The 56,677-nt window shown below is 72.9% G+C and carries 51 protein-coding genes and 1 pseudogene (2 of these 52 only partly in view); 24 read left to right on the top strand and 28 right to left on the bottom strand.

The window, feature by feature from the left end:
- From ACIRD3_RS31940 to ACIRD3_RS31905, 8 genes are all read left to right on the top strand, one after another.
- Positions 1-125, top strand: the 3' end of a protein-coding gene (locus tag ACIRD3_RS31940; protein ID WP_402223558.1) for a DUF932 domain-containing protein. 1,024 nt of this gene lie to the left of the window's left edge; only the last 125 of its 1,149 coding nucleotides appear in the window; its start codon lies off the left edge, out of view; its stop codon occupies positions 123-125.
- Between the two features lie 80 nt (positions 126-205).
- Complete coding sequence (locus ACIRD3_RS31935; protein ID WP_123556266.1) at positions 206-478, top strand: hypothetical protein; 273 nt, start codon at positions 206-208, stop codon at positions 476-478.
- A gap of 273 nt (positions 479-751) precedes the next feature.
- Positions 752-1,267: a hypothetical protein gene (locus tag ACIRD3_RS31930; protein ID WP_402223556.1), complete on the top strand. Its 516-nt coding sequence runs from the start codon at positions 752-754 to the stop codon at positions 1,265-1,267.
- An 87-nt stretch (positions 1,268-1,354) separates the two neighbouring features.
- Positions 1,355-1,834, top strand: a complete 480-nt coding sequence (locus ACIRD3_RS31925) for a hypothetical protein (RefSeq protein ID WP_402223554.1) — start codon at positions 1,355-1,357, stop codon at positions 1,832-1,834.
- 87 nt (positions 1,835-1,921) lie between these two features.
- Positions 1,922-2,839: a DUF2637 domain-containing protein gene (locus ACIRD3_RS31920; protein WP_402223552.1), complete on the top strand. Its 918-nt coding sequence runs from the start codon at positions 1,922-1,924 to the stop codon at positions 2,837-2,839.
- The gene (locus tag ACIRD3_RS31915; protein WP_123556273.1) at positions 2,802-3,650 is read left to right on the top strand and encodes a phosphoadenosine phosphosulfate reductase family protein; all 849 of its coding nucleotides are present in this window, start codon (positions 2,802-2,804) and stop codon (positions 3,648-3,650) included. Before ACIRD3_RS31920 ends, ACIRD3_RS31915 begins: the two co-directional genes overlap by 38 nt.
- A complete protein-coding gene (locus ACIRD3_RS31910) occupies positions 3,647-4,834 on the top strand; it encodes a hypothetical protein (protein ID WP_402223549.1) in 1,188 nt (395 codons plus the stop codon). The genes ACIRD3_RS31915 and ACIRD3_RS31910 overlap by 4 nt, the downstream gene beginning before the upstream one ends.
- Before the next feature lie 184 nt (positions 4,835-5,018).
- The gene (locus ACIRD3_RS31905; RefSeq protein WP_402223547.1) at positions 5,019-6,017 is read left to right on the top strand and encodes a hypothetical protein; all 999 of its coding nucleotides are present in this window, start codon (positions 5,019-5,021) and stop codon (positions 6,015-6,017) included.
- A gap of 93 nt (positions 6,018-6,110) precedes the next feature.
- Here ACIRD3_RS31905 and ACIRD3_RS31900 read toward each other — a convergent pair whose 3' ends face one another.
- Together ACIRD3_RS31900 and ACIRD3_RS31895 are read right to left on the bottom strand one after the other, a co-directional pair.
- Positions 6,111-7,001 (bottom strand): hypothetical protein, encoded by an 891-nt coding sequence (locus ACIRD3_RS31900; protein ID WP_402223545.1) that lies wholly within the window; start codon positions 6,999-7,001, stop codon positions 6,111-6,113.
- An 84-nt stretch (positions 7,002-7,085) separates the two neighbouring features.
- Positions 7,086-7,550 (bottom strand): hypothetical protein, encoded by a 465-nt coding sequence (locus ACIRD3_RS31895; protein WP_402223543.1) that lies wholly within the window; start codon positions 7,548-7,550, stop codon positions 7,086-7,088.
- A gap of 315 nt (positions 7,551-7,865) precedes the next feature.
- On the opposite strand from ACIRD3_RS31895, the gene mobF reads away from it, so the two are divergent.
- The gene (gene mobF, locus ACIRD3_RS31890; protein WP_402223541.1) at positions 7,866-12,890 is read left to right on the top strand and encodes a MobF family relaxase; all 5,025 of its coding nucleotides are present in this window, start codon (positions 7,866-7,868) and stop codon (positions 12,888-12,890) included.
- A 353-nt stretch (positions 12,891-13,243) separates the two neighbouring features.
- Complete coding sequence (locus ACIRD3_RS31885; RefSeq protein ID WP_402223539.1) at positions 13,244-13,615, top strand: hypothetical protein; 372 nt, start codon at positions 13,244-13,246, stop codon at positions 13,613-13,615.
- Between the two features lie 15 nt (positions 13,616-13,630).
- On the opposite strand, the gene ACIRD3_RS31880 is transcribed toward ACIRD3_RS31885, so the two are convergent.
- The gene (locus ACIRD3_RS31880) at positions 13,631-13,801 is read right to left on the bottom strand and encodes a hypothetical protein (RefSeq protein ID WP_402223538.1); all 171 of its coding nucleotides are present in this window, start codon (positions 13,799-13,801) and stop codon (positions 13,631-13,633) included.
- Positions 13,802-14,036: 235 nt separating this feature from the next.
- On the opposite strand from ACIRD3_RS31880, the gene ACIRD3_RS31875 reads away from it, so the two are divergent.
- The gene (locus ACIRD3_RS31875; protein WP_402223536.1) at positions 14,037-15,530 is read left to right on the top strand and encodes a hypothetical protein; all 1,494 of its coding nucleotides are present in this window, start codon (positions 14,037-14,039) and stop codon (positions 15,528-15,530) included.
- A 259-nt stretch (positions 15,531-15,789) separates the two neighbouring features.
- Here the strand turns inward: ACIRD3_RS31875 and glnA are convergent, their stop codons facing one another.
- On the bottom strand, positions 15,790-17,202 hold the full coding sequence (gene glnA / locus ACIRD3_RS31870) for a type I glutamate--ammonia ligase (RefSeq protein WP_402223534.1): 1,413 nt from the start codon (positions 17,200-17,202) through the stop codon (positions 15,790-15,792).
- Positions 17,203-17,489: 287 nt separating this feature from the next.
- On the opposite strand from glnA, the gene ACIRD3_RS31865 reads away from it, so the two are divergent.
- Positions 17,490-17,957: an RDD family protein gene (locus ACIRD3_RS31865; RefSeq protein ID WP_402223532.1), complete on the top strand. Its 468-nt coding sequence runs from the start codon at positions 17,490-17,492 to the stop codon at positions 17,955-17,957.
- A gap of 81 nt (positions 17,958-18,038) precedes the next feature.
- Here the strand turns inward: ACIRD3_RS31865 and ACIRD3_RS31860 are convergent, their stop codons facing one another.
- The 7 genes from ACIRD3_RS31860 to ACIRD3_RS31830 all read right to left on the bottom strand — a co-directional run bounded on the left by ACIRD3_RS31860 (position 18,039) and on the right by ACIRD3_RS31830 (position 25,603).
- Complete coding sequence (locus ACIRD3_RS31860; protein ID WP_402223530.1) at positions 18,039-18,737, bottom strand: DUF4191 domain-containing protein; 699 nt, start codon at positions 18,735-18,737, stop codon at positions 18,039-18,041.
- Between the two features lie 124 nt (positions 18,738-18,861).
- Positions 18,862-19,062: a hypothetical protein gene (locus tag ACIRD3_RS31855; protein WP_402223528.1), complete on the bottom strand. Its 201-nt coding sequence runs from the start codon at positions 19,060-19,062 to the stop codon at positions 18,862-18,864.
- Positions 19,063-19,323: 261 nt separating this feature from the next.
- A complete protein-coding gene (lipA, locus tag ACIRD3_RS31850; RefSeq protein ID WP_402223526.1) occupies positions 19,324-20,277 on the bottom strand; it encodes a lipoyl synthase in 954 nt (317 codons plus the stop codon).
- 168 nt (positions 20,278-20,445) lie between these two features.
- The gene (lipB, locus tag ACIRD3_RS31845; protein WP_402223524.1) at positions 20,446-21,216 is read right to left on the bottom strand and encodes a lipoyl(octanoyl) transferase LipB; all 771 of its coding nucleotides are present in this window, start codon (positions 21,214-21,216) and stop codon (positions 20,446-20,448) included.
- 123 nt (positions 21,217-21,339) lie between these two features.
- A complete protein-coding gene (locus ACIRD3_RS31840) occupies positions 21,340-23,259 on the bottom strand; it encodes a helix-turn-helix domain-containing protein (RefSeq protein ID WP_402223522.1) in 1,920 nt (639 codons plus the stop codon).
- Between the two features lie 66 nt (positions 23,260-23,325).
- Complete coding sequence (locus tag ACIRD3_RS31835; protein ID WP_402223520.1) at positions 23,326-24,708, bottom strand: MFS transporter; 1,383 nt, start codon at positions 24,706-24,708, stop codon at positions 23,326-23,328.
- A gap of 133 nt (positions 24,709-24,841) precedes the next feature.
- Positions 24,842-25,603, bottom strand: a complete 762-nt coding sequence (locus tag ACIRD3_RS31830) for a 3-hydroxybutyrate dehydrogenase (RefSeq protein WP_402223518.1) — start codon at positions 25,601-25,603, stop codon at positions 24,842-24,844.
- 309 nt (positions 25,604-25,912) lie between these two features.
- Here ACIRD3_RS31830 and ACIRD3_RS31825 point away from each other — a divergent pair, with 309 nt between their 5' ends.
- Positions 25,913-27,835, top strand: a complete 1,923-nt coding sequence (locus ACIRD3_RS31825; RefSeq protein ID WP_402223517.1) for a regulator — start codon at positions 25,913-25,915, stop codon at positions 27,833-27,835.
- A 43-nt stretch (positions 27,836-27,878) separates the two neighbouring features.
- On the opposite strand, the gene ACIRD3_RS31820 is transcribed toward ACIRD3_RS31825, so the two are convergent.
- From ACIRD3_RS31820 to ACIRD3_RS31810, 3 genes are all read right to left on the bottom strand, one after another.
- Positions 27,879-29,108, bottom strand: a complete 1,230-nt coding sequence (locus ACIRD3_RS31820; protein ID WP_402223515.1) for a cation:proton antiporter — start codon at positions 29,106-29,108, stop codon at positions 27,879-27,881.
- Positions 29,109-29,388: 280 nt separating this feature from the next.
- A complete protein-coding gene (locus ACIRD3_RS31815; RefSeq protein ID WP_402223514.1) occupies positions 29,389-30,720 on the bottom strand; it encodes an FAD-dependent oxidoreductase in 1,332 nt (443 codons plus the stop codon).
- A 451-nt stretch (positions 30,721-31,171) separates the two neighbouring features.
- On the bottom strand, positions 31,172-32,077 hold the full coding sequence (locus ACIRD3_RS31810; RefSeq protein ID WP_402223512.1) for a TIGR01777 family oxidoreductase: 906 nt from the start codon (positions 32,075-32,077) through the stop codon (positions 31,172-31,174).
- A 55-nt stretch (positions 32,078-32,132) separates the two neighbouring features.
- Between ACIRD3_RS31810 and ACIRD3_RS31805 the strand changes: the two genes are divergently transcribed.
- A complete protein-coding gene (locus ACIRD3_RS31805) occupies positions 32,133-32,639 on the top strand; it encodes a GNAT family N-acetyltransferase (RefSeq protein ID WP_402223510.1) in 507 nt (168 codons plus the stop codon).
- A gap of 97 nt (positions 32,640-32,736) precedes the next feature.
- Entirely contained in the window at positions 32,737-33,831 is a 1,095-nt protein-coding gene (locus tag ACIRD3_RS31800) for a DUF2510 domain-containing protein (protein ID WP_402223508.1), read from the top strand.
- A 114-nt stretch (positions 33,832-33,945) separates the two neighbouring features.
- On the opposite strand, the gene ACIRD3_RS31795 is transcribed toward ACIRD3_RS31800, so the two are convergent.
- The 7 genes and pseudogenes from ACIRD3_RS31795 to cobU form a co-directional block, all read right to left on the bottom strand.
- Positions 33,946-34,461, bottom strand: a complete 516-nt coding sequence (locus ACIRD3_RS31795; protein ID WP_402223568.1) for a DUF4240 domain-containing protein — start codon at positions 34,459-34,461, stop codon at positions 33,946-33,948.
- A gap of 125 nt (positions 34,462-34,586) precedes the next feature.
- A complete protein-coding gene (gene sucB, locus ACIRD3_RS31790; protein WP_402223506.1) occupies positions 34,587-36,392 on the bottom strand; it encodes a 2-oxoglutarate dehydrogenase, E2 component, dihydrolipoamide succinyltransferase in 1,806 nt (601 codons plus the stop codon).
- Positions 36,393-36,472: 80 nt separating this feature from the next.
- The gene (gene lpdA / locus ACIRD3_RS31785; RefSeq protein WP_402223504.1) at positions 36,473-37,879 is read right to left on the bottom strand and encodes a dihydrolipoyl dehydrogenase; all 1,407 of its coding nucleotides are present in this window, start codon (positions 37,877-37,879) and stop codon (positions 36,473-36,475) included.
- Positions 37,880-38,260: 381 nt separating this feature from the next.
- On the bottom strand, positions 38,261-39,763 hold the full coding sequence (locus tag ACIRD3_RS31780) for a leucyl aminopeptidase (protein WP_402223502.1): 1,503 nt from the start codon (positions 39,761-39,763) through the stop codon (positions 38,261-38,263).
- 259 nt (positions 39,764-40,022) lie between these two features.
- On the bottom strand, positions 40,023-40,814 hold the full coding sequence (locus ACIRD3_RS31775; RefSeq protein ID WP_402223500.1) for an adenosylcobinamide-GDP ribazoletransferase: 792 nt from the start codon (positions 40,812-40,814) through the stop codon (positions 40,023-40,025).
- A 99-nt stretch (positions 40,815-40,913) separates the two neighbouring features.
- On the bottom strand, positions 40,914-42,038 hold the full coding sequence (locus ACIRD3_RS31770) for a nicotinate-nucleotide--dimethylbenzimidazole phosphoribosyltransferase (protein ID WP_402223498.1): 1,125 nt from the start codon (positions 42,036-42,038) through the stop codon (positions 40,914-40,916).
- 28 nt (positions 42,039-42,066) lie between these two features.
- Positions 42,067-42,630 (bottom strand): annotated as a pseudogene (gene cobU, locus ACIRD3_RS31765) (bifunctional adenosylcobinamide kinase/adenosylcobinamide-phosphate guanylyltransferase); the annotation flags it as partial.
- Positions 42,631-42,736: 106 nt separating this feature from the next.
- On the opposite strand from cobU, the gene ACIRD3_RS31760 reads away from it, so the two are divergent.
- On the top strand, positions 42,737-42,937 hold the full coding sequence (locus ACIRD3_RS31760) for a hypothetical protein (protein ID WP_402223496.1): 201 nt from the start codon (positions 42,737-42,739) through the stop codon (positions 42,935-42,937).
- A gap of 27 nt (positions 42,938-42,964) precedes the next feature.
- On the opposite strand, the gene ACIRD3_RS31755 is transcribed toward ACIRD3_RS31760, so the two are convergent.
- Both ACIRD3_RS31755 and ACIRD3_RS31750 read right to left on the bottom strand, forming a co-directional pair.
- A complete protein-coding gene (locus tag ACIRD3_RS31755) occupies positions 42,965-43,705 on the bottom strand; it encodes a class I SAM-dependent methyltransferase (RefSeq protein WP_402223566.1) in 741 nt (246 codons plus the stop codon).
- A gap of 158 nt (positions 43,706-43,863) precedes the next feature.
- On the bottom strand, positions 43,864-44,463 hold the full coding sequence (locus ACIRD3_RS31750) for a DUF3043 domain-containing protein (protein ID WP_402223495.1): 600 nt from the start codon (positions 44,461-44,463) through the stop codon (positions 43,864-43,866).
- Positions 44,464-44,779: 316 nt separating this feature from the next.
- On the opposite strand from ACIRD3_RS31750, the gene ACIRD3_RS31745 reads away from it, so the two are divergent.
- Together ACIRD3_RS31745 and ACIRD3_RS31740 are read left to right on the top strand one after the other, a co-directional pair.
- On the top strand, positions 44,780-45,571 hold the full coding sequence (locus tag ACIRD3_RS31745) for a PspA/IM30 family protein (RefSeq protein WP_402223493.1): 792 nt from the start codon (positions 44,780-44,782) through the stop codon (positions 45,569-45,571).
- 37 nt (positions 45,572-45,608) lie between these two features.
- Complete coding sequence (locus ACIRD3_RS31740) at positions 45,609-45,902, top strand: hypothetical protein (protein WP_402223491.1); 294 nt, start codon at positions 45,609-45,611, stop codon at positions 45,900-45,902.
- A 99-nt stretch (positions 45,903-46,001) separates the two neighbouring features.
- On the opposite strand, the gene nadA is transcribed toward ACIRD3_RS31740, so the two are convergent.
- Positions 46,002-47,186, bottom strand: coding sequence for a quinolinate synthase NadA (nadA, locus tag ACIRD3_RS31735; RefSeq protein ID WP_402223489.1), 1,185 nt, complete (start codon positions 47,184-47,186; stop codon positions 46,002-46,004).
- 219 nt (positions 47,187-47,405) lie between these two features.
- Between nadA and ACIRD3_RS31730 the strand changes: the two genes are divergently transcribed.
- The 3 genes from ACIRD3_RS31730 to ACIRD3_RS31720 all read left to right on the top strand — a co-directional run bounded on the left by ACIRD3_RS31730 (position 47,406) and on the right by ACIRD3_RS31720 (position 50,499).
- Positions 47,406-48,329 carry an NADP-dependent oxidoreductase gene (locus ACIRD3_RS31730; protein ID WP_402223487.1) on the top strand — a complete coding sequence of 308 codons (924 nt, stop codon included), beginning with the start codon at positions 47,406-47,408 and terminating at the stop codon, positions 48,327-48,329.
- Between the two features lie 145 nt (positions 48,330-48,474).
- Entirely contained in the window at positions 48,475-48,939 is a 465-nt protein-coding gene (locus ACIRD3_RS31725) for an Lrp/AsnC family transcriptional regulator (RefSeq protein ID WP_360353796.1), read from the top strand.
- A 192-nt stretch (positions 48,940-49,131) separates the two neighbouring features.
- On the top strand, positions 49,132-50,499 hold the full coding sequence (locus ACIRD3_RS31720; protein ID WP_402223485.1) for a pyridoxal phosphate-dependent decarboxylase family protein: 1,368 nt from the start codon (positions 49,132-49,134) through the stop codon (positions 50,497-50,499).
- Between the two features lie 126 nt (positions 50,500-50,625).
- Here the strand turns inward: ACIRD3_RS31720 and ACIRD3_RS31715 are convergent, their stop codons facing one another.
- Positions 50,626-51,486 carry a GNAT family N-acetyltransferase gene (locus tag ACIRD3_RS31715; protein ID WP_402223484.1) on the bottom strand — a complete coding sequence of 287 codons (861 nt, stop codon included), beginning with the start codon at positions 51,484-51,486 and terminating at the stop codon, positions 50,626-50,628.
- A gap of 246 nt (positions 51,487-51,732) precedes the next feature.
- Here ACIRD3_RS31715 and erpA point away from each other — a divergent pair, with 246 nt between their 5' ends.
- Positions 51,733-52,086, top strand: a complete 354-nt coding sequence (erpA, locus tag ACIRD3_RS31710) for an iron-sulfur cluster insertion protein ErpA (RefSeq protein ID WP_316520866.1) — start codon at positions 51,733-51,735, stop codon at positions 52,084-52,086.
- Between the two features lie 68 nt (positions 52,087-52,154).
- Here erpA and ACIRD3_RS31705 read toward each other — a convergent pair whose 3' ends face one another.
- Positions 52,155-52,844, bottom strand: coding sequence for a hypothetical protein (locus tag ACIRD3_RS31705; protein WP_402223482.1), 690 nt, complete (start codon positions 52,842-52,844; stop codon positions 52,155-52,157).
- Between the two features lie 117 nt (positions 52,845-52,961).
- Positions 52,962-53,168 (bottom strand): hypothetical protein, encoded by a 207-nt coding sequence (locus ACIRD3_RS31700; RefSeq protein WP_402223480.1) that lies wholly within the window; start codon positions 53,166-53,168, stop codon positions 52,962-52,964.
- A gap of 280 nt (positions 53,169-53,448) precedes the next feature.
- On the opposite strand from ACIRD3_RS31700, the gene ACIRD3_RS31695 reads away from it, so the two are divergent.
- A complete protein-coding gene (locus tag ACIRD3_RS31695; protein ID WP_402223478.1) occupies positions 53,449-54,426 on the top strand; it encodes a carbohydrate kinase family protein in 978 nt (325 codons plus the stop codon).
- On the opposite strand, the gene ACIRD3_RS31690 is transcribed toward ACIRD3_RS31695, so the two are convergent.
- Positions 54,419-55,927, bottom strand: a complete 1,509-nt coding sequence (locus tag ACIRD3_RS31690; RefSeq protein ID WP_402223476.1) for a cysteine desulfurase/sulfurtransferase TusA family protein — start codon at positions 55,925-55,927, stop codon at positions 54,419-54,421. The two genes, ACIRD3_RS31695 and ACIRD3_RS31690, sit on opposite strands and share 8 nt — an antisense overlap.
- A gap of 369 nt (positions 55,928-56,296) precedes the next feature.
- Between ACIRD3_RS31690 and coxB the strand changes: the two genes are divergently transcribed.
- On the top strand, positions 56,297-56,677 hold the beginning of the coding sequence (gene coxB, locus ACIRD3_RS31685) for a cytochrome c oxidase subunit II (RefSeq protein ID WP_402223474.1). Its footprint extends 474 nt past the window's final position; the window shows 381 of its 855 coding nt (coding positions 1-381); it begins with the start codon at positions 56,297-56,299; its stop codon lies off the right edge, out of view.

Below are 56,677 nucleotides of genomic sequence, written 5' to 3'. Positions count from 1 at the left end.
ACCTCTCCGCCGGTGGCGTGATGCACGCCGTCACCTCCGTTGCCCAGACCCTCCCCGACGCCGACGACGCCCACGAGTTCGAAGCCCACGGCATCCGCGCCATGGAGCTGGCCGCCTCCCTGTGACCGCCCCGCCGCCCGGCCCACCAGGGCCGGGCGGCCCGCCACAGAATGCCACCAGCGCACCACGAGAACCGGGACGCCCGTTGAACACCGCCGTTGAACGCCTTCGCAACCTCGTAGCCGACGTCACCACCTTCGAAGAGGAGTGGGAGGACAAGCTCCGTACGGCGCTGCCGTCCTACGACCCGAACCGCGCAGACTTCCCCGTCGACCCCGACGAGGAGGAGGACTACTACACGCTCTGCGCCGACCGCGCGGCCGAGGCCCGTGACCAGCTCCACCGGGTGACCATCGGCATCGAAGCCGTCGCCCGCGAGCTGACCGACACCGTCGCCGAGGCGGACCAGCCCGGCTGACCGGACCACCGGCCGCCCAGCGCGAAGCTGGGCGGCCCCCGGCCGGGAGCGCCGAGCTGCGGGGATCGACCCCGCACCACGGCCCAACCCCTCCCGCAGCCCACCCACCGAGCACCAGCCCGCCGCACCGCCCGCCGGCCCCTGCCGCCCGCACCCGGGCGGCCCCCGGCCGGGAGCGCCGAGCTGCGGGGATCGACCCCGCACCACGGCCCAACCCCGCGCGGCGCCGCCTGCTGCCCACGTTCACCGCTTCCCGCACACCAGGAGAACCACGTGCCGACCCTGCCCCACACCGGGCTCCAGACCCCAGAGCAGCCCCGCTACGAGGTCACCAGCTGCCAGGAACTGACGCTGCTCCGGGCAACTCCGTTCCTGGCCGTCCTCAGCCACGGCAGCCGCAAGATCGGCAGTGCTCAAAACTACGGCGACGGGGACGCCACGGAGTTCGTGCCCCACGGCGACTTCGACGTGACCGACTTCGCCCGCTTCGCCGACGCCTGCCGACTCGACGGCCAGCCCGTCAACCTCTCCCTGCTGCTCGATCTGCTGATCGAGGAGTTCAACGTCGGCCGCTCACTGCGCGCTCAGGCACTCCAGGGCCGCACCCTGCTCCGCGAGGTCGGCCCTGACGGCACCGTCACCATCAGCGGCACCATCCCGATGCCCGCCACCGCGGACGACCGCCGCCGCGCGCACTCTGCCCTCCGGCTGCCGCTCACCATCGGTGCCGTGACCCAGTTCTGGAACGGCACGTCCTGGGAGCACCTGGCCAGCACCCCCGCGACCTGACCCGCGCCGGTGCGCCCCGGACGCCCGAACCGCGCCGAGGCCCAGCCAGACCTCACCACCCTGATCACCCACAGAAGAGACGCCAGCATGCCCAAGTTCATCGTCCCCATCGACGTCATCACCGTCCACGTGGTGCCCGTCCTGGCCCCGACCGCCGACGCCGCCAAGGCAGAGGCGGAACGCATCGTCGCCAGCGACCGGAAGACCTGGTTCGACCACACCGAGCCGCTGTGCGTCGGCGACGCCCACACCGAGGCCGAGTGGGATGCCCAGCAGGAAGCCTCCAGCCGCGAAGACCTCGGACGGGTGACCATCCCGTTCCCCGCCAGGCCGGCGAAGAAGACCGCCGCCGCTCGGTTCCGCGCACCGCGCACCGACCACCACGCCGACGGCACCGCATGCTCGCCCGAGCACAGGCACACCACCTCCGGCAAGCCACTCACCTCGGGGTGTCCCGGGCGCGCCTACTCCAGGGCCGAATGCAGCTGCGGCGAATGGTCGATCAAGCACACCGGCAAGGGCTACGTGGACGACGCGCGTCGACAGCACATCAGCACCGCGCACTGACGACTCGCTCAACCCCAACCGATCAACGGGTGCAGTCCGGAGGGCAACCGGACCGCACCTGCCCACGAAACCCGAGAGAACAAGATCGTGACCCCGACCTCCACCGACAGGGACGCGCTCACCGCGGACCTCACCGTCGGCATACTCGGCGTCTGCGCGTTCGCCGTCTCCTTCACGCACGTCGTGCAGACCGCCACCGAGGCAGGCCAGAGCGGATGGGTGGCCTACGCCATCGCCGTCTCCGTCGAGCTGATGGCGCTCGGAGCCGTCTCCGAGATCCGCCGCCGCAAGCGCGCCCGAGAGCCAGCCCGCTGGCCGCGCGGAGTCCTCGTGCTCGGCGTGGCGATGAGCCTCGCCGCCAACCTCGCCGTCGCCCGGCCCACCCCGTGGGGATACGTGATGGCAGCCTGGCCCAGCCTGGCGTTCCTCGCCGCCGCCGGGATCGTAGAGTCCCGTCCCACCGGCCAGCGGACCGACCACGCGCCCCCACCGCTCACCACCGTGGTCACCAGCGAGCACCAGGACGTCGCCGCAGACCCACCGCCGCCGGCTCTGCCCTTGGCGGAGCCGGACGACCAGCCCCAGACCGAGGACCTTCCCGAAGAGGCCGGCGAAGCAGAAGCCGAGGACCCCGGCGAGCAGCTGGCCACCACCCGGCCGACGGAGCGGCCGAGCAAGCTGCGCGTCATCACCGACCTGCTCGCCGCGATGCGCGCTGACCCCGACTGGCGCCCCGACTACGACGAGTTGACCACCAGCACCGGCTACAGCCGGTCGTGGTGCGAGAAGCGGGTGGCCGACGCCCGCACGCTCAACGGCCGTACGGAGCCCGGCTCCGTGCAGGAGCCCCCCGTCCACACGGGAGACCCGCGGCCCCGCACCCCGCTCCGCACGGCTGAGGGGGCCGACGACCAGCCCCTCCCGCTCACCTCCCGACCCGCACCGAACCCGTACGAGGAACCCGCACATGAGCACCACCCTCCACATACCGCCGCAGCTGCGTAACGCCGACGCCTACGTTCTGAACAACAGCGCAGGCAAAGACAGCGCCGCGATGCTCCACCTCTGGGCCACCAACGCCACCGACGAGATGCTGGAACGCACCGTCGTCCTCCACCTCGACCTCGGTACGGCGGAGTGGCCCGGCGTCCCCGCACTCGCCGCCCAGCAGGCAGCCGCGTACGGACTGCCCTACGAGGTCCGCCGCCGCGAGCGGGGCCACCTGCTCGACCTGGTCCGCGAACGAGGCCGCTGGCCTGGGCCCAGTACCCCGTTCTGCCGCAGCTACCTCAAGCGCGACGTGGCCCGGAAGTTCTACACCGAGCTGACCGGTCGGCTTGGCGTCACCGGCCGGCCCGCCCACATCGTCACCGAACTCGGGCTCCGCGCTGCCGAGAGCTCCGTCCGCGCCCGCCGCCCCGCCGTCGCCCTGGACCGCGGAGCCAGCTCCGGCCGGCGCCAGGTCACCACCTGGCTGCCTATCCACCAGCTCGGCACCGACGCCGTGTGGAAGACCGTACGGGCCAGCGGCATCCCGCCCCACCCCGTCTACCAGCAGCTCGACCGCCTGTCCTGCAAGCTGTGTCCGTTCGCCGGCCGCCGCTCCCTCATCACCGCCGCACGGATGGCCCCGGACACCGCACTCGACTACGCCTTGGTCGAAGACGAGATCGGTGTGCCATTCCGCCGCGACCTGTCTATGGCCGAGATCATCACCGCCGCCGGGCGTGAGGAACCCGGCCCCGTACGGGCCGCCCGCCCGTACGGGGCTGCACTCCGTACGCCCCCGCACGGCACGGGGGCGTGCGCCGCATGACCCGTACCGCCTCCGAGGCCCTGCCGGTCGTGCTCAGTTTCGGCATGGGAGTCGACAGTGCCGCTGTCGCCGCCCGGTGGTTCACCGAGCCGGCCAGCCGGGACTTCCCGCTCGACCGGCTGACCGTGCTGACCGCGATGACGGGCGACGAGCCGGACATCACCCGGCAGCTGGTCGAGCAGCACCTTCTGCCGCTGATGCGCGACAACGGCGTGCGGTTCGTCCAGCTCAGCAGGACCAGCCAGCGCGGCGGCTACACCGTGCTGGACGACTCCCGCAGCCCGCGCCGGCTGATCACCCGCGGACCGTGGCGGCTGTCGGACGAACTTCGCGCCAGCGGCACCGTTCCCCAGATCGCCGCCAAGCGGCGCCTGTGCAGCTTGCACGCGAAGGGAGACGTGCTCGACGGCTGGCTGGGCGACGAGTTCCGCGGCGCCCCGTTCCGGCACGTGCTCGGCTTCGCCAGCGAAGAAATCCGTCGAGCAGAGAGAGACGAGGGCTTCACCGCCATCGGCCGCATCCCCGAGTACCCGCTGATCGACGGCTGGGGGTGGGACCGCCAACGGTGCGAGCAGTACCTGCTCGACCGCTTCGGAGAACCGTGGACGCGGTCCGCCTGCGGGTACTGCCCGTTCTCCGCCGGGCGGCGCGGGAGAGCCGAGCTGGTCGAGCGCTGGCGGGCGGAGCCGGCCATCGGCGCCCAGGCCCTTGCGCTGGAGTACACCGCGATGGCCCTCAACCCACGCTCGAAGCTCTACGGCACCGTGGCCGCCCAGGACCTCGCCCGCACTCACGGCCTGGCCGATGTCCTCGCCGCGTTCGAAGAGCACCTTCGGCGGCAGCGCTGGAGCGTCTACGAGGTCCGGCGGATCATCCACCCCCGACGGCAGGACCCCACCGCCAAGGGCGCCGCTTGGCGAAGTGTGCGCACGGTGTTCAGCGGCAGCCGGACCGATGCCACCGCCACGCTGGCGGCCATCGCCGCAGGCCGAGCCGCCACCGACCGCTACGGGATCAGCAGGGCCGAGATCATTCCCCGCACCCGCGGGTTCCCTGCGATCGAGATGGCCCTGGCCCTGGCACCGGCAGGTGTCGCCGACAAGGAGCGCCCCGCCTTCGCGGCGTGGTGGGACCGACTGCACCACCAGGCCGATCTCGTGCCCCCGGTCGCGCTCGCGGCGTGAACGGAAGACGGGGGCCAGCAGCACGGCCGAAGCCGTGCCGGACTCGATGATCCGGCTGGGCAAGCCGCTGGCCCCCTCCCACGAAGACCGATCCCGAAAGACCACGACTCCGCGCCGGTAGATTAGTCCATGTCGAGCCGGGGAGGGTTTCTCCCCCCAACAACCACCCCAAGGAGACCAGCCGATGGCCCCCGCCCCGACGCTCGCCGAACGCCTGGACGCGGCCCCCTCGGACAGCCTCAGCGTCGCCGACATCGCGACCACGACCGGCCTGTCCGAGTCCACCGTCCGCCGCCTGGCCAAGGAGCCCGGGTGGCCCACCGAGGAACCCGGCGACCACCGCGAGCAGCGGTACCCGCGCGAGGCCATCGCCGCCTGGATGCGCGACAACCAGGCCACCCGCATCAACCCCGATGAACTGCCCGGCGCCGACGACGACCGCGTCACCCTCACCGAGATCGCGAGCCGGACCGGCCGACTGCGCGCGACCGTCAGCCGCATGCCCTCCACCTACCGCAACAGCGCGGACCCGTTCCCCGCCGCCGACCCGCTCGGCACCTACAGCTGGGGGGAGGTCAAAGCCTGGCTCGGCCGGCGGTCCAGCCGCCCCGGCCCCCGCGGAACGGTCGAGCCCCCCGCGCCCGCCGCCGAGCCCACCACTCAGCCGGTGCTCGACAAGGTCACCACCGCGATGATCGAGCGCCTGACCGGCAAGGGGAAGGAGGCCGTGAAGACCCTGGTGCGCAAGCCCGAGATCGCCGCGCTCAGCACCAAGGTCGGCCGACTGCGGGTGTGGCCCGCTGACACCCTGCTGCCGCTGCTGTGGCAGCTCGGCTACCTGCCGGCCTCCGGTGCGCTCGGCAGCGAGCAGCGCGCCGTCTTGGTCGAGCTCGGCTACCTGCCCGCCTCGGGGAAGCCGACTGCTGAGCAGCGCGCCGTGCTCCGGGAGTTCGGCTATGACGAGCAGGGCAGCGTCGAACACCGTGCCTGGCTCCGAGGGCCCCACCGCACCGCGACCGAGCTGGCCACCTACTACGGCGTCAGCCTCAGCGCGATCAGCAAGCGCATCGCCCGCGCCCAGGAAGCCGGCCTGCCCGTGCCGCACCCGGTCGACACCGAGGACGGGAGGCGCTACGACCCGAAGGTCTTCGACGCCTTCTGGAACCCCCCGGTCGCCGATTAGCGACCGCAGAACAACAGGAAGGCGCTGCCGACCAGCTCGGTCGGCAGCGCCTTCGTCTCTCCCCAGCCCCGCCAGCACGCGGGATCGCCTCGGCTAGCGCCGCACGGCGTCTTTGCTGCCCGCACCGGCGGGCTCCGGGTAGGACTTGAGGAGCATGCGGTGCCGGGCCCCTCCCTCGATCGCCGAAGTGACCTCCCGAGGGATGACGACGATCCCCTCCAGAAGCTCCACCGCCCGTCGGTAGGCGGTCTGGCGCTCGGCGTCGGAGGCCCCCTCACCCAGCGCGGTGCGCAGCAGGCGCTGTGCCCGCGCGACCGCTGCGCGCTCCCGCTCCGGCAGCTGACCAGTACCGACCTTGCGAGCGTGGCGATCAGCGACCTGCCAGGCGATCTCAAGCGCCGTCACCGCTCGCCCGTACTCCGCAGGGCTCTCCGCCCCGGCGGCTCGGGCGTCGGCTGCCGCAGCGAGCGCGTGCACCAGCTCGGCGGTCTCCCGCACGGAGACGTCGGTCAGCAGCGGACGCTCCAGCACCGTGAGGATGTCGGAGCAGAACGCGCCGTACTGCTCCAACACGAGATCGTGTCGATCCTCGATCTGCTGACGCCGCAGTCGCGCGGCCCGGCCGACCGCCCGGCGCCTCCGCACCGCCACGGCAGCGAGGCCCACCCCGGCCACCGCCGCAGCGCCGACCGCCACCGAACTGAGGACGCCCCAGGGCACTTCGAAGCCGCTGTCTGTCTCCACCGGCTCGGCCGTCGGCGAGCCGGCCACCGAGCCCCAGATGGCCGGCGCCACCTTCAGCAACAGCGACGGAAATGCGGCGATACCCACCCCTGCGACGACACCGTGGACCGGGGATGGACCGTGCCGAGCCATCAAGTTGTTCAAGACGGACCGGACCATTGAGCCCAGTGCGATCAGAGTGCCCAGCAGCAGACCGCTCCACTGGACCCACTGATCAAGGTTCTGGATCATCAGTGGCACGCCCCAGGCAGTAGTTCGAATACCGTCGCATCTTCTCACGCCGGTGGCGGGCGAGGCGGTGCGAGCATCACCGGCACCGACCCATCAGCCCTGCGCAGGTTCGCCGCCCGCAGCGTCGCCGCAGCCGGTTGTCGCGCTTCCCGGATCTGGCCCCGCGGTCGCGATCGCATCGGTGTCCCGGCGGTCGCCGCTGCCCGGCCTCCCGGCCCCGGCAACCTCTGCCAGGACCGTCCGCACCTCCGGCAGCGACAGCCCCGTCAGCTCCGCGATCTGATCGCGCGGCTCACCCAGATCGGCGAGCTTCCCGACCGCCTCGCGCGCCAGCCGCTCCGGCTCCAACGCCGCCGTCTCCGCCTCCGCCAGGATCTTCTCCGCCCGAGCCCGTGCGGTCGCCCGCAGATGCTCCGCCCTGCCCGTCTGCTCGTAGAAGTCGGCCAGCGCCGACTCCACCTGCCGCTCGCGCTTGAGACGCGCCGCGTCCCGCGCTGCCTTCGCCTGCTGCGCCGCTCGGACCGCACTGGCCCGCGACGCCGAAATTCGTCCACTCATGCACCGAACATAACCGGAAAAGCCTAGTCCGCAAACCCCTTTGAATCCCTCTTGATAAACGTCAATAAACATCGAGAGAATCCGAGAAGGAAATCGAGGCGCACGTCACACATCCGCTCCCGTGAGCGCTCTGATCAGGCCATCTGTCAGCATCACGAAGCCATCCAGACACCTCTTGCAGATATTCTGAGCATGGTCCGCTGCGCGGGGCTAAAGTGCTCACATGGCATTTGGTGAGGCAGGTGAAACGGCGGCTCGAATAGCTGCCGCGCCTACCCTCGCCCGGGTATCGGAAAGCTGGGGGTGGTCGCGTTGATGACCATCCACAAGCTCACCGCCGGCAACGGCTACACCTACCTGACGCGCCAGGTCGCGGGCGGCGACGTACAGCGTCAGCGGGGTCAGTCCGCCGAGGAGTACTACACCCAGAAGGGCAACCCGGCCGGCGTCTGGCTCGGCCGCGGCGCGCCCCTGCTCGGACTCGACGGGACCACCGTCACCGAGCAGCAGATGAAGCACCTGTTCGGCCTCGGCCAGCACCCGGACGCCGAACGGATCATCGCCGAGCACCTGGCCGCCAACGTGCGTGCCGACATGGACGAGGACCAGCTGAAGGCCGTCCAGGCCGCCGCGATCAAGGCCGCGACCCTCGGCCGCAAGTACCCCGAGTACGAGCCCCTCGATCCGTTCGCCGAGCGCGTCGAGCGGCGCCTGGCCGTCATCGAGAAGGAGACCCGGCGCACCCCCACCAGCGCCGAGGTCAAGAAGGTCCAGCAGGAGGAGTCGCGCCGCCAGCGCGCCGCCGTCGCGGGCTTCGACTTGGTCTTCGCCCCGGTGAAGAGTGCGGCGGTGCTGTGGGCGCTGGACGAGCGCCCTGAGGTCCGCGCCGCCGTCCGCGAGGCCCACGAAGCCGCCCGCGATGCCGCGCTGGAGCTGCTGGAGGAGAACGCCGCGCACACCCGCACCGGCAGCACCGGCCAGGCCCAGATCGACACCAAGGGCCTGGTCGCCGTCGCGTTCGACCACTACGACAGCCGGGCCGGCGACCCCAACCTGCACACCCACGTCGTCGTCGCCAACAAGATCCAGGGCGCCGACGGGAAGTGGCGTTCGCTGGACGCCCGCGGCCTGCTGGCGATGACCGTCGCCACCTCCGAGTTCTACAACTCCCGCTTCGAGACCGAGCTGACCGCCCGGCTCGGCGTCACCTTCGAGGCCCGCGAGGACTCCGCCACCAAGCGCCAGCCGGTGCGCGAGATCGCCGGCGTCCCCACCGAGGCGCTCACCCACTTCTCCTCCCGCCGCACCGAGATCGAAGCCCGCTACGAGCAGCTCCTTCGGGAGTACCGGCGCGACCACAGGCACGACCCCTCCCGCGGGATGACCCACCAGCTCGCCCGCCAGGCCAACCTCGACACCCGCGAGGGCAAGAAGGCCGCCCGCTCGCTGGAGGAGATGCGCGCCGACTGGACCCACACCGTCACCACCGCCCACGGCCAGGACATCGTCCGGCGCGTGATGGCGGCCGTCCCCGCGCCCGAAAACACCCCGGCCACCGCCCGGCAGGAGGAGCCGAAGCCGGTCGAGATCCCCACCCTGGCCGCCGCCGTGATCACCGCCGTCGGCGAGGAGCGCGCGGTGTGGACGGTGTGGAACCTGCGCGCCCACGCCGAGCGCCTGGCCCGCTCCGAGCACCCCACCACCAGCACCACCGAGCACCGGCAGCTGGTCGAGGCGATCGTCACCGAGGCCGTCTCCCCGGCCCACAGCATCCGCGTCGACGCCCCCGCGCTGCTCGACGAGCCCGAGGAACTGCGCCGCGCCAACGGCGACTCCGTGTTCGTCCAGCACGCCTCCACCCGCTACACCAGCACCGCCATCCTGGACGCCGAGCGCCGCCTGGTGGACGCCGCCCTCACCCCCGTCAACGAGGGTCTGAACCCGGCCTTCGTCGGCGCCGCGATCGACGGCTTCGAGGCCCGCCACCGCGCCCTGGACGAGGGCCAGCGCGCCCTCGTCACCGCGTTCGCCACCGACACCCGGCTGGTCTCCCTGGGCCTGGGCCCGGCCGGCTCCGGCAAGACCACCGCGATGCAGGCGTACGTCCACGTCGCCAACCAGGCCGGCCAGCGCATCGTCCCGCTCGCCACCTCCGCGGCCTCCGCCGCCGTCCTCGCCCGCGACCTGGGCCAGCCCGCCGAGAACCTCCACAAGTTCCTCTGGGAGCACACCGGCGGCACCTACGCCGCCCAGCTCAGCACCGGCCAGAACGTGCCGTCGAACCGGGCCGGCTTCGTGCTGAACCCGGGCGACGTCGTCCTGGTGGACGAGGCCGGGATGGCAGGCACCCTCAACCTGGACCGCCTCACCCGCATCGCCGCCGAGCACGGCGCGAGCGTGCGCCTGCTCGGCGACTACCGCCAGCTCGGCAGCGTCGAGGCAGGCGGCGCGCTGCGGCTGATCGCCGCCGAAGCCGGCGCCGTCGAACTCACCACGCTCCACCGGTTCAGCAACAAGGACGAGGCCGCCGCCACCCTCAAGATCCGCACCGGCGACAGCTCCGGTCTGGACTTCTACTTCGCCAACCAGCGGGTGGTCAGCGGCTCGCGCACCGCCATGGTCGAAGCCGCCTACGAGGGCTGGAAGGCCGACATGCTCGCCGGCCGCACCACCCTGATCAGCGCCCGCACCGGCACCGACGTCACCGCCCTGTCCGCCCGCGCCCGCGAGGACCGCGTGGCCGCCGGCCAGGTCGAGACCGACGGCGTGCTGCTGCGCGACGGCAACCGCGCGGGCCGCGGCGACTGGATCGTCACCCGCGAGAACAACCGCAAGATCACCACCAACCGGGGCGCGGACTTCGTCAAGAACGGCGACGCCTGGCAGGTCCTCAAGCGCTACGAGGACGGCTCGCTCAAGGTCCGCCACCTGGAGCACCGCGGACGCCTCACCCTGCCCGCCGAGTACGTCGCAGCCAACGTCCAGCTGCTCTACGCCTCCACCATCACCCGCTCCCAGGGCGGCACCGTCGACACCGCCCACCCCCTGGTCACCGACGACACCACCCGCGAGGAGCTGTACGTCCAGCTCAGCCGCGCCCGCCACACCACCACCCTCTACACCGCCACCCACGACCTCCTCCCGTTCGACACCGACGAGCAGCTCGACCAGCCCAAGAACGACCCCAACTCCTTCGCCGCCCGCGAGGTGCTGGAGCGCGTCCTTGGCCGCGAAGGCGCCCAGCTCTCCGCCACCGAGACCATCCGCAACGCCCAGGAGGACGCCGTCTCCCTGGCCACCCTGGCGCCCCGCCACCAGCACGCCATCGAGACCCTCACCGCCCCCTACTACCACCAGCTGATCCACCGACTCCTCGGCCCCGCCCTCGCCGAGCAGATCACCACCGACGACGCGATGACCGCCGTCACCCGCGCACTGCGCACTGCCGAAGCCGCCGGCTGGCAGCCCGAGCGACTGCTCGCCGCAGCCACCTGGCGCGGCGACCTGACCACCGCCGACTCCCCGGCCCAGGCCCTCGCCTGGCGCCTGAACACCATCACCGAAGACCGCCCCGCCCCCGCCCACCTCAACGCACCCACCACCGCCGACACCATCCGCTACGCCGCCCTGGTCGCGCAGCTCACCGGCCTGCCTGCCCACCGCCTCGACCCCGAGACCGCCACCGACCAGCCGGCCGCCCTGCACATCGCGCCCGCCGCCGCCCAGGCCGCCGACGCGCACCCGCACGTCTCCCTCGACACCCTCAACCGCTACGCCACCACCGCCGCCACCACGCTCAACACCACCACCGACCGCGTCACCGCCCACCCGCAGTGGCCCCACCTCGCCGGCGCCCTGGCCGCCGCCGACCGCACCGGCCACGACACCACCACCCTGCTCACCGCCGCCGCCACCGAGACCACCAGCGGCAGCGACCCGGTCACCGCCCTGACCCGCGCCGCCCGCACCACCCTGGCCACCGACGGCATCCCCGAACACCACCATCAGGCCCCCGAAGCCCTCCGCCACCAGGCCCTCATCACCACCGTCCTCGGCAACGAGCACGCCACCCGCGCCCTGGGCGAGAACACCTGGCCCGCCCTCACCGCCGCCCTGCGCCGTGCCGAGACCGCCGGCCACGAACCCGCCGTACTGCTGCGCCAGGTCGCCGAACAGCGCCCGCTCACCGGCGCCGACAGCCTCAGCCAGGTCCTCGCCTGGCGCATCGGCCGCCACCTCGCCGCCAACACCCCGGCCACCGCCGCCCAGCAGAACGACCGCGCCGAAACGGAGCTGTGGCGCACCCTCGCCTGGACCCTCAAGGCGATCGAGAACACCGGCACCACCGCGGAGACCACCCTCTCCGAAGTGACCGGCCGCACCGTTCTGCCCGAACTTCTCCAGCACGCCCAGCAGCAGGCCCTCGCCCACACCCGCGCCGCCTCCGGCCGCGCCGACCTCCCGGCCTGGATCAGCCCGGTTCCGCGCTCCACCGCCGCCAACCCGCGCCACCACGAGTACTTGACCGAGAGCACCACGCTGATTGCCAATCGCGTCTCGGTGCTCGGCGACCGCACCGTGGAGAACCGGCCGGAGTGGAGCCGTACCCTCGGCGAAGCCCCGACCGACCCCACTTTGCGGGCCCAGTGGGAGAAGCAACTGGCTGTCGTCGCCGCCTACCGCGACCAGTACCGGGTCACCGACGACAACGCTGCCCAGCCCGCCGGCCCCTACATCGAGGAGGGCCGCACCGGCCACCACGCCTACTGGCAGGCAGCCGAAGCCGCCATCGCCGCCCGCCGCATCGCCACCGTCCCGAACACCGCGGCGGCGGCCACCGCGGACAGTGACCAGCAGGCCCTCCGCCGACTCGCCGCCGACGTCTACCGCACGCTGCCCGAGGCGGAGCAGGCCGAGGTCCTGCGTGCCGTCGCCGTCCGGACCGGCGCGTCCTGGCTCGCCGGCCGACCGCGCCTGGACGACGCCGCCCTGGCCCAGCAGCACGTCGCCGAGTCCGTCAGCACGGTGCTCGCCGAACGCCGCCAGCTCACCGCGGAGGCCACCCAGCCCGAGCAGCCGCAGGCGGAGGAGCGCCGCCAGCCGACCCTCGCCGAGCGCCGCCGAGCCGGCCGCCAGGCCGAGCGCCAAGCCCACCGCGACCAGCTCCAGCAGCGAGGAGGACAGCCCACCACCCGCACTGCCCGACCCGCGCCGAACCGCCGAGTCGAGCCTGTCGACCAGCGCCAGGCCCCGGCCCAGCGTCCGGTCGAGCAGCGGCAGCCGCTCCAGCCGCGCCCGCAGCAGGTTCAGCCGGACCAGCAGGGCCCGCGCCTCCGCTGATCAGCGGCTGGTGTAGTCAGATCAGGCAGTTTGCCCGACAACTGGTCCGCCGGACTGCTTTGATCGGCGCCATGCGCGTTAGCTCTGTGGTGATGCAGGTTGCGGCCTTAGCCATGCTCGGAGGGGGGATTGGTGCCCTCTACGGACTCAGCGACTATCTCGCAGCCCGGTGGGCCCTCAACAAACTGTCGAGTGGGCGTCCGACCTACTGGCTCGGCAGGGTCGGGGGGCGACGGTTTCTTCGATTCTGGCTGCGGAGACGACGTAGCCAAGTAGTTCGGCCCGACCGCGATGGTGACCGTCGGCGCTACGAGCGAGACCTTCGGCGTGGCCCGCGAGTCGCCCTGATCGGTTTGATCATCTTCCTGATGGGGTTCTCCACAGCCCTCGCCTGGTGCAGCATCGCGGTCCTGATCGAGCACTGGAACACCCACGGCCAGCTCGGCCCTGGCGACGCAGGGCCTGTCGTTACCGCCGTAATCGGCATCACCGGAATTGTCGGCTACGTGATCGCCAGCGTCGTCGGGGCCTTCGCCAAACTGGTCACAGCCAAGGGCAAGGCCGGCGCGGACGTCATGACCGCCCAGGCCGAAGTGATCCGCGCACAAGCGGAAGTGATCCGCGCACAGAACGGCTTGCCCCCGGGCGTCCCGACGGTCAGTGCAGGAAACGGCCGAGGTGAGGTTGAGCCTCCCGAGCCGGTGGAACCACCCCCCGCTGCCTAGACCGGCCCGTCCGCTTCACGTGGTGGTGTTGCCCTGGCCGACGTCGCTGGCCTGAGCAGTGTGTGCGGCCCTCCGATGCGGGCGCCGGAGGAGCGAACCGAGCGCCAGGACCAGTGCTGCTGCCTCGATGCCGACTTCGAGTGGGCCGCTGAGCTCGGGGTGGGAACGGGCGTAGAAGAAGGTCACCACCCCAACCACTGCTGTGGTGCAGCAGAGCGCGATCCGCCGCACCACGCTACTCGTGACCAGGAGTCGGAGCCTCTGGGATGTGATGAGCGAACGAGCACCCATTGTGCTGGCCCTCCAGGCAGATGAGTCCTTCACCGGCGGTTCCGGGATGCCCCCATGCTGGGGTTGAGCCAGACGTCTCCAGAAGAACGAAAAAGTTTCCGGCGCCGGAAACCGCTGCCACACTGCTCGGGTGGAAACTCCGATCGCAGACGTTGAAGAGGAATTGAAGGACCGCCTCCGTTGGCTCATCCGGCGCACCGGTCGTAGCGACGCCGAGTACGCCAAGCTGGTCCGCATCCCGCCGGCCCAGCTGTCCAAGATCCTGAACCTGCACTCGCCGCCGCCACTGGAGTTCGTCTACGGCCTCACCGAACACGCCAGCGGCGGACAAGGCGGCCCCGTCGGCGCTGACGTCCGGGAGCAGGTGGTAGAGCTGCTGCTCCAGTATCTGAAGTTCAAGCATCCCAAGCGACACGAGTTGGACGCGCTGATCGTTTCGAATGCGCGGCTCCATGCCGAACTGTCCGAGCACCGTGAGCGGATCGCTGCCCTTACGGAGTCACTGAGTGAGGCCGATGCTCGTGTAGCGGCCCAAGCGGGTCAGGTGACAGCGCTGACGGCGGCGGGTGATCAGCTTCGTCAGCTGGTGGCGGACCTGCGAAACCGTGTGCGCGAGCTCCAGCACTACCAGGCGGCGCGTGTTCAGGAGCTCTCTACGGTGACCGAGAGAAGCTCATTCGCGGTTCAGGAGGCAGTAGGTCTCCGATGGGCCGCAGGGCAGGAGTACGAGGCAGACCGGCTTCTGATGGACGCCGCTGCGACGATGGATACTCGCCAGCTCGTTGAGCTGCAAACCTGGCTGGACGGCCAAGGGCGGCACCGGGAAGCCGACATGCTGCTGGTCGACATTGCTCGGACACGATCCCCCCGCGATCTTGCGGAGCTTGCTGAATTCTGGTCCGACGCCGATCTGGACCATCCCACCGTGACCTTCCATGTCGCCTGTCAGCTGCTACGTGCTATCGGCGGTCAGCGCTCCCGGGAGGAGATCATGGAGCTTCATTCCCGTTGGCGAGACCGCCCCGGCCCTCTTGGTGTTCGAGGGTGGGACGACATGTTCGGCGCCTGGATCGGAGGATGGCGGACGGTCGGAGAGCTCGCGCACACTCTGGAAGTGCTTGCCCTGGACCTTGATGCCAATGCCGACCATTGGAAGAGTGCCCTCGACGCCTTGCGTTACCGCTACGGGGACCACGCGCCAGCTGCGGAAGTTCTACTGATTCTGGCTGGCCGCCGTGACACGCCTTGGGTCGTGACGATGCTCGGCTACTACTTCGAGAAGCACTCATTCGTCGTTCCGGAAGACTTCTGGAGGGCCGTTCGAGCTGGCACAGACCCCGCAAGCCAGGACATGATCTTGCGGTCCGCTGCCGAGCACCTCAGCGACGGACTGCTGGAGGAGGCGGCACGCTATCTCTGGGAAGCTGCGGACGGCACGGATACCGAGTTCTTGTCACGCTTTCTTACTGTGCTTGTCGCTGTCAACGAGCCCAAGGCCGTCCAGCTGCACGCAGCCCTGAAAACCAAACCCTTCCGCGACAGCTACCGCTTCACGAAGCGACGTGAAGAAGCAGTTCAGCTTCTGGGGGCATTGCTGTACAAGGCCCAGGCTCCTGCCGTCTAGCTGGGCCTGGAAGCGGCGAGGATGCCTGGGCCGGCGGCAGAGCCGGGGTGGAGGCAGGAACGGGGGGTCGTCACACTCCGTGAAGAGCGTGACGACCCCCGGCGCTACTGACTCTCCATCAGCTATCGGCGTCGCCATTTCACACTCATTTCACATGAGGGCGAGGACGGACGAGTAGCGACGAGAGTCCACGAGAGACGTTTTCGCAGGTCAGAACCCCTAAAACGGCCTCCTGGCCAGGTGGCCCATGGGGGTCGATTCAGAGGTCGTAGTAGAGCTCGAACTCGTGCGGGTGGGGCCGGAGGGCGATCGGGGCGATCTCGTTGGTGCGCTTGAAGTCGATCCAGGTCTCGATCAGGTCCGGCGTGAAGACGTTGCCGGCGAGCAGGTACTCGTGGTCGGCCTCCAACGCCTCCAGGACGGCCGGGAGCGAGGAGGGCACCTGCGGGACGTTGGCGTGCTCCTCGGGGGCCAGCTCGTAGAGGTCCTTGTCGACCGGCTCCAGCGGCTCGATCTTGTTGCGGATGCCGTCGAGGCCGGCCATCAGCATGGCGGAGAAGGCCAGGTAGGGGTTGGAGGACGGGTCCGGGGCGCGGAACTCGATGCGCTTGGCCTTGGCGTTGGAGCCGGTGATCGGGATGCGGATCGCGGCCGAGCGGTTGCGCTGCGAGTAGACCAGGTTGACCGGGGCCTCGAAGCCCGGCACCAGGCGGTGGTAGGAGTTCACCGACGGGTTGGTGAACGCGAGCAGCGAGGGGGCGTGCCGCAGCAGGCCGCCGATGTAGTAGCGGGCGGTGTCGGAGAGCCCGGCGTAGCCCTGCTCGTCGTAGAAGAGCGGCGAGCCGTCGGTCCACAGCGACTGGTGGACGTGCATGCCCGAGCCGTTGTCGCCGAAGATCGGCTTCGGCATGAAGGTGGCGGTCTTGCCGTTCCGCCAGGCGACGTTCTTGATGATGTACTTGAACAGCATCAGGTCGTCGGCGGCGTGCAGCAGGGTGTTGAAGCGGTAGTTGATCTCCGCCTGGCCGGCCGTGCCGACCTCGTGGTGCTGGCGCTCGACCTCCAGCCCGGCCTTGGCGAGCTCCAGCGACATCTCGGCCCGCAGGTCGGCGAAGTGGTCGACCGGCGGGACGGGGAAGTAGCCGCCCTTGTACTTGACCTTGTAGCCGCGCGCGTCGCCCTCGGCGGCGCCGCTGTTCCAGGCGCCGGCCTCCGAGTCGATGTGGTAGAACGACGCGTTGGCGCTGGTCTCGAAGCGGACCGAGTCGAAGACGTAGAACTCGGCCTCGGGCCCGAAGAACGCGGTGTCGGCGATGCCGGAGGAGGCGAGGTAGGCCTCCGCCTTCTTGGCGACGTTGCGCGGGTCACGGCTGTACGCCTCGCCGGTGACCGGGTCCTGGATGAAGAAGTTGATGTTGAGGTGCTTCTCGGCCCGGAAGGGGTCGAGGCGGGCGGTGGCGAGGTCCGGGACGAGGGCCATGTCGGACTCGTGGATGGCCTGGAAGCCGCGGATCGACGAGCCGTCGAACATCAGGATCTCGGACGGATCGAAGGTCGCCGCAGGTACGGAGAAGTGCTGCAAGACGCCCGGCAGGTCGCAGAATCGGACATCGACGAACTTCACGTCGTTGTCCTGGATGAACTGCTTCACTTCGGCGGCGTTGTTGAACATCCATCCTCCTCGGCGTGCGAATGGGGCTCACCCTAGGAATGGGTCGTTTCCGGCCGGTGACCCTCTCGTTTCCTCGATGTTAACCACGCCCCCCGGCCGGGCGGCAAAGACGTACGGGACGGGGCAAATCACCCCGCCCACCTGGGCCGCCTCCCGCAAGTGGTCTGGACCACTTGGAAACCCGCCGGGAACGCCCCGTGCAGGGGATTCACCCGGTCGTGGACGGGCGCCCCGCCCGGAGGGGTGCCGGTGACGGCGCGCGCCGTCAGCCCGGTTAGTGTGGATTCGTGGACACCAGAGAAGCGTTGGGATCGTGGATCGACGGCCCCAAGGCGGCCGCCGAGAAGATGGGCGCCGACTTCGGCTACCGCGGCGAGCGCCTCGGACTGCCCGAGGAGGGCCCCGGCTCGCTGGCCGGCCCCGGCCGCCGGATCGGCGCGCTGTTCGTGGACGGCTGGCTCGTCGCCCTGATCTCCTACGGCCTGATCGCCCGCGGCGACGCGGTCGAGGCCAACCTGTGGACCAGCCCGTTGTTCTTCCTCGTCGCGGCCCTGCTGCTGGCCACCACCGGCACGACGGTCGGCAAGCGGCTGTTCGGCCTCCGGGTGGTCCGCCTGGACGGCGGCCGCGCGACCATCCCGCAGGTCCTGCTGCGCACCCTGCTGCTCTGCCTGGTGGTGCCCCCGCTGGTCTGGGACCGCGACACCCGCGGTCTGCACGACAAGGCGGTCGGCACCGTCGAGGTCCGGATCTGACGGCCCGGCCCCGTCGGGACGACGAAACGGCCCCGCCGCGGAGCTTCCGCGGCGGGGCCGTTCTGGTGTGGTCGGGGGAGGTCAGCGGGCCTGGCCGCCCTTGGGCATCCGGGCGCCCTTCGGCATCGGGCCCTTGGGGATCGGCGCCTTGGAGAGCAGGTCGCCCAGCGCGCGCAGCCGGTCGTTGGTCTCGGTGACCTGGGCGGCGGTGATGGCGCGGGGCAGGCGCATGAGGTGGATCTGCAGCTTCTTCAGCGGGATCTCACCCTCGCCGTTGCCGACGACGATGTCGTGCACCGGCACGTCGCCGACCACGCGGGCCATCTTCTTCTTCTCGGACGCCAGCAGCTGGCGCACCCGGTTCGGGTTGCCCTCGCCGATCAGCGCGATGCCGGCCCGGCCCACCGCGCGGTAGACCGCGTCCTGGTTGCGGGTGACCGCGACCGGGGTGGTGTTGGCGCTCCAGCCGCGCCGGATGTTGTTCAGCACCGCCGCGACGGCGCCCGGCTGCCCCTCCATCTGTCCGAACGCGGCGCGCTCGGCCCGGCGCCCGAAGACGATCGCCATGGCCAGCACGGCCACGATGAAGCCCAGGATGCCCAGGTAGACGGGGTGGTCGATTGCGAAGCCGATGGCGAGGAACACGCCGAAGGTCAGCAGGCCGACGCCGGCGATGATCAGGCCGATCTTGGTGTCGACCTTCTTGGTCATGGTGTACGCCAGGCGGATCTGCTTCAGTCGCCCGGGGTTCTCGGATGTTTCCCTCGCCATAACGCTCATGGTACGTGGCACCGGTACGGGATATCCAAGCCCGGGTACCCGTTCGCCCGAACCGTGACCCGTGTGCCCGCACACCGTCGCGCACAGCGACGTCGCGGCTCCGGCGCCCGGGGGCGCCGAGGCCTCAGTGCCGTACGGACCGGGCCCCGGCCGGTTCCGTCGTCCCGGCCGCCGCCACCGCGTCGTGCCGGCGGTCCGCCGCGTACCGGCGGTTCTCGCACACGGCCGCCCAGGCGTTGCGCCGGGCGTGCCGCTGGCCGGGCGCCAGCAGGACGCTCTCGGCGAACCGCAGCGCCGCCCCCATCGACCGGATCCGCATCTCCATGCCGAACAGCTCCTCTCGTGGCCGAGCCCCGCCGAGCTCGGCTGAGCCCGGTCCAGCTCGGCCCGGACCGGCCGAGCTCGGTTGCGCTCGGTCGGGCGTGGCCGGGATGAATCGAACGCTCGCCGGGCGTCCATCGTCCCCACCTCGTGTTACCAGCCCGTGACCAGGCAGTCAAAGCGTGGTGAAACCCGGAAGGGCGGAGCCGCGGCTCCGCCCTTCCAATGGCTCAAACCCGACCGGGGACCCGTCGGCGCCCGACCGTCAGACCGCGGCCTGCTCGCGCCGCTCCAGCGCCTGCCGGTACAGCCGGCCGGCCCGGTACGAGGAACGCACCAGCGGGCCGGACATGACGCCCGCGAAGCCCAGCTCCTCGGCCTCCTGCTGGAGCTCGACGAACTCCTGCGGCTTGACCCAGCGCTCCACCGGGTGGTGGCGCAGCGAGGGGCGCAGGTACTGGGTGATGGTGATGAGCTCGCAGCCGGCGCCGACCAGGTCGGCGAGGGCCTGGCTGACCTCCTCGCGGGTCTCGCCCATGCCGAGGATCAGGTTGGACTTGGTGACCAGCCCGGCCGCGCGGGCCTGGGTGATGACGTCCAGCGAGCGCTCGTAGCGGAAGGCCGGGCGGATCCGCTTGAAGATCCGCGGCACCGTCTCGACGTTGTGCGCGAGCACCTCGGGACGGGAGGAGAAGACCTCGGCCAGCTGCTCGGGCACGGCGTTGAAGTCGGGGATCAGCAGCTCGACGCCGGTGCGGCCGCTCGCGCGGTCGGCGGTCATCGCGTGCACCTGGCGCACGGTCTCGGCGTACAGCCAGGCGCCGCCGTCCTCCAGGTCGTCGCGGGCGACGCCGGTGATGGTGGCGTAGTTGAGGTCCATGGTGACGATGGACTCGGCGACCCGGCGCGGCTCGTCGCGGTCGAACTCGGCGGGCTTGCCGGTGTCGATCTGGCAGAAGTCGCAGCGGCGGGTGCACTGGTCGCCGCCGATGAGGAAGGTCGCCTCGCGGTCCTCCCAGCACTCGAAGATGTTGGGGCAGCCGGCCTCCTGGCAGACCGTGTGCAGCCCCTCCTTCTTCACCAGCGACTGGAGGGCGTTGTACTCCGGGCCCATCTTCGCGCGGGTCTTGATCCACTCGGGCTTCCGCTCGATGGGGGTCTCGCTGTTGCGGACCTCCAGGCGGAGCAGCTTCCTGCCGTCGGGCGCGACAGCGGACACGTGCGACTCCTAGAACTAGACGGGGTACCCCCAGGGTACGCCTGTGGTTGTACGGCCTTCGCCGGGCCTGCCGCCCTGCAATCGCAGGGCAACGCGGCTACCGGTCGGTAGATTCCCAGTGCGCGGCCGGATTCCCGCCCCGTCGGGGCGCCGGCGGCACCGGAAGCGTCAGCGGCTGAGCGCCGGTTCGGGCAGTTCGGCGAAGAGCTCCGCGAGGTGCCGCTCGACCACCGGCGCCGCCTCGGCGGCGGGGAGCCCGCGGTTCAGCTCGCCGGAGAGCGAGGCCACGCCCGCGTCCCGGATGCCGCACGGCACGATCTTGTCGAACCAGGTCATGTCCGGGTCGCAGTTGAGCGCGAAGCCGTGCATCGTCACCCCGCGGGCGACCCGCACGCCGATCGCGGCGAGCTTGCGGTCGTCGCCGCGCTGCCCGGCGTTGGAGGGCGCGTACTCGGGGCCGGCCAGTCGCGGGTCGATGCCCAGCGGAAGGCCCATCCGCAGGGTCAGCTTGCCGATGTCCACCACCTGGGCCGGGTCGACCACGGCGTCCGGGATGGACCGGCCCAGCACCCACACCCCGCTGCGGCCCTCGACCCGGGTGGTCTCCACGCCGAACTCGGCGGCCGCGCGGATCAGGGCCTCCTCCAGTCGGCGGACGTAGGCGATCACGTCGATCGGGTCGGGCAGCTTGACGATCGGGTAGCCGACCAGCTGGCCGGGGCCGTGCCAGGTGATCTCGCCGCCCCGGTTGACCTCGACCACCGGGGTGCCGTCCAGCGGCAGGTCGGCGGGGTTGGTGCGCTTGCCCATGGTGTACACCGACTGGTGCTCCAGCAGCAGGACGGTGTCGGGGATCTCGTCCGCCACCCGCAGCGCGTGCAGCCGCTGCTGCTCCTCCCACGCCTCCTGGTAGGGGACGTGGCGCTCGCCTATGCCCATGCGAACAAAACGCACGTTCTCGCTCACCGTCTTTGCTCCTTGCCGGGCGTTCGAGACCAACCTCGCCACTGTACGCCCAGCCCGAGCGGTCCCCCTCAGCCGCCCGCGAGCGGCCGCCTCGCCTCAGCCACCCGCGAGGAGCCGCAGCCGCAGGGCGAGCTGGAGCTCCAGCGAGCGCTCCGGGTGGTTCCAGTCCCGCCCGAGCAGCGCCTCGACCCGGTCCAGCCGCTGGACCACCGTGTTCACGTGGACGTGCAGCTCGTCCTTGGCCCGGGTGAGGCTGCCGCCGCAGTCGAAGTAGGCGCGCAGGGTGCGGACCAGCTCGGTGCCGCGCCTGGCGTCGTAGGCGAGCAGCGGACCGAGCGCCGCCCCGACGAAGCCGTCCACGTCGTGGCCGTCGCCGAGCAGCACCCCCAGGAAGCCGAGCGCGCGGGCCGAGGCGCCCTCCCCGGCGCGGCCGAGCACCCGCAGCGCCCGGACGCAGCGCAGGCCCTCGGCGTAGGAGGCGGCCAGCGCGGTCGGTCCGGCGCAGGGGCGGCCGGCGCCGACGGTGACCGGGAACCCGGCCAGCCTGGCCAGCCGTTCGGCGGCCTGTCGGGCGGTCTCCTCGGGGTCGTCGGTGCTTCCGGTCTCGACCGGCACCAGCAGCACCACCGCCTCGGCGTGCTCGGCGCTGACGCCCCGGGAGCCGAACAGGTACCGCCGGGCCGCGCCCGCCAGCCGGCCCCGGTCGAGGCCGGCGGAGCCGGTCGGACCGGCGGGCTCCGCGACCAGCACCAGGTGCGGCCGGGCGAGGTCGACGCCGAGCCGGCGGCCGCGTGCGGTGAGCCCGGCCGGGTCGCGGTCGGGCGCGGTCAGCAGGTCGGTGAGCAGCTCGCCGCGGACCCGGTTCTCGGTCTCGGCCACCGAGCGGCGCAGCAGCAGGAGCAGCGCGGTCACCACGCTCGCCCGCTCGAACAGCCGCCGGTCGGCGTCGTCGAGGTCGGGCCGGCCGCGCAGCACCAGGGTGCCGAGGGTGTCGTGCCCGGCGAGCACCGCGCAGACCCACAGCTCGCCGTGCCGTACGGACCGTCCTTCGGTACGGGAGGCGGTGACGGCCGCGGCCAGCTCTGCCGCGGGCGCGGAGCGTCCGGCCAGTGGCTCGCCCTCGGCGTCGAGGACCGCTATCTCGCCGTCCAGCAGCGCCGCGACGGCGGCGGCGACGTCCGGGACCTCGGCGCCGCGCAGCACCAGGTCGGTGAGCCGGTCGTGCGCCTGCTCGGCGCGCTGGACGGCGGCGGAGTGGGCCCGGACCAGCTCGTTGGCGGCGTTCAGCTCGGCCAGCGCGGCCCGGGTGTCGGCCAGCGACTTGGCGGTGTCCAGCGCGATCGCGGCGTGCGCGGCCAGCGTGCAGAGCAGCGCGACCTCGTCGGGGGAGAAGGCGCGCGGCGAGCGGTCGGCGGCGAACAGCACCCCGATGACCTGACCGCCGAGCAGCAGCGGCACCCCGATGATCGCCACCAGGCCCTCGTCCAGCACGCCCGCGTCGATCGTGCCGGTGTGGTGGAAGCGGTCGTCGGTGCGGTAGTCGGGGGTCGCGTACGGCCGGGCGGTCTGCGCGACCAGACCGCCCAGGCCGTCGCCGAGGCTGAGCCGCAGGGTCTGGAACAGGACGGACACCGAGCCGTCGGTGACCCGCATGTAGGTGTCGCCGGCGGCTTCGTCCGGCAGGGTCAGGTACGCGGTGTCGGTGCCGAGCAGCATCCGGGCCCGGCGGACGATCGCCTGCAGCACGGTGTCCAGGTCCCGGGAGGCGGCGAGGTCCCCGGCGGTGTCGAACAGCGCGGTCAACTCGGCTTCGCGGCGCCGGTGTTGACGCAGGGTGCGGTGCACCCGCAGGGCCTGCCAGGTGGCGTCGTCGATCTCGGCGAGGACCGCGGCCGGCGCCCCGCGGCGGCGGGCGTCGGCCAGCACCTCGGCGAAGTCCTCGGTGGCGGCTCCCGAGGCGAGCAGGTCGAGCAGTCGCCGCAGCGCGGGCGCGGCGCCGTCGTGGGGGTGGTCCATGGTGCGTGCCGCCAATCGGCGTCGGTCCGTCGATTCCGGGGAATCGCGATGGTAGCGGCTCAACCCTCAGGCCACGGCGGGCTTTCCGAGTGCCGAGGCGTCCTCCGGCTGCTCCTGCCGACCCGTCCGCTCCCCGCTCCCGGCGAGGTCCTGCCCCCTGGTCTCCCGCCCGCACAGGACGGCCAGGACGGTGACGGCCGCCGCGACGGCCACGTACACCGAGATGGGCGTCGAGGTGCCGTAGTCCTTGAGCAGCGCGGTCGCGATCAGCGGCGCCGGAGCGCCGGCCGCCACCGAGGCGAACTGGGCGCCGATCGAGGCGCCCGAGTACCGCAGCCGGGTCGCGAACAGCTCGGAGAAGAAGGCCGCCTGGGGTGCGTACATGGCGCTGTGGAAGACCAGCCCGACGGTCACCGCGAGGACCAGCGAGCCGAAGGAGCGGGTGTCCACCATCCCGAAGAACACGAACGCCCAGACCCCGACCCCGATCGCGCCCACCAGGTACACCGGCTTGCGGCCGACCCGGTCCGACAGCGCCCCGAACAGCGGGATCAGCGCGAACTGGACGGCCGAGGCGATCAGGACGGCGTTCAGCGCGCTCTGCTTGCCGAAGTGCGCGTGGCCGACGGCGTAGGCCAGCACGAAGGTCGTCATCACGTAGTAGGAGATGTTCTCCGCCATCCGCGCCCCCATGGCCACCAGCACCTCCCGCCAGTGGTGCCTCAACACCCCGACCAGCGGCGCCTGTTCGGCCTCGGGACGATTCGCCACCGCCTGCCGGAACAGCGGGGACTCCTCCACCGCGAGCCGGATCCACATCCCGACCCCCACCAGCACCGCGGACAGCAGGAACGGCACCCGCCAGCCCCAGGACAGGAAGGCCGCGTCCGACTGCACCGAGGTCATCAGCGACAGCACCCCCGCCGCCAGCAGGTTCCCGGCCGGCGCCCCGCCCTGCGGCCAGGAGGCCCAGAAGCCGCGCCGCCGCCGGTCCCCGTGCTCCGACACCAGCAGGACGGCCCCGCCCCACTCACCGCCGAGCGCGAAGCCCTGCACCAGCCGCAGCGCCGTCAGCAGCACCGGCGCCGCGATCCCGGCCGTGTCGTAGGTGGGCAGCAGCCCGATCGCGGTGGTCGACCCGCCCATCAGCAGCAGGCTCACCACCAGCAGCTTCTTCCGCCCGACCCGGTCCCCGAAGTGCCCGAACACCAGCGCCCCGAGCGGCCGCGCGGCGAACCCGATCGCGTAGGTCAGGAAGGACAGCAGCGTCCCGGTCAGCGGATCGCTGTGCGGGAAGAACAGCTTCCCGAACACCAGCGCCGCCGCCGTTCCGTAGAGGAAGTAGTCGTACCACTCGATGGTCGTGCCGATCAGGCTGGCTGCCACCACTCTCGGGAGTGAGCTCGGGCGCGGGCCGCGCGCAGCCGTACCGCGTGCAGAGGCGTTCATGTGCCACCACTTCCAGGGCCGGGGGAGACGATGTCGCCACAAGGTAGGAATCCGCGGGGCGGAGGCCCATGTGGCCGGGCCATACAGCGGCGGGTCGTTGCATGGCGTCCGGAGCCATGACCCGTCACGTCGGTCAGTGCGCCGTCCAGCCGCCGTCGAGCGGGATGCTGGCGCCGGTGAGGTAGGAGGCGGCGGGGGAGCAGAGCCAGAGCGCGAGTCGGGCCACCTCGTCGGGCTCGATGAGGCGCTTCACGGCGGTGCGGTCGAGCATGATCCGCTCGACGACCTCGTCCTCGCGGATGCCGTGCACGAGGGCCTGGGCGGCGATCTGCTTCTCCACCAGGGGGGTCCGGACGTAACCGGGGTTGATGCAGTTGCTGGTGACGCCGTGCGGGGCGCCCTCCAGGGCGACGGTCTTGCTCAGGCCCTCCAGGGCGTGCTTCGCGGTGACGTAGGCGGACTTGAAGGCGCTGGCCCGCAGGCCGTGGACGGAGGAGACGTTGACGATCCGTCCCCACTCCCGCTCGTACATGTGCGGCAGGGTCCGGCGCAGGATCCGGAACGGCGCCTCGACCATGACGCGTTGGAGGAGCGTGAAGCGGTCGGGCGGGAACTCGTGCACCGGCGCGATGTGCTGGAGCCCGGCGTTGTTGACCACGATGTCGGCGTCGCCCGGCAGGGCGTCCACGGCCGCGGGGTCGGAGAGATCGGTGACGATGGCGCGTCCGCCGATGCGCCGGGCGAGCTCCTCGGCCGGACCGGCCGCGAGGTCGACGACGTAGACCCGGGCGCCGGCCCCGGCGAAGGCCTCGGCGCAGGCCCGGCCGATGCCCGAGGCGGCCCCGGTCACCAGGGCCGTGCGGCCGTCGAGCGGGCGGGCTGAAGTGGTGTCCATGGCCGAGAACGGTAGGAATCCGGCGGTCCGGCTCCCATGTGGCGGGGCACCACAGCATCCCGCCGGACTATGGCGCCAACCACTACGACCCTCGATCGACGGTTCGACCGCGGAAGGCCAAACCCATGGTGGCCGTGCTTCCCCACAATGGGCGCGGTTGCTTCACCCGTTCGGAGGATTGCTCGGTCAGATCCACCCATAGCGCCCGAATGCTCGCTACATTCACGCCGATTCCCGACAGGGGGCGCCGCCCCAGGCCGCCGAAGTGCTGGTAGAGCCCGGTGCGACGTCCGAGAGGTGTTGACAGACATGCCCCAACGGCCTGCAACCGACAGCCCGGCGTACGGACCGCTCGACCCGCTCGGCCAGCACCGAGGTCCGGTCGGCCGGACCCTTCCGGACGCCCCCGACGCCCTGGCTACCGACGCCCTGACCGGCGACACGCTGACCGCCGACGATCCGACCGCCGACGAACTGCGGCTGCCCGCGCAGGCCACACCCGACCGGCACGAGACCCCCGCCACCCCCGCGCCCGCGCGGAGCGCCGGCCACTCCGGCCCGGCGCCGCAGAACGGCCAGCTGGCCGCGCTGATCGAGGAGGCCGGCTTCTCGCACGCCGGCCTGGCCCGCCGGGTCGACCAGCTCGGCCTGGAGCACGGCCTGGACCTGCGCTACGACAAGACCTCGGTGACCCGCTGGCTGCGCGGCCAGCAGCCCCGCGGCGCCACCCCGGCCCTGATCGCGGAGGTCTTCACCCGCCGCCTCGGCCGCCGCCTCACCGCCCAGGACCTCGGCCTGGACGCCTGCGCCCCGGTCTACGCCGGCCTGGAGTTCGCCGAGACCCCGCAGGAAGCGGTGGACATCGTGGCGAGCATGTGGCGCAAGGACAACGGCCCGCAGTCCGAGCTGCGCCGGATCGCCTTCACCCCGGCCGGCCTGGTCGTCCCCAGCCGGGACTGGCTGATCGGCCGCACCGACGAGCGGGTCGCCCGGGACGGCTCCACCCTGGTCCGTCCGGACACCGCCACCGGCCCGCCGTCGGCCGGGGCCGGCTCCGGCCCCGGCGCCCCCGCACAGGGCGCGCCCGGCGCATCGCCCGCGAGCCCGGCGCGCGGCCCGGCCCCGGGCGCCCCCGGCCTGCACGGCACCCCCGGTGCCCACGGCGGCCCCGGCCCGCATGGCACCGGCGGACCGCCCACCGCGCGCACGGCCGGGACGACCGGGACCGCCCCCACCATCGGCCGGGTGCCCACCCAGAGCCGCCGCCCGCCGGTCGCCGTCGAGCCGCCGTACACCGACCCGGCCCGCGAGTCCCGCCCGGCCCTGCGGGTCGGCCGCGGCGACATCGCGGCGATCCGCGCCGTCGGCGACCTCTTCCGCGCGCTCGACCACGCCTACGGCGGCGGCCACGCCCGCCAGGCGCTGGTCCGCTACCTGGAGAGCGAGGCCGAGCCGATGCTGCGCGGCCGCTACGGCGAGCAGATCGGCCGGGCCCTGTTCGGGGCGGTCGCCGACCTGACCAGGCTGGCCGGCTGGACGTCCTTCGACATCGCCGCGCACGGCCTCGCCCAGCGCTACTTCGTCCAGGCTCTGCGACTGTCCCAGGCCGCCGGGGACCGCGCGCTCGGCGGCTACGTGCTGGTGACGATGAGCCAGCAGGCCGTCCACCTCGGCCACGGCCGGGAGGCGGTCCAGCTCGCCCGGGTCGCCCAGCAGGGCGTGGGCACCGCCGTCCCGCCGGTGGTCCAGTCGCTGATGCACGCCGCGGAGGCCCGCGGGCACGGCCTGCTGGGCGACGTCCGGTCCTGCACCACCGCGCTGGTGCGCGCCGAACGGGCGCTCGCGGCGTCCCGCACCGGCGACGAACTGCCCTCCTGGGCGCGCTACTTCGACGAGGCGCAGCTCTCCGACGAGTTCGCCCACTGCTACCGCGACCTGCAGCAGTGGCGCACCGCCGCGCAGCACGCCGAGAAGTCGCTGCGGCTGCGTTCGCCCGCCTACGCGCGCAGCCGGATCTTCTGCCGGCTGGTGCTGGCCACCGCCCGGCTCGGGATGGGGGACCTCGACGAGGCCTGCACCATGGCCACCGACGCGCTGCGGGCGGCCGGGGAGATGCGCTCGGCCCGTTCGCTGGAGTACGTCCGGGACTTCCACCGCCGCCTCACCCCCTACCGCGGCAGCCCGGTGGCCCGCGCCTTCGAGGAGACGGCCCGCCAGGCGGGGGTGATCTGACCAGGGACGGCGATCCGACCGGCCGGGCTCCGGGCCGGGCCCCTCACCAGCTCTCGGCCCGGACCCTCGGCTTCCCCGCTCCGTCCGCCACCGGCGGCCGGACGTCGGCGCGCACCCGCTGCGCCGCCAGCGGGAACAGCAGCACCGACAGCATCCCGGCGCCGACCAGCGCCGCCGCCGTCGAGGACGCCAGGTGCCCGGCGTCCACCTCGATGGTGGTGATCACCACGACCAGCGGCAACGCCGTCGCCCCGTACAGGGTGAGCGCCGCGCGGTCGCGCCGGCCGAGCCCGGCCGGGGCGAGCAGCCCGGCCGGCAGCCCGCGCACGAGCAGGAAGAGCAGCAGGAACAGCGGGACGAGCAGCAGGGTGCCCGGGTCGTCCAGCAGGGCGTCCAGGTCGAATTTCATCCCGCTGACCACGAAGAAGACCGGCACCAGGAAGCCGAAGCCGATGCTCTCCAGCTTGGCCTCGATCACCTCCTCCTCGGCCCGCCGGACGTCGGAGAGCAGCAGCCGGGAGACGATCCCGGCGGTGAAGGCGCCGAGCAGCATGTCGAGGTCGAGCCAGAGCGCCGCGGCGACCATGGCGGCCAGCACCAGGATCACCGCGCGGATCGCGAACTGCCCGGAGGTGCGCAGGGTCCGTTCGATGAGCCGGGTGGTCCAGGCCGGCCGGGGCCGGCGCGCGCCGAACACGGCGACCGCGGTGATCACCGCGAAGGCGCCGAGGATGACCGCCGTCCGGGCGGGCGAGTTCCCGCTGAGCAGCACGGCGATGGCGATGATCGGCGCGAACTCACCGACCGCGCCGGTGGCCATCACCAAGGAGCCGAAGGGCGTGGGAAGTTCACCGGAGTCGCGGAGGATCGGCAGGATCGTGCCGAGCGCCGTGGTGGTGAGCACCAGCCCGGCGAAGGCGCCGTCCAGCGCGCTGCGGTTGACCAGCGCGCCCACCCCGAGGCCCGCGACCAGCGAGACCAGCCACGCGGCGCCCGCCCGTTTCAGCGGGCCGCCGCGCAGCTTGCCGAAGTCGATCTCGTACCCGGCGAGGAACATCAGCATGGCCAGGCCGAACTGGGAGAGCGCGTCGACCAGGGGGTCGACGTGCGCCCAGTCCAGGACGTCCGGGCCGATCAGCACTCCGAGCACGATCTCGACCACGACGGTCGGTACGGCGATCCACCGCAGCAGCCGGTCGGCGAGCAGTGGCGCGGCCGCGGCCGCGGCGGGGATCAGGACCAGCGTCAGCGGATCGGGGGCCCCGGTGCTCACCGGACGACCGGCCGCGCGGTCGGCACCACCCGGGCGGTCGGAACCGGCCGGGAGACCGGCACCACCCGGGCGGTCGGGGTCACCCGGGGGTCCGGGGCCCTCCGAGGGGTCGGAATCATCCGATGAGCGGTCAGATCGGTCACATCGGGCATCCTGGCACGCCGTCGGTCTGTCACCCCGGCAGACCGCTGGCGTGTCCGGACACCGCCGGACGGGGCCGACGCGGCGGCGCCCGCAGCCCGAGGGGCCGCAGCCCCCAAGGCCGGAGCCCGCAGGGCCCTCAGGCCGCCGCCTCCGCCTCCCGCGCGTCGGCCGGGACGCCGAGGTCGCGCAGCACCGCCTGCGCCGCCCGCCGCCCGGAGACCAGCGCGCCCTGCACGGTGCTGGTGTCCCGGTGGTCCCCGGCGACGTACAGCCCGGCCAGCAGGCGCACCGGGCGCCGGGTGTTGTGCGGCGGGGGCATGGCCGGCAGCGCGTCCGGGACGTGCCGCACGCTGAGGAACTGCCAGCCCGTCGTCGAGGTGCCGTACAGCTCGGCGAGCCGGGCCCGGACGGCCGGTTCCAGCCCGGCCGGGCCGCCCGCGTCGAAGGAGCGCCGCCCGAGCACGGTGGTGGCGACCAGCGCCTGGCCGGCCGGGGCGTAGGACGGGTGCAGTTCGCTGAGCACCAGCGAGTGCGAGACCAGCGGCGGGTGTCCGTGGGGCCGGTCACCGTCGAGCAGCAGCACGGGCTCGCCCAGCGGGGTGCGGTCGGCCGTGTGGTAGAAGGTCGTGACGGGGTGGAAGTCCGGCAGCCGCAGCCCGGGCAGCAGCTCGGCGGCGGAGCGGGCGTCGGTGGCGACGACGACGGCCTGGGCGCCGATCCGCCCGTGCGCGAGGGTCTCCACGCCGTCCGCGGCGATCGCGGTGACCCGCACCCCGGGGCGGACGGTGCCGACGGGCAGGGCGGCGGCCAGTTGGGCCGGTACCGCCGCGATCCCGCCGGCGGGCAGACAGAGCCGGCCGCGGGCGTACGAGCGCAGCACCAGGTCGGCGACCCGGCTGCTGGTGCCGAGTGCCGGATCGGCGAGCAGGGCGCTGAGCAGCGGGCGCAGGAAGCCGTCGACGGTGCGCGGGGCGAGGCCGTGGCCGGTGAGCGCGCGGGCGGCGGTGGTCTCCGGCCGGGTCTGCAGCCGGCTGACCGGGGTGGCGGCGAGCCGGCCGAGCCAGCTGCCGAGCCGGGCCCTGTCCAGCGGACTGCCGAGCGGGGCACGGGTGGCGGCCTGCCGGGCGGCGGTGAGTTGCGGGTCCCCGGCGCGGTACCGGCGGCCGCCGCTGTGCACGAGTACGCCGGGCGCGAGCGGGCGCAGGTCGAGGCGGTCGAGGTCGAGCGTGCGGCGCAGCTCGGGGAAGGCGGTGTTCAGCAGGTGACTGCCGTCGTCGAGCCGGAATCCGTCCAGCTCGCGGGTGGCCATCCGGCCGCCGATCCGGTCGGTGCTCTCCAGGACCTGAACGGTGAGGCCGTGGCCGGTGAGCGCGCGGGCGGCGGCCAGGCCCGCGAGTCCGGCGCCGACCACGACGACGTCCGGGTCGGACGGCCGACGGGCACGGCGGGTGAAGTCGTACGTGGGCACTGGCGTGCTCCCTCCCTGGTCCCGGGGCTCCGGCCGACGCAGGCAGCGGGGTGCCGGGACACGGTCCGAGGAGGGTGATGCCCAGTCAGTGTGAGCATCAGACAAGCGCATCGAGCCTGATTCGACACTCGGCAGGGGTAGTGCGGCGACGGGCGGGGCGCGGTCACGGACAGTGCGCCGTGGCGGCCGGGTTGGGGGGTCGACGGGCGCGCACGGTCACCGGGGGCGTGCGACGCGCCCGCCATGTGCTCCCGTGCGCCCCCTCCCGGAGCCCCGTCCGACCCCCGCCCGGCATATGCCCCTGGCCAGCGCGGATGCCGTAGCCGGAGGTACGCACGGGGCCGCCCGCGCGTACGCCGGGCCCGGCCGAGGGGCCCCGCTCCAGGGCTGTCCGCGCAGCGGCAGCGCGCCGAGCCGGGGCCGCCCCCCCCGGTGCTCCCCGTGCGCAGCGTCAGAGCGCCGCGAGCACCGCCGAGTAGACGTCCGGGTGCGTGAACCGGAAGCCCGCGTCCATCAGCCGCTTGGGCACCACCCGGTGGCTGCCGACCACCTCGACCGCCAGCTCGCCCAGCACCGCCTTGAGCACCGCCTCCGGCACCGGGAACGGGGTCGGGCGCCGCAGCGCCCGCCCGAGCGCGGTGGTCAGCTCGGCGTTGGTCGCCGGGTTCGGCGCCGTCAGGTTGAAGGCGCCGGAGAGGTCGTCGTGGTCGAGCAGGAAGCGCAGCGCGGCCACCTCGTCGTGCAGCGAGATGAAGCTCCAGTACTGCCGCCCGTTGCCGAGGCGCCCGCCCAGGCCCAGCTTGAACAGCGGGAACAGCCGCCCGCCGGCCCCGCCGGCCGCGGACAGCACCATGCCGGTGCGGGGGTGGACGACCCGGATCCCGGCCCGCTCGGCCGGCCGGGCGGCGGCCTCCCACTCCAGGCAGACCTCGGCCAGGAAGTCGTCGCCGGCGGGGGAGTCCTCGTCGATCACCTCGTCGCCGGTCTGTCCGTACCAGCCGACCGCGGAGGCGCTCACGAACACCTCCGGCGGCTCCTCGAGCTCGGCCAGGGCGACGGCCAGCGTCTCGGTGCCGTAGACCCGGCTCTCCCGGATCTCCCGCTTGTAGGCGTCCGTCCAGCGGCGGTCGCCGACCCCGGCGCCGGCCAGGTGCACCACGGCCCGGACGCCGACCAGCCCGTCCCGGTCGACCTCGCCGAGCAGCGGGTTCCAGCCGATCGCCGTACTGCCGTCGGGCTGCGGGCCCGTCCTGGAGCGGTGCCGGACCAGCCGGACCACCTCGTGGCCGTCCGCCAGCAGGGAGCGGACCAGCGCCGAACCGATCAAACCCGTGGAACCCGTGACAGCGATGCGCATGCGTCCATCCTCGCAGGCCACATCTCCCTGTCGCGTGCGCATCCGCCTCATTAGCATGGCGCGCATGTCCGCCGACGATCTGATCATCCGTCCGGCGCAGCCCGAGGACGAGCGCGAACTGGCCGCCCTCAACCGCGCCGCCTGGTCCCCGCTGTCCGACGTCTCCCCGCAGCCGCCCGTCGAGGACGGGGTCTTCGACGAACGCCACACCCCGGACCAGTTCCTGCTGGCCGTCCTGGGCGGCCGGATCGTCGGCTACGTCCGCCAGGTCCCGCCCACCCCGCTGGCCAGCAACCGGCACGTCCGCCAGATCCAGGGCCTGGCCGTCGACGGCTCCGCCCGCGGCCGGGGCGTCGGCCGCCGCCTGGTCGAGGCCGCCTGCGACGCGGCCCGCGCGGACGGCGCCCGGAGGATGACCCTGCGGGTGCTCGGCTGGAACGCCCCCGCCCGCCGCCTCTACGAGGGCTGCGGCTTCGTCGTCGAGGGCTCGCTGGCCGAGGAGTTCCTGATCGACGGCCGCTACGTGGACGACATCTGGATGGCCCGCCGACTGGTCGGCTGAGGCCGTTCCGTCGGTGCTCCGTCAGGCCCGGGGGCGGTGCAGAGTCGTGACCGTCCCGCCCTGTCTGGACCGCCGCCACGCCGGGTACCGTACGGCCGTGAGCAACTCGACGCCTCCCGGGTGGTACCCGGTCCCGGGTGCGGACGGCACCCCCGGTCACGAGCGCTGGTGGGACGGCAACGCGTGGACCAGCGAGGTCCGGCCGCTCCAGGGCGGCGTCGCGGGCGGGCTCCCCGACGCCCCGACCCAGACGTGGCAGCCCACCGACCAGAAGCCCGGCTACGGCTACCCGGGCGGCGCCGCGGCCCAGCCCCCGGCGTACGGATACCCGGGCCAGGACGGTTCCCCGACGCCCGGCTACGGCTACCCGGGCCAGGACGGCTACCAGGGCCAGGGCGGCTACCAGGGCCAGGCCGGCTACCCGGCGGCCCCGGGCTACGGCTACCCCGGCCCGGGCTACCCGCCGGCCCCGCCCAGGAACAAGTCCGGCATGATCATCGGCATCGCGATCGCCGTGCTGGCCGTGGGCGGGACCATCGCCGGGATCGCGCTCAGCGGCGGCGGCGACCCCAAGGCGGACCCGACCCCGAACCCCACGGTGACCGTCACCCAGAGCGACAGCCCCTCGCCCCGGCCCACCCCGACCCGGCCCACCACCAGCCCGACGGTGCCGGCGCCCAAGCCCGCGCCGGTCCTCAAGAGCACCGTCCCGGACCCGCAGCACGCGATCACCGTCCCGGTCTTCGACGGCTGGGACGCGACGACCGACGGCGCGCACTCCACGGTCTTCCTCGGCACCGGCCGCTACACCTGCCCGGACGGCAACTCCTGCATCCGCGGTCAGTTCTCGGTCGAGAAGGACACCGTCCAGGGCGACACGGCCAAGGCGGCCGCCGACGGCGCGATGCCCACCTACGCCGGGCAGATCTTCACCGGGATCACCTCGCACACCGACGCCGGCTCCGGCTACGTCAGCGTCGCCGGCGTGTCCGGCTACGCCACCCGCTGGCACGTCAGCACCTCGGACGGCACCCAGGGCTACGTCCTGCTGGCCGCCGTCCCGGCCAAGGGCGGCGGCTACGTGGTCTTCGAGGGCGGCGTGGACGACCACCCGTCGGCACCGGACGCCTCGGTGCTGGACCAGATCCTCAAGGGCGTCAAGCAGGACAGCACGTCCGGCAGCTCCACCTGAGCGGCTTCTCCTGAGCGGCTCCACCTGAGCGGCTCCACCTGAGCGGCTCCTCCTGAGCACACGGCGCGTCCCGCGGACCCGGCGAGGGTCCGCGGGACGCGCCGTGCGCCCGGCTCAGTCCCCGTACCGCTCCCAGAGCTTGGGGAAGCGCTTCGCCATGACGTCCGGGTCGTCGAAGTCCAGCGGAGCCCCGGACGGCCGTCCGGCCTGCCGCCCGCCGACCTCGGGCAGCGGCAGCCCGGTCAGCTGCTCGTACGCCTCGTCGGCGGCGTAGCCGAGGTCCTCGGCCTCGCCGTCCTCCTCCTCGTCGAACTCGGGGAGCAGGTCCGCCAGGTCGTCCGGCTCGGTCAGCCCGCCCTCGAAGACCTCCCGGCCCTGGCCGATCAGCCAGCAGCGGAAGTAGTCGAAGGTGTCCTCGGAGGCGCCGTCCAGCAGCAGGTAGGCCGCGCCCCAGAGGTCGTAGCGGTAGGCGCGCTGGAACCGGGCCTCGAACAGCCGGGCGAAGTCGATCACGTCGTCCGGGGTCAGTTGGGCGAGCCGCTCCACCAGCCGGTCGGCCTGCTCGTCGGGATCGCCCTCGGCGGCGTCCCGGGTCTCGTCGATGATCTGCCAGAAGTCCGTCTCGTCCATCACCGCTCAAGCATCCCCGTTCGGCCGCCTCCGCGCATGCCACGACCCGGCGCGCCCGGAGGCCGAAACGGCGGAACCCCGCGCCGTCCGGGGACGACGCGGGGTTCCGCAGGACCGTGGAGGGGTCAGAGGCCGAGCTCGACCTCGAACTCGCCGGCCTCCAGGATCTCCTTGACCGCGACCAGGTAGCGGGCGGCGTCGGCGCCGTCCACCAGGCGGTGGTCGTAGGAGAGCGACAGGTAGGTCATGTCACGGATGCCGATGGCGGTGCCGCCGTCGGCCTCGATGACCACCGGGCGCTTGACGGTGGCGCCGATGCCCAGGATGGCGGCCTGGTTCGGCGGCACGATCACGGTGTCGAACAGCGCACCGCGCGAGCCGGTGTTGCTGATGGTGAAGGTGGCGCCGGACAGCTCGTCCGGGGTGATCTTGCTGTCGCGGACCTTGCCGGCCAGCTCGGCGGTCTTCTTCGAGATGCCGGCGATGTTGAGGTCGCCCGCACCCTTGATGACCGGGGTCATCAGACCCTTCTCGGAGTCCACCGCGATACCGATGTTCTCGGTGTCGAAGTAGGTGATGGTGCCCTCGGCGTCGTTGATCCGGGCGTTGACGACCGCGTGGGCCTTCAGCGCCTGGGCGGCGGCCTTGACGAAGAACGGCATCGGGGACAGCTTCACGCCCTCGCGGGCGAGGAAGGAGTCCTTGGCCTTGGCGCGCAGCGACATGATCTTGGTGACGTCCACCTCGACCACGCTGGTCAGCTGGGCCTGCTCGTGCAGGGCCTTCATCATGTTGTCGCCGATGACCTTGCGCATGCGGGTCATCTTGACCGTCTGGCCGCGCAGGGCGGACGGCGCGGCGGAGGCCTTCGGCGCGGCGGCCGGGGCGGCGGCGACCGGGGCCGGAGCGGCCTTGGCGGCCTCCGCGGCGGCGATGACGTCCTGCTTGCGGATGCGGCCGCCGACGCCGGTACCGGCGACGGAGGACAGCGCGACACCGTGCTCGGCGGCGAGCTTGCGCACCAGCGGGGTGACGTAGGCGTCACCGTTGTCGGCGGCGGGGGCAGCCGGAGCGGCCGGGGCGACCGGAGCAGCGGCCGGAGCCGGAGCGGCAACCGGGGCCGGAGCGGCGACCGGAGCGGGGGCGGCGACCGGAGCAGCCGGAGCGGCGGCAACCGGGGCCGGGGCGGCCGGAGCCGGGGCGGCGACCGGAGCGGGAGCGGCGACCGGAGCGGGGGCGGCGACCGGAGCCGGAGCCGGAGCCGGAGCGGCAGCCGGAGCCGGAGCCGGAGCCGGAGCGGCGGCAACCGCACCCGCGGCGCCGATCAGCGCGAGCTGGGCGCCGACCTCGGCGGTCTCGTCCTCGCCGACCAGGATCTTCACCAGGGTGCCGGCGACCGGCGACGGGATCTCGGTGTCGACCTTGTCGGTGGAGACCTCGAGCAGCGGCTCGTCGACCTCGACCGTCTCACCCTCGGCCTTCAGCCAGCGGGTGACGGTGCCCTCGGTGACGGACTCGCCCAGGGCGGGGAGCAGCACCGGGGTGGCGTCGCCGGCCGGAGCGGCCGGAGCGGCGGCGGGGGCCGGAGCAGCGGCCGGAGCCGGAGCGGCGGCCGGGGCCTCGGCGACCGGAGCCGGGGCGGCGGCGGGCGCGGCCGCGGCGGCGGGGGCCGGAGCGGCAGCCGGGGCGCCGGAACCGTCGTCGATGATCGCCAGCTCGGCGCCGACCTCGACGGTCTCGTCCTCGCCGACCTTGATCGAGGAGAGGATGCCGGAAGCCGGGGCCGGGATCTCGGTGTCGACCTTGTCGGTGGAGACCTCGAGCAGCGGCTCGTCGACCTCGACACGCTCACCCTCGGCCTTCAGCCAACGGGTGACAGTGCCCTCGGAAACGCTCTCGCCCAGCGCGGGCAGTGTTACTGAGACCGCCATGGTTTCAGCGACTCCTATCAAGTCTTGCGTACGGAAGTACTTGCGTACGGGAAGTACCGGAAAAGGGGGGTGGGGCGCGATCAGTCGTGCGCGTGCAGCGGCTTGCCGGCCAGCGCCAGGTGCGCCTCGCCCAGGGCCTCGGACTGGGTCGGGTGCGCGTGGATGAGCTGCGCGACCTCGGCCGGCAGGGCCTCCCAGTTGTAGATCAGCTGGGCTTCGCCGACCTGCTCGCCCATGCGGGCGCCGACCATGTGGACACCGACCACGGCGCCGTCCTTGACCTGGACGAGCTTGATCTCGCCGGCGGTCTTCAGGATCTTGCTCTTGCCGTTGCCGGCCAGGTTGTACTTGAGGGTGACGACCTTCTCCTTGCCGTACAGCTCGACGGCCTTGGCCTCGGAGATGCCGACGGAGGCCACCTCGGGGTTGGAGTAGGTCACGCGCGGGACGCCGTCGTAGTCGATCGGCACCGGCTTGAGGCCGGCCAGGCGCTCGGCGACCAGGATGCCCTCGGCGAAGCCGACGTGGGCCAGCTGCAGGGTGGGGACGAGGTCGCCGACGGCGGAGATGGTGGGCACGTTGGTGCGCATGTACTCGTCGACCAGGACGTAGCCGCGGTCCATCGCGACGCCGTTCTCCTCGTAGCCGAGGCCGGCCGAGACCGGGCCGCGGCCGATGGCGACGAGCAGCAGGTCGGCGTCGATCTGCTTGCCGTTCTCGGTGGAGACGCGGACACCGGTCTCGGTGTACTCGACGCCGGAGAAGCGGGCCTTCAGCTCGAACTTGATGCCGCGCTTGCGGAACGCGCGCTCCAGCAGCTTGGAGGAGTTCTCGTCCTCCAGCGGGACGAGGTGCGGCAGCGCCTCGACGATGGTGACCTCGACGCCGAAGGACTTCCAGACCGAGGCGAACTCGACGCCGATGACGCCGCCACCGAGGATGACGGCCGACTTCGGGATGCGGTCGAGCTTGAGGGCGTGGTCCGAGGAGATCACGCGGTTGCCGTCGATCTCCAGGCCCGGGATCGAGCGCGGCACGGAACCGGTGGCCAGGACGATGTGGCGGCCTTCGATGCGCTGGCCGTTGACGTCCACCGAGGTCTGCGAGGAGAGCTTGCCCTCGCCCTGGATGAAGGTGACCTTGCGGGACGCCACCAGGCCCTGCAGACCCTTGTACAGGCCGGCGATGACGTCGTCCTTGTACTTGTGGACGCCGTTGATGTCGATGCCCTGGAAGGTGGCCAGCACGCCGAACTCGGCGGCCTCCTTCGTCTCGTCCGCGATCTCCGCCGCGTGCAGCAGCGCCTTGGTCGGGATGCAGCCGCGGTGCAGGCAGGTGCCGCCCAGCTCACCCTTCTCGACCAGGGCAACGCTCAGGCCCAGCTGAGCGGCGCGGAGCGCCGCGGCGTAACCGCCGCTTCCGCCTCCGAGAATGACTACGTCGAAAACGGTGCTGGCGTCGTTCGCCACGTCACGTCCTCCATGCATGGGGTGGGTCGCCGGGCCGGTCGCGGTCCGGTGGGTCGGAAGCCTTTGTGGGGCGCCCAGTCGTGCCGGAAATACATCTTCGCACTTGTTCGCGGTGGCTGATGTCCGGGTCCACCCCAGGGGTGTCCCGCGGAGTGGTCACCGGGGCGGGAATACCCCCCACGGATGGGCATCATCGCAGCTCAGCGCGGTATTGACAGCCGCCGGACGGGCGCCTTCCGCGCCGTCCGCGGCCGCCTCTTCCGCAGTGTGGAACAAAGTTTCGCCCGCAGCGAACAGGGGTGCGGTCCGCCGGTGGGGCTTACTCGCAGGTAACCCCTTCGGAACGCCGACGGGGCCCGGCGCACGCGCGCCGGGCCCCGTCGCGGCGGGTGCCTCCGATCAGGCCTTGCCGGTCGCCGTCCGCTCGGCGAAGGCGACCAGGGTGCGCACCCCGCTCGCGGTGCCGCCCTTCGGGGTGTAACCGAACGGAGCGCCCTCGTGGTACGCCGGACCGGCGATGTCCAGGTGCGCCCAGTCGGTGCCCTCGGCCACGAACTCCTGCAGGAACAGACCGGCCACCAGGCCGCCGCCCATCCGCTCGCCCATGTTGGCCAGGTCGGCGATGGTCGACTCGGTCATGCCCTTGCGCAGGTGGGCGGGCATCGGCATCGGCCAGGACTCCTCGCCGACCTCGCCGGCGAGGGCGTGCAGGTCCGCGCGCAGCTCGTCGTTGTTGGACATCACACCGAAGGTGCGGGTGCCCAGGGCCATCACCATGGCGCCAGTCAGGGTGGCCACGTCGACGATGACGTCCGGGTTCTCCTCGCCGGCCCGCACCAGGGCGTCGGCCAGCACCAGACGGCCCTCGGCGTCGGTGTTCAGGACCTCGACGGTCTTGCCGCCGTAGATCCGCAGCACGTCGCCCGGGCGGACGGCCGAGCCGGAGGGCATGTTCTCGGCCAGCGCCAGCCAGCCGGTCACGTTGACGGCCAGGCCCAGGCGCTTGGCGGCCACCACGGCGGCGAACACGGCGGCGGCGCCGGCCATGTCGCACTTCATGGTCTCGTTGTAGCCGGCCGGCTTCAGCGAGATGCCGCCCGAGTCGTAGGTGATGCCCTTGCCGACGAACGCCAGGGTGCTCTCGGCCTTCGGGTGGGTGTAGGCCACCTTCACCAGGCGGGGCGGGTTCACCGAACCGCCGCCGACGCCCATCAGGCCGCCGTAGCCGCCCTTGGTCAGCGCCTTCTCGTCCAGCACCTCGACCTTGAGGCCGTGCTCCTTGGCGGCGGCCTGGACGGTCGCGGCGAAGCTCTTCGGGGTCAGGTCGTTCGGCGCGAGGTTGACCAGGTCGCGGGCGCGGTTCATCTCCTCGCCGACGGCGGCGGCGCGCTCCACGGCGGCCTTGGCGTCCTTGCTGCCCTTGCGGGGGGCCAGCACGACCAGCTCGCCGACCGGCTCCTTGCCGTTGCCCTTGCCCTTGTACGTGCCGAAGGCGTACGAGCCGAGCAGACCGCCCAGCGCGACCGCCTCGACCTCAGCCGCGGACTCGGCCGGCAGGGCCAGCGCGGCCTTCTTGACGCCGGCCAGGGTACGGGCGGCGACACCGGCGGCGTGGCGCAGCGCCTCCGGCTCGAAGCCCTCGTCGCCCGCCTCGCCGAGGCCGACCGCGAGCACGAACCCGGCCTTCACGCCGGCGGGGGAGGGGACCTTCACGGCCTCGCCCTCGGCGCCGGTCGCGCCCAGGGTGCCGAGGATCTCGGCCAGCTTGCCCTCGAACGCCTCGTTCACGGCCTCGGTGCCGGGGGCCAGCACGACGCCCTTCGGGCCCTTCGCGACACCGATCACCAGGGCCTCCGCGCGCAGCGAGGCGGCGGAGGAGGTGCTCACAGACAATGCAGTCACGTCATGCGTCCTGTTCTTTCGCGGTCCACGGCCGGTCACGGCGCGGATGCCGCACCGGCGCAGCCCGCCGTCGCAGGCGCCGTCCGCCGGCGGGTCCCGGGTCCGGGCCCCCTGGCGCGCGCGCCGACCGGAAGCGGTCGCGCACACCAGAGGCCCCGGCTCCTCGGGTACGCGCCGGGCGGGCAGGACCTGCCACGGTGCAGGGCTGCGGTGCTCCACGCATGGTAGTCCGCATGGTGGGATCACGCGCCGCCCGGTGTCAGCCGAGCAACGCCAGGGCGAACAGCGTGCCCGTGGCGGCCGTCTCCGCCGTGGCGCCGAGCACGTCGCCGGTGATCCCGCCGAGCCGTCGCACGCACCGCACCAGCAGCAACCGGGCGCAGCCCACCCCGATCAGGAGGGCCAGCGGCAGGCGGAGAGTTGACCATCCGTCGGATGCTCCGAGCGCGGCCAGGACGACCGCGGCGCCGGCCGTCGCGGCGAGCGCGCCGAGGGGCGTCACGGTGCTCGCCACCACGGCGCCCAGCCCGCCCGGCCGGGCGGCCGGCACCGACCGGAGGCAGCCCCAGGCGAGTGCGCACCGGGCGGCCGTCGCCGAGGCGAGCACCGCGAGCGCGCCGCGCAGCGGCGAGTGCCCGAACTGTCCGGCCAGCGCGACGACCTGCGCCAGCAGCACGAGGACCAGGGTCAGCACGCCGAACGGGCCGATGTCGGACTGCTTCATGATACGCAGCGCGTCCTCGGCCGGCTTCCCGCTGCCCAGCCCGTCCGCGACGTCCGCCAGGCCGTCCAGGTGCAGCCCCCGGGTCAGTGCGGCGAGCGCCCCCACCGCCGCCACCGCCCCGAGCGGTCCGCCCGCCCGCCAGGCCACCAGCGCCCCGGCCCCGGCCGCGACCGCCCCCAGCACCAGCCCCACCACCGGGGCCGTCAGCATCGCGCGCGCCCCGGCCGCCCGGTCCCACCGCTCCACCCGCACCCGCAGGACGGACAGGGTTCCGAAGCCGAACCGCAGCCCGTCCCCCCAGGTGGCCCGCTCAGCGCGGTCCGTCATGAACGCGTTCCTCTCACCACAGGTCTGAACGCGAGAACGCCCCTTCGCAGGGGCGTTCTCGGACGTGTCGGGCGGGCGCCCGGGCGCGGGGAGCCGCGGCTACAGCTTGCGCAGCAGGTCCGCGGCCGAGGGCAGCTTCGGCTGCTCCTGCGGCTCCCTCGGCGCGGCCGGCACGTACGGCTTCGGGGCCTCGTCCGCGAGCGCGTCGCCCGCCGCCTGCAGCAGCGGCAGCGCCAGCAGCGCGCCGACGCCCTCGCCCATGGTGATCCCCTGGTCCTGCAGCGGTGTCAGGGTCAGCCGGTCGTACGCCTTCGCCTGCGCGGGCTCGCCGCTGGACTGCCCGGCCCGCCACCACTCGGGCGCCCGGAAGGCGATCCGCTGCGCGACCAGCGCGCAGGCCGCCGAGACCACGCCGTCCAGCACCACCGGCAGCCGTCGGGCGGCCGCCTGCAGCAGGAAGCCGGTGATCGCCGCGAAGTCGGCGCCGCCGGTGGCGCCGAGCAGCGCCAGCTGGTCGCCGAGCACCGGCCGGGCCCGCCGCAGCGAGTCCCGGATGGTGGCGCACTTGACCATCCACACCCGGTCGTCGATCCCCGAGCCGCGCCCGGTGACCGCCGCCGCGTCCGTTCCGCACAGCGCGCCGATCAGGACGCCGGCCACCGTGGTGGCACCGACCCCGAGGTCGCCGAGCAGCACCAGGTCGGTGCCGGCGTCGGCCTCCTCGTCGGCGACGGCCATGCCGGCCCGGAAGGCCCGGGCGGTCTCCTCCGGGGTGAGCGCGTCCTCGACGTCGATCCGGCCGGAGCCGCGCCGGATCCGGTGGGCCACGACCTCCTCCGGGAAGTCGGCCGGGTCGGCGTCCACCGCGACGTCGACGACCCGCACGCCTGCGCCGTAGCGCGCGGCCAGCCGGGCCACCGGTGCGGTGCCGTCCAAGACGTCGCGCACCCGGGCCGCGGTGCCGCCGCGGGCGGGCATCCGGGAGACGCCGAGCACCGCGACACCGTGGTCGGCGGCGAACAGCAGCACCTTGGGCGCGGAGACCGGCCGTACCGGGGAGCGCCCCTGCACGGAGGCCAGCCAGCTGCCCAGCTCCTCCAGCTTGCCGAGGCCGCCGCGCGGACGGTCGGCCGCCTGCCAGCGCTCCTCGGCGGCCCGCCGGGCGCTCTCGTCGGGGCGCTCGACGAGCGAGGAGAACGTATCGAGATCCACGGTGGTGTCCATCGTCCGGAAGGCTACACGCCGCGGATGTTCAGCCCGCGGCTGGCTTGACGGTCAGCACCTGTCCGGCCACGACCAGCAGGACGCGCTCGGAGGCGTCCGCCACGGCCATGTTGAGCCGGCCCAGGGTGTCGCGGAAGCGGCGCCCGGCGGCGGTGGCCGGGACGACACCCATGCCGACCTCGTTGCTCACCGCGACGACCGTCCGCGGGGTGGCCGCCCAGGCCCGGGCCAGCGCCTCGCAGCGCCGCTGCACCGCGCCCTCGCCCCCGACCGCCCAGACCTCGTCGTCCCAGGCGCCGCACTCGTCCATCACCGAGGTCAGCCACAGCGCCAGGCAGTCGACCAGCACCGGCGCGGGGTCGGCGGGGTCGGCCAGGACGGCCTCCAGGTCGCAGGTCTCGGCGGTGCGCCAGCTCGCCGGCCGCCGCTCCCGGTGCAGGGCGACCCGCTGGGCCCACTCGGCGTCGCCGTCCCGGGTGCCGCCGGTGGCCACGTACAGGACGTCCGGCCGGTCGGCGAGCAGCTGCTCGGCGCGGGTGGACTTGCCGGAGCGGGCGCCGCCGAGCAGCAGCGTGCGGGGGAGCGGGGGGTGGGTCGCCATGCCGCCCATCCTGCCGGACGAGGCATACGGAAGATCGGGCCGGGCAGGCTAAGGTGCGCAGCAACACAGGCGGCGTCGTCGGCGGGAGGAGCCGGGCATGGCGTGGACGTGGCGGTACGAGAAGGCGGACGGCAGCGTGGTGACGCCCGGCGGCGGCCAGGAGGAGTTCGCCGGCCAGGGGGACGCCGAGACCTGGATCGGGGAGAGCTGGAAGCAGCTCGCCGAGGACGGCGTCGACACGGCGGTGCTCCTGGAGGACGACCGGGTCGTCTACGCGATGAGCCTGCACGAGGGCTGAGCCCGGATCGGGGCGGGGCCCTCGGGCCTACTTCGCCCCGATCACGTGCAGCAGCGCGGCGACCTGCCGGTACGGGTCGGTGCGGCCGGCCCGGTCCTCGGCTTCGAGCAGCTGGGCCAGCTGCCTCCCGTCCACCGGCGGGGCCGCGTCGTCGGGGGCGTTGTCGGTGAAGACCCGCACGCCGTACCAGTGCTTGATCGGCACCGACACCTCGGAGAGGGTCACGGAGAGGTCGGCGAGCCGGTCGGCGCGGGCGGCCAGCCCGAGCCGGTTGTAGTACCGGTCGCTCTCGAAGGCGTGCAGGGCGGCCCGCCAGTCCCCGGCGGCGGCGGGCCGCAGGGCCAGCGCGTCACGGTTGCGGACCAGCAGCGAGAGCAGTCCGCCGGGCGCCAGCAGCCGGGCCAGCGAGGCGATCATCGGGTCCGGGTCCGGCAGGTACATCAGGACGCCGTGGCAGAGCACCACGTCGAAGCTGCGCGGGCCGAACCAGCGGCCGCACTGGTGGCCGTCGCCGCTGAGCAGCTGCAGCCGGCCCCGGACCTCCGGGGGTTCCGCGGCGAGCGCCCCCTGGGCGACGCCGAGCGCGACCGGGTCCGAGTCGATCCCGGTGACGTAGTGGCCGGCCCGGGCCAGCCGCAGCGCCTGGGTGCCCTGGCCGCAGCCGATGTCGAGGACCCGCTGCGCGCTGCGCCCGGCGAGCTGTTCGGCGAGCTGGCGGGTGACGAGCTCCTGGCGGACGAAGTTGCGCAGTCCGCCGAGCCGGTCCAGCCAGGCACCGGTGCCGCCGGCGAAGGAGCCGCTGCGCGAGGGCAGCCGGCGCTCCTGGGCGAGCCGGTCGTGGCCGCCGTCACCCTGCCCCGGGAGCGCGTACAGGCCGGGCCCCTCCCAGGAAGGGGGGGCCCAGCCGGAGTCGACCGGTTCGGCGGTCAGGGCTTCTCCCCGCGCCGCACCTGCGGCTTGGGCAGGCGCAGCCGGCGCATCTGCAGGGTGCGCATGATGCCGTAGGCGACGGCGCCGCGGGTGTTCTCGTTCGGGAAGCGCTCGGCGAGCGCCTTGCGCAGGCCGAAGCCGAGGCGGACGAAGTCCAGGATCACGAAGACGAAGAACAGCAGGAACAGCAGGGTGGACAGCAGCTGGATCTGGCTCACCTTGATGATGCTGAGCACCAGGATCACCACGGCGGCCGGCAGGAAGAACTCGGCGAGCGACCAGCGGGCGTCGACGTAGTCGCGGACGAACTTGCGGACCGGGCCCTTGTCACGGGCCGGCAGGTGCCGCTCGTCGCCGCTCATCAGCGCCTGGCGCTGCTTCTCGCGCTCGACGCGCATCCGCTCACGACCCTGGCGGGCGGCCTCCTTGCGGTCCTTGGGCACCGTCACCCGGGTGCGCCGGTTGGCCTCGGCCTCGTTGCGCTTGGGGGTGGGGCGGCCCTTCTTGGCCTCGGGGTGGCGGGCCTGGGGCGTCTCGTCCTGCTTCTCCAGCACGGTGGCGGAGGCGGCGGCATCATCTGAACGGCGTCGGAACACACCACCAGCGTACGGGGTGCGGAGCCGCTTCCACGGGTGCCCTCGGAACCGAACGCATATCGATACCGCCGGGCAGCCGCCCGAACCGGGTTTCCCGGGGACTTCCCGTAGGGGATCAGTCGGATGGACGATGAGGGGGATGAGGGGCGGATCCACCCGGGGGAGGAGGAAACGCCACTGGTCGCTGTAGCAGTCTTGTTGCAGGCAGGTGCACTGCGGCGACGGGCTCGCTGCACATACACTCGTCGTGTCTGGTAACGAGATAGAGACCGCAGGCCGGAGAAGGGGGCACCCGAGGCCCATGAGCGACGGAATCATGAAGCGTATGGGGCTGATCTTCCGCTCCAAGGCGAACAAGGCCTTGGACCGGGCGGAAGATCCGCGTGAGACGCTCGACTACTCGTACCAGAAGCAGCTCGAACTGCTGCAGAAGGTACGCCGTGGCGTCGCGGACGTCGCGACCTCGCGCAAGCGCCTCGAACTCCAGCTGACCCAGCTCCAGCAGCAGTCGGCCAAGTACGAGGACCAGGGCCGCAAGGCGCTGTCCCTCGGCCGCGAGGACCTCGCCCGCGAGGCACTGACCCGCAAGGCCAACATGCAGTCCCAGATCACCGATCTGGAGACCCAGTACCAGCAGCTGCAGGCCGAGGAGGAGAAGCTCACCCTCGCCTCCCAGCGGCTGCAGGCCAAGGTGGACGCCTTCCGCACCAAGAAGGAGACCATCAAGGCGACCTACACCGCCGCCCAGGCGCAGACCCGGATCGCCGAGTCCTTCTCGGGCATCTCGGAGGAGATGGGCGACGTCGGCCTGGCCATCCAGCGGGCCGAGGACAAGACCGCCCAGATGCAGGCCCGTGCCGGTGCCATCGACGAGCTGCTCGCCTCCGGCGCGCTCGACGACGCCAGCGGTCTCGGCCGCAAGGACGACATCGAGGCCGAGCTGGAGCGCGTCGCCGGCGGGTCCGACGTCGAGCTGGAGCTGGCCCGGATGAAGGCCGAGCTGACCGGCGGCCCGTCGTCGTCCGGCCCGGCCGCGATCGAGCCGGGCAAGCCGGAGGCCCAGCCGCAGCAGCAGCAGGACACCCCGCGCATCAACTACAACAAGTGATCTGAGCTCGACCCCACGAACCAGGGAGACGCACGGCATGATCATGAGGGTCATGGGTGAAGGGCAGTTCGAGGTGGGCGAGACCCACCTGAACCTGCTCAACGAGCTCGACGCCGAGCTCGTCACCGCAGTGGACTCGGGGGACGAGGAACTCTTCCGCCAGGCCTACGGCAAGCTGCTGGACGCGGTGAAGCGGTTCGGCACCCCGGTGCCGCTGGATTCGCTGGAGCCGTCCGAGCTGATCCTGCCGAGCGCCGACGCGACGATCGAAGAGGTCCGCGAGCTGCTGATGGCCGACGGCGAGGGCGTGATCCCGGGCTTCCCCGAGTAACCCTGCGGCTGCCGCCAGACGAAAGGGCGGGCCCCCTCCAGTGGGAGGGGGCCCGCCCTTCGTGTGAGCGGGTTCGTGCGGTGATCCCGACCGGCCTCGCTACGGCAGGGCCAGCATCCGGTCCAGCGCCGCCTTGGCGTACTTCTCGGTCTCCGGGTCGACGGTGATCACGTTCGGCACCCGGCCTTCGACCAGCGACTCCAGCGCCCAGACCAGGTGCGGAAGGTCGATCCGGTTCATGGTCGAGCAGAAGCAGACCGTGCGGTCCAGGAAGACGATCTCCTTGTCCGGGTGCGCCTTGGCCAGGCGGCGGACCAGGTTCAGCTCGGTGCCGATGGCCCACTTGGAGCCGGGCTCCGCGGCGTCCAGCGCCTTGATGATGTACTCGGTCGAGCCCACCATGTCGGCGGCCGTGACGACCTCGTGCTTGCACTCGGGGTGGACCAGGACGGTCACGCCGGGGATCCGCTCGCGGACGTCGTTCACCGAGTCCAGGCTGAACCGGCCGTGCACCGAGCAGTGGCCGCGCCAGAGGATCATCTTCGCGTCCCGCAGCTGCTCGGCGGTCAGGCCGCCGTTCGGCTTGTGCGGGTTGTACAGGACGCAGTCGTCCAGCGAGAAGCCCATCTCGCGCACCGCGGTGTTGCGGCCGAGGTGCTGGTCGGGCAGGAACAGGACCTTCTCGCCCTGCTCGAAGGCCCACTCCAGGGCGCGCTCGGCGTTGGAGGAGGTGCAGATGGTGCCGCCGTGCTTGCCGGTGAAGGCCTTGATGTCGGCGGAGGAGTTCATGTACGAGACCGGGACGGTCACGTCCGCTATGCCGGCGTCCGTCAGCACGTCCCAGCACTCGGCGACCTGCTCGGCGGTGGCCATGTCGGCCATCGAGCAGCCGGCCGCGAGGTCCGGCAGGACGACCTGCTGGGCGTCGGTGGTGAGGATGTCCGCCGACTCGGCCATGAAGTGCACGCCGCAGAACACGATGTACTCGGCCTCGGGGCGGGCCGCGGCGTCGCGGGCGAGCTTGAAGGAGTCGCCGGTGACGTCGGCGAACTCGATCACCTCGTCGCGCTGGTAGTGGTGCCCGAGGATGAAGACGCGGTCGCCGAGGGCGGCCTTGGCGGCCCGGGCGCGCTCGACGAGGTTGGGGTCGGAGGCCGGGGGGAGGTCACCCGGGCACTCGACGCCGCGCTCGCTGTTCGGGTCGGCCTCACGGCCGAGCAGCAGCAGAGCGAGCGGCGTCGGTGTGGGGTCGACGCCGGAGGTCTCGGTGATGGTGGTGGTCACGGGCGGGTGCCCTTCTGTGCGGCCGATCGAGCGGTGAAGCCTTTTCGTCTATCTGACACTATCTATGATAACCGCTTAGTGTCAGAGTGACGATGGCCATCCTGTCGATGTGACGAGAACCGCTCGCCGGATCGGACCCTTGCGGCGCCCGATGCCCGGTTTGGGGGAGTCCGGGCGTGGCCGAATCGGTATTTCGAAGCTCCAGGGTATGGCTGAGCCATGAAAGCAATCGCGATCAATCGCTACGGCGGCCCCGAGGTGGTCGAGTACACCGAGCTGCCCGACCCCAAGGTCGGCCCGGACTCGGTCCTGGTGGAGGTCCGGGCGGCCGGGGTGAACCCGGTGGACTGGAAGGTCCGGGACGGCGCCCTGGACGGCATGCTCGACGCGCACTTCCCGCTGGTCATGGGCTGGGACGCGGCCGGCGTGGTCCGGGCGGTCGGCGGCGGGGTCACCGAGTTCGCGCCGGGCGACGAGGTCTACGGCTGCGTCCGCAAGGACGCCGTCGAGCACGGCACCTACGCCGAGCTGGTCTCCGCCCCCGTCCGCACCCTGGCCCGCAAGCCGGCCGCGCTGGACTGGGCGCAGGCCGGCGGTCTGCCGCTGGCCGGGCTCACCGCGCTGCAGGGCCTGCGGGCGCTGCGGCTCGCCGAGGGGGAGACCGTCCTGGTGCACGCCGCGGCGGGCGGGGTCGGCCACCTGGCGGTGCAGCTGGCCCGCGCCCTCGGCGCCCGGGTGATCGGCACCGCGGCCGAGCGCAACCACGACTACCTGCGGGGCCTGGGCGCCGAGCCGGTCGCCTACGGCGAGGGTCTGGCCGAGCGGGTCCGCGCGCTCGCCCCGGACGGGGTGGACGCGGCCCTGGACCTGGTCGGCCGGGGCGCCGTGCAGGTCTCGGCGGGCCTGGTGGCCGACCCGGGGCGGATCGCCTCGGTCGCCGACTACGGGGTCAAGGCCCTCGGCGGCCGGTACGTCTGGGTCCGTCCGGACGCCGACGGCCTCACCGAGCTGGCCGCGCTCGCCGACGACGGCCGACTGACCGTCACGGTCGCCTCGACCTTCCCACTGGCCCAGGCCGCCTCCGCCCAGGCGCTCAGCGCCGAGGGCCGCACCCGGGGCAAGATCGTCCTCCTGGTGGAGTGAGGGCCTCCCGGTCGCCAGTCCGTCATCCATCTGCGGTGAACTCGTTCAGGTCATCCGCCAGAATGGTGGCGAACCGTTTCGGCAATGGCGGCCGCCGCCGCGACGCCCCGCCGAACCCTCGCACGACCCGTGGAGCCCCGCACCGATGAGCAGCAGCCGAGCGCACGAGGTGATCGGGGCCGACCTGGACGAGACCGACCGGCTGCTGCTCGCCCGGCTCGGCAGCGACGGCCGCGCCTCGTACGCCGAGATCGGTCTGCAGGTGAACCTCTCCGCCACCGCCGTGCGCCGCCGGATCGACCGGCTGCGGGCGCGCGGCGTGGTGCGGGGCTTCACCGTGGTGCTCGACCCCTCGGTGCTGGGCTGGCAGACCGAGGCCTTCGTCGAGGTCTACTGCCGCGAGCGCACCGCTCCCGAGGAGATCCTCGCCAGCCTGCGCCAGTTCCCCGAGGTCGTCGCCGCCTGGACGGTCACCGGCGACCCGGACGCCCTGGTCCACCTGCGGGCCGCGGACATGCGGCACCTGGAGGCCGTCATCGAGCGGATCCGGCGCGAGCCCGGCGTCCAGCGCAGCCGCTCCTCGGTGGTCCTCTCCCAGCTCATCGGCTGACCCGGACGGGTGCGCAGGAATCCTGCGCGCACCGGCCCGAAGACGCTCGAAACCTGCCTGACCAGCCGCGTTCCGACGCGCGGCGAAGCACTCCGGCTGCCTACGCTGATCACGTCCGGTCGTCGCGGTGAAGACCCCCGCCGACCGGGCCGGATCTCACCCCCGACACCCCACAGCCGAGAGGGACCCGCCGTGTCCGCAGCCCCCGACCGCATGCACCGGCCCGACAACGAACTGGTCGACCTGGTTTTCGACTACATGCGGGAGCGGCTGCAGTACGACCCCGTTCCGCTCGACCACCCCGGTGACGGCGAGCACCTGCGCGCCCAGCTGTCCGGCCTGCTGAACCAGGACGGCAACAACCCGGTCGACGTGCTCAAGCTCTACGACCACGAGCTGTCCCGCGCGGTCATCTCCGCCGACAGCCCGCGCTACCTGTCCTTCATCCCGTGCGCCCCGACCAAGGCCGCGCTGCTGTTCGACATGGTGGTCTCCTGCGCCTCGCTGCAGGGCATCTCCTGGCTGGAGGCGGCCGGCGCGATCGCCGCCGAGAACCAGGTGCTGCGCCTGATCGCCGACCGCGCGGGCATGCCCGAGACGGCCGGCGGCACCTTCGTCTCCGGCGGCTCGGCGGGCAACCTCTCCGCGCTCGTGGTCGCCCGCGACACCGCCCGCCGCCGCCTCGGCGTCGGTCCGGAGGCGCGGCTGCGGATAGCCGTCGCCGACCAGGTGCACTCCTCGGTCAAGAACACCTTCAACATCATCGGCGTCGAGGCCTTCAAGGTCCCGACCGTGAACCGCCGGTTCACGGGTGAGGCGCTGCGCGCCGCGCTGGCCGCCGACCCCCACCCCGAGACGGTGATCGCCGTCGTCGGCACCGCCGGCACCACCAACGAGGGCATCGTCGACGACCTGGCGGGCCTGGCCGAGGTCGCCCGCGAGCGGGACCTCTGGTTCCACGTCGACGGCGCGTACGGCGGCGCGGGCCTCTTCGCCCCCTCGGTGCGCGAGCGCTACAACGGCATCGAGCACGCCGACTCCTTCGTGGTCGACCCGCACAAGTGGCTGTTCGCCCCCTTCGACTGCGCCGCGCTGATCTACCGCAACCCGCAGCTGGCCCGCGCCGTGCACACCCAGGACGCCTCCTACCTGGACGTCCTGCACACGGAGGGCGACGAGTGGAACCCCACCGACTACGCCTACCACCTCACCCGGCGCGCCCGCGGCCTGCCGCTCTGGTTCTCGCTCGCCGTGCACGGCGTCCAGGCCTACACCGACGCCATCGAGGCCGGCCTCACGCTCGCCCGGGACACCGCGCAGCTGATCCGCGAGAGCGACCACCTGGAGCTGCTGTTCGACCCGCAGCTCTCGGCGGTCTGCTTCAAGCGCAAGGGCTGGACCAACGACGACTACTACCGCTGGTCGCAGCAGCTGCTCGCGGACCAGATCGGCTTCGTCACCCCCACCGGCTGGGACGGCGAGACGGTCGCCCGCTTCGCCTTCCTGCACCCGGGCACCACCATGGAGATGGTCCGGGAGATCCTGGACACCATGGTCTGACCGAGGCTCCCGCAGACGGCCCCACCGGCTCCCGGTGGGGCCGTCGGCGTCTCCGCGCGCCGTCCTGGTCGTCCCGGTCGTCCTGGCCCTCCCGGTCGTCCCGGTCGTCAGGTCGTCCCGGTCGCGCTACAGGAACGCCCCGCTCGGCAGGTACGGCATCGGCGGCCGCATCCCGCGCACCCCGACGAAGCCGCCGGCCCGCGGCGTCAGCCCGACCTCCAGCCCGACGTCCAGCGCCCACTCCTGCTCGGCGGTCAGGAAGTCCACCCGCGCCTCGACCCCGTCCGGCACCCGGGCCAGCGCCTCGCGCAGCAGCCGGGCGGCGATCCGCTTGCTGGTGGCCGCGAGCAGCCGCACCGTGCCGCCGTCCCGGTAGCAGTAGCCGCTGCCGGCCAGCGCGTCGGCGATCAGCAGCTCCTCGAAGTGGCCCAGCATCAGCTCGTGGTCGGGCCCGTGCGCGGAGCCGCGCAGCCGTCGGTCCACCGAGTCCAGCAGGTGCAGGTGGGTGGCGTTGCCGCGGTGCACCGGGATGTCCCCGGGATCGACCAGCCCGTCCCGGTCCACCCGCCCGGCCAGCCGCATCGCCGGGTGCAGGGTGAACCCGGCCAGCCGGTAGCGGCGCACCGCGGCGGGGGCGTCCGAGACGCAGACCATCCCGCGCAGACAGCCCCGGGCGTGCGCCGCCGCCCGCTCCAGCAGCAGCCGCCCCACCCCCTTGCCCTGCGCGGACGGCCGGACGGCGTACAGGGACGGCGACCAGAGGCCCTCCCGGCGCATCGACAGCACCACCCCGACCGGCTCCCCGCCGCTCTCGGCCAGCCAGCAGCCCCCGGGATCGGTGCGCGCCAGGTGTCTCGTCCTGGCCGGCTGCAGCGGCGTCGGCGGCTCCGGCGTCCCGGCCCCGGCGGGGTCGGCGAACGCGGCGGCGGCCAGCTCCTGGACGGCCTCCGCGTCCGCGGCGGTGTCCCTGACCGGGCGAAGGATCATGCCGCCCATCCTGGCGTCCGACGGCCCGCCGCGGGGCCGGTTCACCCGGATCCACGGCTCGGGCGGTGACCGGTCCTCCCGGGTTGTGCGAGCATGGGGAGCGTATGGGACGCGGGTGGCACACCCGGTCCACGGAAAACCAGCCGCGAACAGGCCGTAGAAATCCATCGCCGCCCGGGAAATGAAACCGGACGGCCGTTGGTTGGCACTGGCGGTAGACCGTCGTCAAAGACCGGGAGAAAGCAGATGACCGTCCAGGACGAGACCACCGTCGAGAGTGGCATCCTCCTCACCGATGCCGCCGCGGCCAAGGTCAAGGCCCTGCTGGAGCAGGAAGGCCGCGAGGACCTGGCGCTGCGCGTCGCCGTCCAGCCCGGTGGCTGCTCCGGCCTGCGTTACCAGCTGTTCTTCGACGAGCGCTCGCTCGACGGCGACGTGATCAAGGACTTCAACGGTGTGAAGGTCGTCACCGACCGGATGAGCGCCCCGTACCTGGGCGGCGCCACCGTCGACTTCGTCGACACCATCGAGAAGCAGGGCTTCACCATCGACAACCCGAACGCCACCGGCTCCTGCGCCTGCGGCGACTCGTTCAGCTAGGCCCGCTGCGAAGAGGCGGTCCCGGGAGCTCCCGGGACCGCCTCTTCGTCGTTCTCCCCGCCGTGCGGCTACTGCCCGGCGACGTCCGGGGTCACCGGGTCCGGCCCGGCGTGCGGGTCGGCGTCCAGCGGGACCTCCTGGCCGCTGGTCCTGTCGACCACCGTCCGCCCGGTCAGCGGGGAGCGCAGATCGGCCGACACCGACTGCCGCTTGGCCAGCGCGTTGCAGACCTGCCCGGGGCCCACGGTGGGCGGCCCCGCCACGACCGTGACGCCGACCCGGCCCGGCTGCGACTCGTCCGCCTTCAGCGCGTACTGGGTGCAGACCCCGCCGAAGAAGTACACGGTGAGCTTGGTGGTGCCGTCCACCCGGTAGGACACCGGCGGGCGCGCGGGGGAACCCGAACCGTTCGGGTTCGGCTCACCCGGCGCGATCCCGTTGACCGGGGGAGTGCCGGGCGCGGGCTGCGCGGGAGCGGGCGCGCCCGGGTCGGGAACGGCACCGGTCGGCGGCTTCGCCGGCTGACCGGGGTCCGCGGGGCTCCCGGTCGGAGCCGCCGCGGAGGCGCTACCGGAGGGCACCGGGGCCTGCGGGGAGGCGCTCGCCGAGGCCGAGCCGGTGGCCGAGCCACCCGCCGCCGAGTCCGAGGCGGGCTTGCCGTCCCCGTTGCACCCGGCCACCGTCACCACCGCCGCCAGCGCCAGACCCGCCAGGGCCACCGCCCGCCGACCACGCCGGGGCATCGTCTCCAGAACCATCTGCACATCCTCCCGAGAGCTCAACGGCGCCGCCTCCTCGGCCGCTCCGCGCGGATGTGACGTGGCCCGGACGGATCCGGTTCCGTGCCCTCGGGCAGAGGTTCGACGGACAGCGGTTCAGAAGCCGTACTCGGCCATCCCGGCGACCACCCGCTGGGCCCCGGAGGGGACGCGGAAGCCGACGGACACGGGGGCGGCGGGCTCCGGCCCGGCCGCCAGCAGCGGCCAGAACCGGCGCAGCCGACGGGAGGAGTCCACCAGGGCGTCGAGGGTCTCGCCGTCCTCGGCCCGCCAGGAGGGCAGCGGGGAGTGGTCGGTCATCATCGGGCATCGCTCCGATCCGGATCCGTGGCGGCACTGCCACGGTCGACGTCGGGGCCCGCCCGCGCGGCGGGCCTCCTGAGGCCGACCCTAGGCCGGGCCTCCTCCCGCCCACCAGTGCTACCCGGAGGTAGTACACGTTCGACGGCGACGAGTGCCACCATGGCCGTGCGGGGCGGCAACTTGCGGCGGTCTTGCCGGGTCGCCCCCTCCGGCCCGGTACCGTGGGTGGGTTCGTCCGCGCCTGTCCGTTGGCCCCGCAGCCACCATGAGGAGACCTTCCGTGCGTATCGCCGTCGCCGGCTCGATCGCCACCGACCACCTGATGACGTTCCCCGGCCGGTTCGCCGACCAGCTCGTCGCCGAGCAGCTGCACACCGTGTCGCTGTCCTTCCTGGTCGACACCCTGGACATCCGCCGCGGCGGGGTCGCCCCGAACATCGCCTTCGGCATGGGTGTGCTCGGCCTCCGCCCGATCCTGGTCGGCGCCGCCGGCGCGGACTTCGCCGAGTACCGCAGCTGGCTGGAGCGCAACAACGTCGACTGCGACTCCGTCCACATCTCCGAGACCCGGCACACCGCCCGCTTCATGTGCACCACGGACGAGGACCACAACCAGATCGCCTCGTTCTACACCGGTGCCATGGCCGAGGCCCGCAACATCGAGCTGAAGCCGATCGCCGACCGCGTCGGCGGCCTGGACCTCGTCCTGATCGGCGCCGACGACCCGCAGGGCATGGTCCGCCACACCCAGGAGTGCCGCACCCGCGGTTACGCCTTCGCCGCCGACCCCTCCCAGCAGCTGGCCCGTCTGGAGGGCGACGACATCCGCGAGATCGTGGACGGCGCCGCGTACCTCTTCACCAACGAGTACGAGGCCGCGCTGATCGAGACCAAGACCGGCTGGGACGCCGAGGAGCTCCTCACCCGCGTCGGCACCCGGATCACCACCCTCGGCAGCAAGGGCGTCCGGATCGAGCGCAAGGGCGAGGCGCCGATCCTGGTCGGCTGCGCCCGGGAGGAGGCCAAGGTCGACCCGACCGGCGTCGGCGACGCCTTCCGGGCCGGCTTCCTGGCGGGCCTGTCCTGGGACCTCGACCTGGAGCGCGCCGCCCAGCTCGGCTGCATGCTCGCCACCCTGGTCATCGAGACCGTCGGCACCCAGGAGTACGAGCTGCGCCCGACCGGCTTCCTGAAGCGCTTCGAGGACAGCTACGGCGCCGAGGCGGCCGCCGAGATCCGCGCGCACCTGGTCAAGTAGCCCGCCGCACGACGAGGTAGGCCGAGCCCCGGTCGCCGCCGTAGTCGGCGGCCGGGGCCTCGCCCGCGTACTCCTGCCCGCGCATCTCGCACCAGGCCGGGATGTCCAGCCGCGCCGCCTCGTCGTCCGCCAGTACGGCGACCGTGCCGCCCGGCGGCACCTCCCCGATCCGCTTCGCCAGCTCGATCACCGGCAGCGGACAGCGCTGGCCCAGCGCATCGATGACCGTGACTCGCCCGCTCGCCTCCGGGCGCTCCTGACCCGATGCCGACGGTCGGCGCTCGTGCGCTCCTTCGTCGCTCCCTCGCTTCCCCCTTTCGACACCGGCGCGCCCTTCGGCTCGGGGCGGGAGGTCCTGCACCGGGGGAGCCGGCAGGTCCAGCCCCAGCGGGGCCCGGACCCCGGCGACCAGCTCCGGCAGCACCGTGAGGAAGCGGTCCACGTCGGCCTCGGCCGTTCCGGACGGCAGCGAGACCCGGACGTTCCCCTCGGTGAGCACCCCCATCGCCGCCAGCACATGGCTGGGCGTCAGCGTGGAGGAGGTGCAGGAGGAGCCGGAGGAGACCGCGAAGCCCGCCCGGTCCAGCTCGGTCAGCAGGACCTCGCCGTCCACGTACAGGCAGGAGAAGGTGACGATGTGCGGCAGCCGCCGCACCGGGTCGCCGACCACCTCGACCTCGGGCACCAGCTGCGGCACCCGGGCCCGGATCCGCTCCACCAGCGCGTGCAGCCGGGCGTTCTCCTGCTCGGCCTCGGCCCGGACGGCGCGCAGCGACGCGGCCGCCGCCACGATCGCCGGGACGTTGACGTAGCCGGGCACCCGGCCGCCCTCGCGCTCGTCGGCGGGCAGCGGCGAGGCGTACCGGACGCCCTTGCGCACCGCCAGCACCCCGACCCCGGGCGGGCCGCCCCACTTGTGCGCGCTCGCGGTCAGCACCGACCAGCCCGCCGGGACGTCCACCCGCCCGGCGCTCTGCGCCGCGTCCACCAGCAGCGGGACGCCGGCCGCGGCGCACAGCTCGGCGACCTCGCCGACCGGCTGGACCGTCCCCACCTCGTGGTTGGCGCTCTGCAGCGCGGCGAGCGAGGTGTCCGGGCGCAGGGCCGCGGCGAAGGCGGCCGGGTCGACCCGGCCGCCCCGGTCCACCGGCACCACGGAGACCTCGCCGCCCGCGCCCGTGTGGCGTTCGGCGACGTGCAGCACGCTGGAGTGCTCGACCGCGGAGTGCACCAGGTGGCCGCCGCGCCGCCGGTTCCCGGCCAGGGTGCCGAGCAGGCCGAGCTGGACGGCCTGCGTCCCGCTCGCCGTGAAGGCGATCTCGTCGGCCCGGGCGCCCAGCACCGCGGCCACGGTCTCGCGGGCGGCGTCCAGCAGCATCCTGGCCTGCCGGCCGGAGCGGTACAGCCGGGCCGGGTCGGCCCAGCCCTCGTCCAGGGCGGCGGTCAGCGCCTGCCGGGCGACGGGGTGCAGAGGGGCCGTCGAGGCCGCGTCGAAGTACACGGTCACATTTAACGACACACCCGGCGGCCTTTCCGGCCCGTTCCTCCGGCTCACCCACCGTCAGTCGATCACCCCGAATGTCCGCTTCGTCCGTGTCCGACGGGCCGTCACGGGCGTTGTCCGAGGTCATCCCCCGATCGGGCGTACGGACCTCGAATGCCTACGATGACCTGCGACGCAGCCCCTGCCGGGCCTGATCGGGCGACCGGGCGGCGCGTTACCGGGGGCTGCCCGTCAGGAGCGCATAAGGCTGGAGTAGGGTTTGGCCCGCATAAGCATTCAAACCGTGCCCGTGGACGGGTCGCCGGGGAGGCTCACAATCCTCCGCGGGGCGACGCGAAGGCGGGCGAGACTTCGGGAAGGCGCTACGTGAGTCCCAACGGCTCCGACCGCTCGCCGCGGCGCACGATGCGGCGGAAGCTGCCTCAGGCGCTGGCACTGGGCCTCGTCATCGCGACCGCCACCGGCTGCTCGGCCAACGACCTCCCCAGGCTTGGCCTCCCGAGCCCCGTCACCAAGGAAGGGCCGATGGTCCTCCAGATGTGGCAGGGGTCCTGGATCGCGGCGCTGGTGGTCGGCGTACTGATGTGGGGTCTGATCATCTGGAGCGTGATCTTCCACCGGCGCAAGCGCACCGGCGTGGAGGTCCCCCCGCAGACCCGGTACAACGTGCCCATCGAGGCGCTCTACACCGCGGTCCCCATCATCATCGTCTCGGTGCTCTTCTACTTCGTCGCCCGCGACGAGAAC

This window comes from Kitasatospora sp. NPDC093550, assembly GCF_044764985.1.
Classification (GTDB): domain Bacteria; phylum Actinomycetota; class Actinomycetes; order Streptomycetales; family Streptomycetaceae; genus Kitasatospora.
Note: the sequence above shows the minus strand (reverse complement) of the source record. Positions and strands in the feature narration are given on the sequence as shown.

Bases quoted from the DNA above. Each gene is read 5' to 3' on its own strand.
- ACIRD3_RS31770 (WP_402223498.1), bottom strand. From the start codon at position 42,038: ATGGACACCACCGTGGATCTCGATACGTTCTCCTCGCTCGTCGAGCGC.
- ACIRD3_RS31915 (WP_123556273.1), top strand. From the start codon at position 2,802: ATGAGCACCACCCTCCACATACCGCCGCAGCTGCGTAACGCCGACGCC.
- ACIRD3_RS31795 (WP_402223568.1), bottom strand. From the start codon at position 34,461: ATGGACGAGACGGACTTCTGGCAGATCATCGACGAGACCCGGGACGCC.
- mobF (WP_402223541.1), top strand. From the start codon at position 7,866: ATGACCATCCACAAGCTCACCGCCGGCAACGGCTACACCTACCTGACG.
- ACIRD3_RS31810 (WP_402223512.1), bottom strand. From the start codon at position 32,077: ATGCGCATCGCTGTCACGGGTTCCACGGGTTTGATCGGTTCGGCGCTG.
- lpdA (WP_402223504.1), bottom strand. From the start codon at position 37,879: ATGCATGGAGGACGTGACGTGGCGAACGACGCCAGCACCGTTTTCGAC.
- ACIRD3_RS31705 (WP_402223482.1), bottom strand. From the start codon at position 52,844: ATGGTTCTGGAGACGATGCCCCGGCGTGGTCGGCGGGCGGTGGCCCTG.
- ACIRD3_RS31855 (WP_402223528.1), bottom strand. From the start codon at position 19,062: ATGGAGATGCGGATCCGGTCGATGGGGGCGGCGCTGCGGTTCGCCGAG.
- ACIRD3_RS31760 (WP_402223496.1), top strand. From the start codon at position 42,737: ATGGCGTGGACGTGGCGGTACGAGAAGGCGGACGGCAGCGTGGTGACG.
- lipB (WP_402223524.1), bottom strand. From the start codon at position 21,216: ATGGGCATAGGCGAGCGCCACGTCCCCTACCAGGAGGCGTGGGAGGAG.
- ACIRD3_RS31905 (WP_402223547.1), top strand. From the start codon at position 5,019: ATGGCCCCCGCCCCGACGCTCGCCGAACGCCTGGACGCGGCCCCCTCG.
- ACIRD3_RS31745 (WP_402223493.1), top strand. From the start codon at position 44,780: ATGAAGCGTATGGGGCTGATCTTCCGCTCCAAGGCGAACAAGGCCTTG.
- ACIRD3_RS31910 (WP_402223549.1), top strand. From the start codon at position 3,647: ATGACCCGTACCGCCTCCGAGGCCCTGCCGGTCGTGCTCAGTTTCGGC.
- ACIRD3_RS31840 (WP_402223522.1), bottom strand. From the start codon at position 23,259: ATGGACCACCCCCACGACGGCGCCGCGCCCGCGCTGCGGCGACTGCTC.
- ACIRD3_RS31895 (WP_402223543.1), bottom strand. From the start codon at position 7,550: ATGAGTGGACGAATTTCGGCGTCGCGGGCCAGTGCGGTCCGAGCGGCG.
- ACIRD3_RS31830 (WP_402223518.1), bottom strand. From the start codon at position 25,603: ATGGACACCACTTCAGCCCGCCCGCTCGACGGCCGCACGGCCCTGGTG.
- ACIRD3_RS31775 (WP_402223500.1), bottom strand. From the start codon at position 40,814: ATGACGGACCGCGCTGAGCGGGCCACCTGGGGGGACGGGCTGCGGTTC.
- ACIRD3_RS31835 (WP_402223520.1), bottom strand. From the start codon at position 24,708: ATGAACGCCTCTGCACGCGGTACGGCTGCGCGCGGCCCGCGCCCGAGC.
- ACIRD3_RS31825 (WP_402223517.1), top strand. From the start codon at position 25,913: ATGCCCCAACGGCCTGCAACCGACAGCCCGGCGTACGGACCGCTCGAC.
- ACIRD3_RS31740 (WP_402223491.1), top strand. From the start codon at position 45,609: ATGATCATGAGGGTCATGGGTGAAGGGCAGTTCGAGGTGGGCGAGACC.
- ACIRD3_RS31860 (WP_402223530.1), bottom strand. From the start codon at position 18,737: ATGAGCGTTATGGCGAGGGAAACATCCGAGAACCCCGGGCGACTGAAG.
- sucB (WP_402223506.1), bottom strand. From the start codon at position 36,392: ATGGCGGTCTCAGTAACACTGCCCGCGCTGGGCGAGAGCGTTTCCGAG.
- ACIRD3_RS31715 (WP_402223484.1), bottom strand. From the start codon at position 51,486: ATGATCCTTCGCCCGGTCAGGGACACCGCCGCGGACGCGGAGGCCGTC.
- ACIRD3_RS31925 (WP_402223554.1), top strand. From the start codon at position 1,355: ATGCCCAAGTTCATCGTCCCCATCGACGTCATCACCGTCCACGTGGTG.
- erpA (WP_316520866.1), top strand. From the start codon at position 51,733: ATGACCGTCCAGGACGAGACCACCGTCGAGAGTGGCATCCTCCTCACC.
- ACIRD3_RS31725 (WP_360353796.1), top strand. From the start codon at position 48,475: ATGAGCAGCAGCCGAGCGCACGAGGTGATCGGGGCCGACCTGGACGAG.
- ACIRD3_RS31700 (WP_402223480.1), bottom strand. From the start codon at position 53,168: ATGATGACCGACCACTCCCCGCTGCCCTCCTGGCGGGCCGAGGACGGC.
- ACIRD3_RS31805 (WP_402223510.1), top strand. From the start codon at position 32,133: ATGGCGCGCATGTCCGCCGACGATCTGATCATCCGTCCGGCGCAGCCC.
- ACIRD3_RS31730 (WP_402223487.1), top strand. From the start codon at position 47,406: ATGAAAGCAATCGCGATCAATCGCTACGGCGGCCCCGAGGTGGTCGAG.
- glnA (WP_402223534.1), bottom strand. From the start codon at position 17,202: ATGTTCAACAACGCCGCCGAAGTGAAGCAGTTCATCCAGGACAACGAC.